Raw genomic sequence first — 57,671 nt, 5'->3', positions numbered from 1 at the left:
GCATCCTCATCAACAACTCCACCTCGGGAAATATTAATGAAAATCGCGCTTGTTTTCATCTTTGCAAAAGCTTCTTGATTGAAAGTATTCGCCGTTTCCTCTGTTAGTGGGACAACGGAAACGATAAAGTCTGATTCACTCAATAGCTCATCAAACCCTGAATAAATAACACCGAGTTCCTCTTCAACTGCTGGTTTTCGATTTCGATTATGATAGCGAACGTTCATATTAAATCCAGTAGCACGTTTCGCAATCGCTTCACCAATTCTCCCCATTCCAAGAATTCCGATTGTTTTGTGATGAATATCAGCTCCTGCAAGGAGAAATGGAGCCCATTCATTCCATTTATCTTGTTCAATAAATGCACTTGCCTCAACAATTCTTCTTGCTGTGGCCATTAAGAGTCCAAATCCCAAATCTGCCGTTGTTTCGGATAACACATCCGGTGTGTTTGTAACAATGACTTGATGTTTACTCGCTGCATCTACATCAATATTGTCAAAACCGACTGCTAAATTTGCAACGACTTTTAGATTTGGCGCTTGTGCTAAAAGCTCTTCGTCCACGTTATCACTAAGTACAGTCAACAAGCCGTCTGCATGCCTCGCCTCTTCAAGCAGCACATCACGAGGTACACGTTCATCCTCCTTCTCCCACATGCGGAATGAAAAGCTTTCCTGGTACGGTTTTAATAATGTTTCTGGAATTTTTCTAGTAATATAAATTGTAGCTTTTCCCATACTGTCCCTCTCTTTACCAACTATTGTACTTGCGCAACGACTTGCAATCCAACATTTAAGCGTTCCGTATATGAATCGCTCTAGTGACCGATTAAGTCATTTTCTAATAAGCAATTACAACCAGTGTACCATAGGTATCCCCCACGTTTCAGCATCCACGCCTGTTATTTCAAAAAATTCACTCAAAAAACTTTCAAACACAGATTGCTGTTCAATTATTTTTTCTAAGCCTTTTATATCTGGTGTGGTAAAGCCTCGCTCAATAAAATCAAACAAGTGAATTGGAAAAAGCAAACGCGCATATACTAGACGCCAACCAAAAACTGAAATTGGTGCTACTTGTTGATAGTCATTTAAAAATGCAATTGTCTTTTCGACTTTATCATTATTTAGAATGACACTACGTATATATTCAGCAATATCTCTTGCTGGATGATCATATACAAGCTGATCTGTCCAAATAACTGGAAAATCCAATGATTCATAGCGATTAAACGTAATGGTTCCTTGATCCGTTTCAAGTATTCGCCGTTCCCGCTCACTTTCTTGCAGAAACTGAATTGCATTTTCACTTATTCCAATTATATATGGCAAAAAATTCATCAGCGCTCGATTATATTCAGACTGCTTTTCCTTTGCTTCGCGCTCAATTCCAGTCTCAAAAGCTGTTAATTTATCTATCCATAATGCTTTCCACTTCCCATAGCTCGATATTGATTTCGGTTCATAACCAAATGCTGTTCCAATCTGATGAAACTCAGCAAGTCGAATTCCCGCAGGCTTTGCGGAATATTCTCGATTATCTACTTGCTGCATTTGGATAACCATCCATATGTTTTCACCATAGGATGTAAACCATTCTCCTTGTAAATTCGGGATTGGAAGTGTCATTATTTCCACTGGTTGTTCCTTTAAAAAATAAGTTACTGCCGCTTGCTCAGTAAGAATTGTTTCCTTGTTTCTTCCTGAAATGGTAAAATAAATACTATCACCTTGCTTGTATCCTTCTTTATTTCCAAATAATATTTTCCGCTCTGGATGGATACGGTAATAAATAGCAAGCATTCCTGTTAGTGGCAACATGATCTCCCCTTTTTCTTCTTTTATTAAAGTGTATGAATGTACCAAAGATATTTTAACTATAATAATGAAAAGGTGATTTTAAATGGCGAAGTATACGAAAAAAAGCGAACTTGAAGTGAATGCAAGAAAAGCGTTAAAAGACCGCGGGGTTAAAGTAGAGGATATCGCTGAGCTTGTTTATTATTTACAATCAAAATATCATAACGATTTGTCTATGGATGATTGCCTGCACAATGTTGAGCGTGTATTAACAAAACGAGAGGTACAAAATGCAATTTTAACAGGTATTGAGCTTGATATGCTTGCAGAACAAAAGAAACTAAGTCAGCCATTGCAAAAAACCATTGAGACGGATGAAGGGCTTTATGGAATTGATGAGGTAATCGCACTTTCCATTGTTAATGTATATGGATCAATTGGTATGACCAACTTCGGTTATATCGATAAACAGAAGCCCGGAATTCTGAAAAAGTTAAACGATAAATCCAGCGGTGAAATTCATACTTTCCTCGATGATATTGTTGGAGCAATCGCTGCAGCTGCCTCAAGCAGATTAGCACATAGTGACGCAGATGCGCTAGATGATGTTGATGCATAATGCATAAAGAAAAGGAAGCTGGGACATTACAAAAGTGTTTAATGTTAAAGACGAACGATGCATAAGCTTAGCTTAGGAAATATACGTAGACTCCAGTGGGAGGTAAGGCATAGGTGAGACACCGTAGTGCGATAGCACAAAGGGGTTCACCAGCCGCCTCTGGATGCGCGAAGTATATTTCCGGAGTGAGTTATTTGCATCAATCATGTTCGGTTTTTATTTCAGAAAAAACCTTTTGTCTCAGCCTCTTTCCTAAATTTTATCAAGCCATTCTGTTAATTGGTGGACATAATATGTTGGCGGAATCTCCAAGCTATCTAAGTCTTCAAATGGAGTCACGCCAGTAAAAACCATTAATGTGTCAATTCCTGCACGGATACCAGCTGAAATATCAGTCTGATAATTATCACCAACCATCAATGTTTCTTCTCTCGTTAATCCCAATAGCTTAAGCGCCTCTTCCATAATTATTGATTCAGGCTTTCCAATAAATAGCGGATTTTCTCCAGTGCTAACCGAAACAACTGAAACGAGAGCACCGTTACCTGGAAGAAGACCACGTTCTGTAGGGATAGCGACATCACCGTTCGTAGCTATCAGCTTTGCTCCATTTCGGATAGCAAGACAAGCTTTTGTATATTTTTCGTACGTTATTTGGCGATCAATTCCCATTACAACAAAATCGCACTCCGTATCCGTAATAATCATTCCACTTGCTTCCAATGCTTCTAGCAATCCTTTTTCACCAATAACAAAACAGCTGGCTTTTTCCTTGATGGATTTTATGTAATTGGCTGTTGCAGTAGCAGATGTTACAATTTGATTGGCTGCAGCTTTAATCTCCATCGCATTTAATTTGTTCGCTACATCCTCTGGAGTTTTAGAAGAATTATTCGTGACAAATAAATAAGGGATCTCCTTTAAGTGGAGCTCATTAATAAATTCTGCTGCTCCTGCAATCGCTTCTGTTCCACGATACATTGTCCCGTCTAAGTCAATTAGATAACCTTTATAATCTCTCATATATTAAACCTCTTCTCGAAATAAAAAGAAGATGATCTAGTCACCTTCCATTCGGATTTTTTATTTTCCATTTACAAACATGATCACCCTGTGTAATAAAGGAATACGCACTGACTTCACTTCCAGGAAAGATTTCCTCATAGAGTTTTTGCTCGTTTGTACACATTTGGTGGTAGCACCTGGCAATAGCAGCTACCGGGCAATTGTAATTTCTAACCTCAAAATCTCCTTCAGCCACCTTCTCAACCTCCACCATATATCCCCTTTCATTTTGAACCCGAACCATTTCCGCCACTTTTTTATCCAGGTCGTCCTCCTGTATTACGTTATTCATATAGGCTTTTTCCCGTTCGCCATGCTTATCTAATAACGCACGTACAGCTTGAGGTCCGTGCAATTCTTCTAAATCTTCAAGGAGCTCCACTGGAATTGATTTATACTGATTCGGAAATGTTTCATGACCCTTTTGTGTAAGATCATACGTAAGATATGGTCTACCGAGCTTTTGCTTATGGGACTGCTGCTTAACAAAACCTTGCTGGACAAGCTCATGAAGTTGTTTTCTGACAGCGATTTCAGAAATAGTAAAATGCTCCATGATTTCAGTAATTGTAAGGTCATTGGCCTTTTTTAAAATAGTTAATAGTCGCTGTTTTGTTGGCGTGCGCTTACTCATAATCCCACCTTCATTCGTTAGAAAATGCGTTTGCTACTCCTAGCTCATTATTCAAATACGTCCTAATTCTGCTGCTAAACTGGCTCCAAACCGGATGATATCCGTGTATTGCCTCTAACAAAGCATTATGGTTTACTTTTGTATATTCCGAAACAAGCATTTTACGAAGCGATACGAACATTTTATATGCTCCTTCCTCATCCTGTGGCAGAACCTTTTCATCGACTAAAATATCAATGATATCATCATAGCTTCCCGGATCCCTCATAATAAATCCATCAATCATCATGTTCCCGACATCCAGCATTGATTCAATACTTACATGAACCATACGTTCCAAACTTAATTTATCTGTGAAGCTAGTAGCTTGATGATTTTTTAACTGTTCTAAGATTTGGTCTAAATATAAAAGCGTATTTTCAATTTTGCTACGATCCACGAAATACATACATATTCCCCCCGATATCTGTCTATAATTTTATCATATCATATTCCATATGTTTATGAATCAAAACATGGTATATTTAAGCTATGAAGGTTTGTATAAATGAATAATTACAATTTTATAATGAGGGACGCACAATGAAAGAAAGTCAACTTGTTGCGATGGATGCAACATCAATAGCCGGTGCAATTCAAAATAAGCAAATTACGAGTAAAGAAGTTGTTTCAACGTATATTGCTCATATCTTAAAGACGAACCCAAACATCAATGCGATGGTTGAGGACCGATTTGAAGCTGCTTTATATGAAGCAAATGAATTAGATCAAATGCTAGCTAGAGGGGAAGTAATAGGGCCGCTTCATGGGGTCCCAATTTCAGTAAAAGAGTCACTACATGTCGCAGAAATGAAAACGACCGGTGGCTTAGAGCACCGGCAGGATTTAATTTCCAGGGAAGATGCCGAGGTTGTTGGACGTTTAAAAAAAGCTGGTGCCATAATTTTAGGAAAAACTAACACCCCTGCACTTTGCTTCTGTCAGGAAACAGATAATAAATTATATGGCAGAACAAATAACCCGTGGGATTTAAATAGAACTGCCGGGGGATCTTCAGGAGGCGAAGGTGCCCTTCTTGCTGTAGGTGGAGCTGCTGCAGGCATTGGATCGGACATTGGTGGGTCAATTCGTTTTCCCGCACATTTTAATGGCATCATCGGTTTCAAGCCGGGGATGTTCACTATCTCTAATGATGGCCATTTCCCAGCTGTTATGCATGATTTACAAGCCCGTATGCTAACTATTGGACCAATGGGAAAATCTGTTCAAGATATGCGACTGCTTTATAAGGTTCTTTCCGGTGTTTCGTTAGAACTAAAACCTTTAAATCGATTCCGAATGGAGATCTTACCTAGTACAATTGATTATCCGTTATCTGAGAAAACAAAACATATACTTAACCAAACGGAGCTTTTTCTTGAGAAGACGTTCTCCACGAAACAATCCAGCCCTCCTTACTTCAGAGACAGCGCTCTAATTTGGCAGGAAATTTTATCGATGGAAGGAAGTAAATTGATTGAACAAGAAGCATATAACAATGACAGATCGAATGTATATACCTCTTTCTTTAAAGAAAAATTAACACAACGAACGAAGGTGCATCCATATCTTTCCTGGGCGATTATGGGCGCAAAAATGTTTCGCCCATCTAGAAAGCGCATTCGTGAAGTAGAAACAATTATCGAACAAGGTGACGAATTATTAAAAGCGTATTTAAAGAATCGCCTTCTTATTTTTCCTGTTTATCATTCTGGGGCTCTTCCCCACGGTCAAGTGTTTAAGGAAATATTCTCGATTCGAAAAACATTCTTACAGCATATGCCCTATGTAGCCTATGCAAATGTATGGGGACTGCCTGCATTAACAATTCCTGTTGGAACAGATGAAAACAATATGCCAATTAGTATTCAAATCATGAGTGCCATTGGTAATGAGGATGCTATATTCCGCCTAGGCAGATTAATTGAAAAGAAATTTAGAGGTTATATGCTTTGCAATAATGAAGTGGCACAGTCATTCTTATAAAATGGAATGACTGTTTTTTATACTTTTTTACTGTTTATAAGCTGTTTTTTATCGAATATGATTTAACGTTTAGCAAATACTATTCCTATCCACAAAATCACATCTATTTTGGAAAGAGGTGTACGATTATGTCAGAGAAAAAGAATAAGCATTTTTCGGATTTCTCAAATGTAGACAAACAACGTAATCAGTTAATACCTGAAGAATTTCCAGAAGGACCATTTGGTTCTGCAATCAACGATAATGAAAAAGTATCAAGTAAATCTGAACCTTGGGGCGAGGGACAATATCGCACAAGCGCCTTTACATTTCCAGATAAAAACCAGCATGCAGGCATCCCACGACAAGCAGATGGATCACATCCGACACATGACGAGTCAGAAAGCGACGAAAGGTAGCAGCTCAAATGTTTGAACTGCTACCTTTTACTTATGTACTTTCTTCAACACAAAATAGGCGCATCCAAAATTACAGTATTCAAATAAATAATCATCTAATGCATTTATTTTCGAATCGATTGATGCTTTTGCATTTCTCTCCTTATAAAATCCTTTTAATCGAAGCTGCTCATAGCCCCAGTCTCCTACAATATAATCATACTTAGCCAATATTTCGGAATATCGATTTTTAATTGCTTCCTCTTGAAATCCATCTTTTATATTTTCCACAATTTCATAGCTTTTACCATTCAGTTCAATCAAACGATTCACCCCACTTTTCATGCACACATAAGTTGCTTCTAGTTTACCATACGTTCGGATATAGAAACCAGAAATATTTACATGCATTATTTTCGCCTTTTTAAAGAAACTAGGACTAATCAAATTATAATTGCGTGTTCAAGAGGGGGATGACACCGGACTGTTGAACAACCTTTTATATGTAGGAGGAAGAACATGAAAGCAATCCTTATTATAATGCTTACGATAACTACGATGCTTGTAGGTTGTACAACATTTGACAACTCAGAAGGTGATCGTGAACAAATACTTGATGAATTGGATCCTACAAGAAATGCGCCAGAACCCACGGATGATGAGCTTAGCTCAAAGCTGGGATACGTACGTTACACAAAGGATCAACTGGATAATGAACTGGAAAACGGTGAACAGCAGCTCACAATCGATCGTAATGAAATGGCTGATATGATTACGAAAATCATTCTTAGAAATAATGGTTTTGAGGAAGTTGCAACACTTGTTACGGACAAGGAAGTTTTAATTGCTTACCAAAGAAATGAAGAACTTTCTGCCGAGGAAGCATCCGATTTATGCAAGAAAACCGCTGCATCTATTTTACCAGGCTTTTTTAATATCCATGTTTCTGATAATGAAACACTCATGCAGGATATCCAAAGTCTGCATCAATCCACATCGGAAAACCGGAATTATGATAACACAATAAAAGCCATTATAAAAGAAATGGAAAAAACACCTAATAGGGAAACAGTGGAATAATCATTATCAATAAACTAATTATAGGAGGTGAATACATTGACGAACAGGCTTATCTTCTCCATTATTATTACCTTCTTTTTCTTGAACGCTAATGCAGTCAATGCCGAGAATGAGGAATCCGTTTATGATAAGCGAATGGCACTTTTTAAAAAGACTGAAGCACTAACACAAATTCCTTGGTACTATTTTGCTGCTATTGATAATTATGAACGTAACATAAAAAGCAGTGATGAACCTGAGCAAGTAATCTCAATAGAATTCGCTTCTGAATTATGGTTTGGCCCAGGGAATAGCTCACAAATAACGGAAGAAACTATTATCGACACTTTCGATGGAGAAGGAAAAGATGGAAATGGTGATGGAAAGGCAGATCCAGCCAATGAAGAAGATGTTCTTTATACGATGGCAATGCTTATTCTAGAATATGGTCCTACAGAGGATGATATTAAAATTGCACTGTGGAATCATTATCAGCGTGATTTAACCGTTCAAACTATCATGAATACGGCAAAGGTATTTGCAACGTTCCAAGATATCAATTTAACAGATAGAGACTTCCCTGTATCGATTCAGCATAATTACAGTTATCGCAATACTTGGGGAGACCGAAGAGGCTTTGGTGGGCTGCGTATTCACGAGGGTACAGATATTTTCGCAAACTATGGTGTCCCTGTTCAGTCAACCACATATGGCGTAATTGAAATGATGGGCTGGAACCTATACGGTGGCTGGCGCATTGGAATACGTGACATTTTTAATATTTATCATTATTACGCGCATATGAGTGGTTATGATGATAATATAAAACTTGGACAAGTTGTACAGCCTGGAGATGTGCTCGGCAGTGTTGGATCAACCGGCTATGGTCCACCAGGAACATCTGGAAAATTCCCGCCCCATTTACACTACGGGATGTATAAGGATAATGGGTATAGTGAATGGTCCTTTGACCCCTACCCTTACTTGCGAAAATGGGAACGCATGGCTAGAGATAAACAATAGTTGGACCATAAATCCGACGTATAAGCAAAGGAGTCGTTACCATTCCGGTAACGACTCCTTTGTAACACTTTAATCTGTTTGCTTTGATTTTCTCATTGCGTTCCATACACTCGCAATCAGACCGCCCCAAATTATTATCATCCCAATTACCATTACAAAAATAGATGCACCACTCATTCGTTAGCCTCCTTTTTCTCGTCTATATCCTTTTTCCATTTGATTAACGACATCAAAATACCAATTACAAGTGCTGCTATCGCGATCGACCAACCACCATATAAGATAAATGTATTGGAGTACCCTTCATAGTTACCTGTGTCCGTTGCAAATTCCTTTAGGAGGTTCTGCTTAAATAAACCATACATCATGTATCCCATGACGATAGGCGTTATTACCCCTAAACTAATTGTCCACCATGAACCAAGTCGGATATCCGAAATCCCGTCTGCATGATCTTTATACATTTTAACCTTACGGAGAATCCAAGCAATTAAGACAACCTCAACAAACCCAAGCATCGCTACACCGAATTGATTAATAAAATAATCAACTACATCCAGGAAGAACAGTCCGCCTTGTGTCGCAAACAGCAACGAGATAACAGCGGCTAAACCACCGCCTATTAGGACTGCTTTTTTCCTTGAGATTTGGAATTTATCCGACAAACCAGATACATACGTTTCTGTAATTGAGATTAATGAGGTTAATCCAGCTAACATTAACGAAACAAAGAATAATACCCCAAAAAGTTCGTTAAAGGCTGTGAATTCATTAATGATTGCTGGAAATGCTACGAATGCTAAGCCAACTCCACCACTTACAACTTCATTAATCGGCAAACCTGACTGTAAAGCCATAAATCCTAAAATACCAAACACACCAATACCCGCTAACAATTCAAAACCAGAATTCGCAAATCCTACGATAAAAGCGTTATTTGTAATGTCTGATTTCTTTGGCAAATAACTGGCGTACGTAATCATAATTGCAAAAGCAATGGATAAACTAAAGAAAATTTGTCCATATGCCGCAATCCATACATCCGGTGAAAAAATTTGGCTGAAATCAGGTGCAAAAAACGCATCCAATCCTTGCATAGCTCCTGGAAGGGTTAGTGCTCGAATAACAATGATGAGGAATATAATGACTAATGCTGGAATAAAAATACGATTTGCAATTTCAATCCCTTTCTTCACACCTTTAAATAGAATTCCTAATACCAGTGCCCAAACAATGATTAAAGGAATTAATACACCAGGAACCAGATTCCCTATCTGTCCTGGGACTTCTGCTAAATTTAGATAATCGCCATATAAAAATCCTTGTGTATCCTCTCCCCACCCTAAATTAAAAGAAAAAACAGAATACGATATGGCCCAGGCAACGATTACCGAATAATAGGTTGAAATAATAAATGCTACTGCAACTCCCCACCAGCCAACCCATTCTGTTTTTTTATGCATTCGTTTAAACGTTAATGGTGCAGAACCTCGATACTTATGTCCCATTGTAAATTCCAATATCAAAATCGGAATTCCGGCGGTAAGCAGTGCAAACAGATAAGGAATCAGAAATGCTCCGCCGCCATTTTCATAGGCAACTGCAGGAAAACGCCAAATGTTCCCAAGGCCGATAGCCGATCCGGCTGCCGCCAAAATAAAACCTGCCCTTGTCCCCCACTGAGAACGATTTTCCATGACCAAACCTCCCCTTTTTTTATACAAGCTCTGTATTATTTATATTATGAAGGTTTACAATAATTACTCTTTTCTGATATATTTATTACATAGTTTCCTTACGAAGAACAAAAGCGCAAGCGCCCGGTTAGCGACGTACGGACTGGACTGAGCCGCAGGAGATAAAGGAAACACGACGACCGCAGGGAGTCGATGTTGACTTATCGTACGGAGGTGAGGGAAGTCTCGCTAGTCGCTGGGCGCTGGAGCTGGACGTAGCCGTTTAGGTAACTAAGTTATCCACAGCATTCAAATTTTATAGTTTCCTGGTGCAACAAAAAAAGATGTGTGATGACATTACGTCATCACACATCTTAGAAATTTTTCAGCCTATATTTATTCCGCTGTTTTACTTTTTAAAACAGTACGATATACAAATACAATCCCAAAAAGGAATACAAGTGTAACTGCCAAGGAAAGCATAATTTGCCCTGTCAATCCAAGCAGTAAAAACCCTAGTATTGCTACAACTGCTGCAAGTATTGCATATGGCAGCTGCGTTAATACGTGATCAATATGGTTAGCCCCTGCTCCTGTTGAGGAGAGAATCGTCGTATCAGAAATAGGTGAGCAATGATCACCAAATACAGCTCCTGCAAGTACAGCTGCTAATGCCGGCAGTAATAACTCAATATTTGTATTGCTCATTACTTCTGCTGCAATTGGAAGCATGATACCAAATGTACCCCATGAAGACCCAGTAGACAATGCCATAATCGCTGCAATAACAAAGAATATTAACGGTAGATAGCTAACACCTATAGAGGAATCATTAACTAAATTCGCTAAATAGGTCCCTGTTTCCAATGTACCGATTACCGAACCGATCATCCAAGCTAAAATGAGAATATAAATAGCCGGAAGCATCGTTTTTGTCCCTTCTACAAAGATTTTCATAGAATTTGCTTTTGGCTTTCCTTGGACTAAATGAAAAATAAAAGCAGTCAATACGGCTAAAATACCACCAATTGCTAATGATTTGTTAACATCTGTATTCGCAAAAGCATCCAATATCGTAGCATTTCCATCTGTTGCTTGAATACCCGTAGTTATCATTGCTACAACGGTAGCTACAAAAAGAACTAAGATTGGTATAAATAAATGGTATACCTTTCCGTTTTGATTTGGCTTAAACACATCGCCTAAATCCCCTGCAACCGTATTCTGCTCTGGATTCAAAAGCTCTCCTGTTTCCATCGCACGTTTTTCATGTGTACGCATTGGACCAATATTAAATTGAAAATACGCTACAATAAATACAAGCAGGACTGCTGCTATTGCATAAAAATTCATCGGAATCATCCAGATAAATGCCTCAATCGGCTGATATTCTGTAATTTCATTGGCAGCAAACAATCCACCAAGAATTCCAATAATATAAGCTCCCCAGCTTGAGATAGGCGAAATAACTGTTATCGGGGCTGATGTTGAATCAATATAATAGGCAAGCTTCGCTCTGGACACTTTGTGACGATCTGTTAATGGTCTTGCAATTTGACCAACTGCAAGGCTGTTAAAATAGTCATCAATAAAAATAATTAATCCTAAAACGCCTGTCATTAACTGTGCACCTCTACGTGTTTTCACTCGTTTCATCATCCAGTCACCAAAAGCTCTGCTTCCTCCGGATGCTTGTAAAAAGGCAGTCATGATACCTAATAATAATAAAAATCCAATTAACTGAATATTTCCTGTATTAGGTGCTCCCTCTGAAACAAAAATTTCATAAAATACATACCAAATTTCCTTAACTGCTTGCAACACATTAAAATCATGAATAAATAATGCTCCAATTATTATCCCTGATCCTAATGATAATAAAATTTTCCTCGTTGTAATAACGAGCACCAGCATGATTAATGCTGGAATAATCGAATAAATTGTACCTTCCATTGTGATCCCCCCATAATTATTTCTCAGATGTGGTTTTCGAGATAAACGAGTTGATGATGAAATGTTGGTTTACGACATATGTACGTGCTAGCTTCTTAAAAAAGCACACAAAAAAACAATGACAGAAAATAACCATCATTGTTTTTTACAATTACAATATACGTTATCCTCCATCTCGATCAGTAGTTCTCCATGCACATCCATTTCAGCGGTTGTTCAAAAAGTCCGGTAAAAATGACACATCGAGATCAGTAGACCTTCGACTAAGTACCGACACGTCCTGTGTCGAACGTCGAAGTCACCACATCCTGTGGAAGCTCGTTGGCTTGCTTTTCCGTTCTCACGTATTAATTGCATACGTTACGGTACGGGGAGCTTCGCCGCCTCGAACTTCTCGGTCCTTTTTATCCTCTTTTTTGAACTCTCACTTTAAGCATGACAGTACATCTCTTGTTCAAAGATGTACCAGCAAATAATAAGTTTGACTCTTATTACGCTTCGGCAAATACCCCTTTCACCAACCATCACTGTTGTCATTCTCCGGTGGATTACTTATAATATTTGCGCCTCTACCTCACCGATCTGATAAGGTTTATTATTGAGTTAAAGGATATTCATAAAGTCCGGTAAAAGTGACACTTCGAATTTCTTCGTTAGCTTGCTTTTCCGTTCCTCACGTATTAATTGCATACGTTCCGGTACGGGAAGCTACGCTGCCTCGAACTTCTCGGTCCTTTTTATCCTCCTTTTGAATACACATAGTTACTCCCATACTATACTAGATTTTTAGTTATTCTGCAAGTCGTCTTTTGGTATAGCAATTGACGGACCATCACTGCCACCACCATAGAAATCTGGAACCTTGCCCATAATGGCACTACCATCCAAGTATATCTCCGTATTAACTGTTGTTACATCGGATGTAAATGGGATGACAATCTGCACATCCGCCTCTACATTAATATAAAGCGATACCCAAGCACCATTAATACCAAATTCCTCAATTTCACGTACAACATTTGTCCGAACATTCCCTACAACCTCGAAATTAATCGGTATTTTCGGACCTAGGTTTGCAAGTACCGTATTTCCGGTAACCTGCCCTAAAGGGATCTCAACCAATGTCGGATCCTGTTTCGCCATATCTTCAGCACCATCACTATATTCATATGGTTCGGTAAGCGGATCTTCAAATTCCAATGGGTCACCGCGGTTAACGTTGATGAAAAATTCTTCCACCCTGTCTGTTGCGACTCGATTAATTTCACTGATGATAGAATTGTTCCAGTTATACGTTGAAAAATTCCCTTCATTGTCATATGTAATATTTACCATGTCATCAAAACTATAATCTTCAACATACCGAACGGCTGAATTGATCGCCCGCGTTGCAAACTCATCGACTCTTCTTTCCGCTATATGCATTAGAACTGGTTCAATTCGTTTATCAATTAATTGCATACTTAAAAATACACAGACTACAAAAATAATCATCGTTATGATTAAAATATGTTTCCCTGGAGGCAATGCTGTTCGTTTGCGAAAACGTTTTTTATGTCTCAACTCAGGAACCCCCTCTGGAATAATCCTATGCTTGTTCCACAGGGGGTAGACTAAGTAATTTATAAACATAATAAAAATGCCTCCCTAATGGAAGACATTTGCATTAATTATGATATTCTTAACAAAGCTTCTTTACCCGTCATACCAACTTCCCAGCCATAAGCTTTTGAAGCATCTGTTATCTTCTGTAATGGAGCGTGTAATAATTCATCGATCGTTCGCACACCCATCGCACGCCCCGCGATAACATTACGCTCCATTAATTTTGGAACTTCATTAAAAATATCTACATCCAATGCCGCACACATAATATAGCCAATGTCATTGGATATCGTCAGCAAATTCGTTTTTGGAAGCTCAACACGTACTGCCATAAAAATCATGCCGTCTACTTCAAGTGGATTTACCGTAATCATAATGAATTGCCCCCTTCGCAATGTACCATATATGTGTATGCATGAAGGGGCCAACATGTCACAAGCAGCGGCCTCTTAGGAATAATATGGAAATTTAGCACGAAGCGTTTTTGCGAGCAAATCCCTTAAAAATTCCGGGACAAAATATTGCTTCGAATCCGATTTCGCTACCTCCGGTAATAGACGGCCGAATGTGAAGGTATCGGCAGTCGCGATATAGTATGTTCGATCTGGATCGATCTCTTCTCCATTTTCTAACAGAACCTGTTTCACATACTCCTCACCATTTTTATGAAATCCTGTTTCTACCTGGATTCCTGCAAACATCATTCTTCCCAGTACTTTCCCACGAAATCCAAAGCCTTTCAATGCCAGCTGCATAAATTCCTTTGTTAATGATACACGGACAACTTCGATCAATTCATTTCCTTTCAGATCCACAACAACAGGATTAATTGGATGTGGGCAAATCCGATGAATATCTCCATACGTGATAGCCCCTACTGGTAAGCTTTCCAGTAACAGACCGTTATTCAACATCGCAGCATCGGCTTTTGTCCATTCCTTAACTGTATTCGTCAGCTCCTGCATGATTGGTGTATCCTTATACCAATTAACAGTCAATGGACTGTCAATCTGTACAACGGTTTCACCAAGCAAGCTATTAGCCTCATTTAGCATCACGTGTAATGTCTGCTCCGTTTCAGCATCTTTTTCCAAATGCGTAATGTCAGCTGTATATGCCTCTTTTTTCACCAATTTTTTCTGCTTATGGTCCCAAGTAAGAATAACTTCACCTATATAAGCGCAATGCTTTCCTGCTGCAGTAATCACAGCATTATTGATATATTCGCCACTACGAAGCAAATGATGTGTATGGCCACCAATAATCGCATCTACAGCATCATACCTTCTTGCAATTTCTTGATCGATGGTAATACCAAGATGCGACATGACAATGATTATATCAACGGATTGCTCTAGATCTTCCATATACTTATCCAAAACTTCAAATTCAGGTGAAACATACCAATTTAATAGCTCATAAAAGGCATTAAATGGCGCAGTTAAACCAATCATACCAATTTTCACACCATGCTTTGTCTCAATATTTACTGTCGGACGTAACCATGGTGGCTGCATGTTATCAGTACTATGCAGGTTCGCACATGTGACTTCGAATGCAGCTTCATCATATAAATGGTATAAATCCTGATGAGACATTGTAATCCCTTCGTTATTGCCGATGGTAACATAATCATAACCTGCATCATTTAATAGCTTGACATTCGCTTTTCCCATTGTTGCCTCTGTTATAGAATGAGATCGGTCTACATGATCTCCAATATCAATTGTCCAGTTTGATTCACCACGTTGATTCCGTAGCGCTCGTGCTTCTTTTAAATAAGTCACAACACGTGGCCATTGTTTAAAATCACTATGTAAATCATTCGTATAATAAAAGTAGAATTTCTCTTCCATTTACATAACCCCTTAGGAGAATCCTTGATAAATCATACGCAATCCAATAAAAATTAAAATGACGCGCAATCCCCATTCCAATACTTTTCCAGGAAGAAGCTGATTCACCTTTGCACCTAACTTCCCACCAATCCAAGCACCTGGGATAAAGAATAATACATATTCCCATGCAATATGTCCAAGCACAATATGTGTACTAGCACCAACAATGCTAACAAAGAAAATCATAAACATTGATGTTGCGGTTGCAATATGTGCAGGAAACCCGAACAACAGAATCATTGCCGGCACCATAATGGAACCACCACCAATTCCAAAAAGCCCGGATAACGTCCCAACAATTAAGGATAGCACAAACGCTCCTAAGATCGGTACACGATATCGATATGTTTCTCCGAATAATTCAAATGTACGGACACCTTTTTCATCCCCAGTGAATTCCTTTTTATGATTCCGATCCCTTTTAATAAAGAAAAGAAGGGATATAACGATCATTAATATGCCAAAATATAATAAAAATGACTTCGAATCAACAAACTGATTTAACCATGAACCAATTGCTCCGCCTGGAATACTTCCCGTCAGAAATAAAAGTCCAGTTTTATAATCAACTCGTTTCACTTTTGCATATGACAGTGTTGAGGATAGTGCTGTAACAATCATAGCAATTAAAGAAATCCCAACAATGGATTGTGGAGTCACCCAGGAAAAGCTATCTAAAAACGAGCTAACCAACAGTAACGTTGGTATAAGAATAATTCCCCCGCCAAGCCCCATAATTGATCCAACAAATGCGGTAATCAGACCAATCGTTAAACATATTAAAAAAACCAAAACAACCCCTACCATCTGTAATATTGTATCTATATCTTATCATATTGATGAATGAAACTCGCATTGTATCTTGTTGAAAATATTTCTCATTATACGAGTACGAATGAGTAAACCTTGTGTATCAAATGAATTACTAACTTAGCAACAAACAACACGATACTTTTTCTTAGTCATCGTAACGTTTCCTTAAATTAATGCCTGTCAAAGTCTTCTTATAAATATACCGATCCATTATACCAGATCCTAAAATAACACCCGTTACAATTAGAATAAAGCCAAAGAAATGCGCAACTGAAATTTGTTCACCAAGAAATAAAAAAGAGCCCAGCAATGCAAAGAAAGGTTGTAAATTCATAAATATCGATGCTTTCCCTGGCCCTACATTTTGAATCGCATGATTGTACAGAAATTGACCAAGTGCAGTTGCAAAAATAGCGGAAGCAAGGAAAACAGACCACCCAACCAACGTCCCATCCTGCAAACTCGATATTCCTTCTGGCTCCAAAACGAAACCGATACAAAATAATAAAAATGATCCTATCAATAAAGTTGTTGCAGTAACTAATCTCGCTCCCATCGTTTCTGTTGCTTTTTTTATGTAGATAAAACTTAACGCTTGAGATAGTACTGCAAGAAAAATATAAATATCACCGATATTCATTGTCAAACCATTTATATTCCCAACAAGAATAACGAAAGAAACACCGGACAAACCAAAAATAATGCCAATTATCCTCATTAAGGAAAGCTTATCTTTTAACATTTTACTTGCAAGTATGGAAGTAAATAACGGAACTGTCCCTAAAAGCAAACCTGAATTAGAGGCACTTGTTTGCGTCAACCCAACCGATAGAAAGAAATGATGGCCAACTACCCCTGTAACGGAAACAAGAATAATGTAAGATAATTCTTGTTTTTTAGGTAAACGTATTTGTTTTCTTGCCCATAAGATTAAATACACAACAACAGCTGCTAAGAAAATGCGAAAAGAAGTGATCGTCACTGCTGAAAATTGCCCTACAATCACTTTAATTGCAATTACATTAAATCCCCACATGACCATTACTAAAATAAGTTGCCCATACATTAGGGAATTCCCCATTTAATCCCTTCTTTCGTTACGTTTGCAACCATAGCTATCTAAATTCACTGCTAATTATAGATGATTTTTTACCGTATTACGTTTTTCAGAACCATAGTTAAAGGCTGATTTTTATAAAATATGGTCGAGCATCCTAAGTTAGCCCGACCTGGTAACTATTTCTTATCTTCTACGATACCATATAATACTGCTCTATCCTTATATATCTGTAATACAAATCAATCAAATATTAACAACTATTTGTTCACACCTCTTCCCCCTCAATATATACATGTTCCGCTTTAGACAATAAATCAAAAGGACTCCCACTCCAAATAACGAAATCAGCATCCTTCCCTGGCTCAATGGATCCTACACGATCTTCAATACCTAGATGTTTTGCAGCATTTAATGTGATTGTTTGAAGTGCCTCCTGTTCACTTAGCCCATTCCGAATTGCATGAACAGCACTTGTAACAAGATAGTCAATCCCAACAACTGGATGATCTGTAGTTAACGAGCATGCTATTCCAGCATCCATTAACGTTTTAATTGTAGTCCAGCCTTTATCCTTTAATTCCACTTTCGAACGTGTAGACATCGTTGGCCCAACGGATACTTTCACGTCATGTTTAGCTATGAACGCTGCAATTTTATGTCCTTCTGTACAGTGTTCAATAGTCATATCGATATCAAATTCACGTTTGATACGCAATGCTGTCAGAATATCATCCGCGCGATGGGCATGAACACGTAATGGAATCTCCTTCTTCAATACTTTCGCTAAATTCTCTAAGTCTAGCTTTCGTTCCTTCTCCTCGTTATGTAAATAATTTTGTGCTTCGATTAATTTCTCCCTTAGCTGTGCAGCAACACCCATTCTCGTAACAGGCATTCTTCCTTTTCCACCGTGAAATCGTTTCGGATTTTCTCCTAAGGCAGCCTTCATACCTGATGGAGATTTTACGACCATCTCATCTACAATATTTCCAGCGGTTTTTAATATTACCATTTCTCCCCCAATAACATTGGCACTACCCGGCATGATTTGGGCCGTGGTAACACCAGATTTTCTAGCATCCTCAAAACCTATTTCCATTGGATTAATTCCATCAATAGCACGCAAGCTAGGGGTAACGGAACTACTCGTTTCATTATAATCAGCTCCTTCTAACCCAACACCTTCTTCAGAAATCCCTAAATGGGTGTGAACGTCAATAAGACCAGGGGTTAGTACTTTCCCTTGTGCATCGATTACATGATAAAAATCTGGGATCTTACTTGCAGGTACAAGCTTTGCGAACTTGCCATTTTCAATGATAAGATCTTGATCCTCGAATCTATTTCCTTTCCCGTCATAAATAATTGCATTGGTTATTGCCAACATGAATACCACTCCTACTATATTATTAGGTACAATTCTAAATTCCCCATAAAAAATAGCTTATAAGGCTTTTATCCTAACTATTTAAATAATTTCCGTTAGAAAGCTATTGTTTTATTCTAAAAGTTATTATATATTAATTATTATATCTTTTGTACAAATTTAGACATATTCCGACACGAAAGGAGCAAACAAAATTGTTTGAATCATTAAAAAAATACTCATTATCCTTGATTAGTATCCTTTTCTTAGCTATTTTACTTACAGCTTGTGCTAGTGAACCAGAGGAATCTTCTTCTAGTTCAAACGGAGGGGATGAAACGGCAGGTGGCAAAGAATTAGTCATCTCTACCGCTTCGGATGCAATATCACTAGATCCTGCTGGTGCGAATGATGTTCCTTCATTCGATGTTCAAAACAATATTTTTGAAAGATTGGTATCTTACGATCAAAATATGGAGCTTCAACCAGGACTTGCAGAAAGCTGGGAACAAATTGACGAAACAACCTGGGAGTTTAAACTACGTGAAGACGTTACCTTCCATGACGGCTCTGAATTTAATGCCGAAGCTGTAAAAGCGAACATAGAACGTATCAATGATCCAGAAGTTGCTGCCCCTGCAGCATACTTACTTGATATGATTAACGAAGTTGTCGTTGTGGATGATTATACCGTTCAGTTCAAAACAGAATTCCCGTACTCTGGTTTACCATCCAACCTAAGCCATTCGGTTTCAGGTATGATTTCACCAGAACAAATCAGGGAAGATTATGCTGCTATGGGAGAAGGAGAATCTGTTGGTAGTGTTATCAATGCAAATCCAATTGGAACTGGCTTCTTAAAATTTGAAGAATGGCAGCCTGGACAGCTTATCCGTCTAGTGAAAAACGAAGACTATTGGGGAGAACCAGCTAAGATCGAATCGGTTACCTTTAAAGTCGTACCAGAAGATTTAACACGTATCGCTGAATTAGAAACAGGAGACACCCACATTTCTAATCCATTAAGTTCTTCAGATGTATCACAGATCGAATCTAAAGAAAATTTATCCGTTCTACAACAAGGAAGCCTTGCATTAGATTATGTTGGATTTAATACATCGAAAGAACCGTTTAATGACCAGCTTGTCCGTCAAGCAATTACAATGGCCATTGATAAAGATCAAATAATCAATGGAATCTACGAGGGATATGCACAAGTTGCGGAAGGTCCTCTACCACCAAATGTTTATGGTTATGATGAAAATGTAGAAGGACTATCCCGTGACCAAGGTAAAGCAAAAGAATTACTTGCTGAAGCAGGATACCAGGATGGATTTACAACAACTCTTATGACAAACGATACGCGTGAACGTATGGACATTGCAACGAATATTCAATCACAGCTTGCAGAAATTGGAATTACGGTTGAAATCGAGGTGTTGGAATGGGGAGCATATATCGAAAAACTGGATGCAGGCGAACAGGAAATGTTTATTTTAGGTTGGTCTAACAGTACTGCCCATGCGGATAATACGTTCTATCCATTATTCCACAGTGATAATCTTGGAGCATCTGGAAATACGGTATTCTTTGAAAACAGTGAACTAGATACCTTAATTGAAGAAGCTCGTCAAGCACAAGACGAAGCTGAGCAATTAGAGCTTTATAAACAAGCAGAAGAAATGCTTGTAGATCTTGCTCCAATGGCTTACTTAACGCACAAAGATTATTTATTAGGTGTACGTGATGAAGTGAAGGGATTAACAATGTATCCTTCAAAATTGCTAAACTTGAAAGAAGTATCTATTGAGGAATAAGTTTATTTGCTTTGGAGGCTGTCCGAGGGTTCGGGCAACCTCCTTTCATATAATAAATAACCCCGACACGTTTAATACATGTACTTACACTATCTTAATTTTGATTCGTTCCACTCACTTACGCAAGAGCTGATACTGAGGTAAGCTTGCAAAAATTTCTAACGCCAACGCTTCAATATACGTATGGACAGTTAGGTTACGATGATCTGCCATATTTAATCCAAGTATGGTTTCTCTTTCACTAAATATACCAAATTCTCGAGAAGGACGAATTATTCCTTTTGCTGCCATCGTTTGCAGCTGAACTCTCCTTAATCTTGAAGCAACCGAATTATAAATTCCTTTATATCTACAACACGTGGATATATTGGTTCCTCCTCGGTTCCTGTTATTATCAGTGGTACAAGAGATTCTTGTTTGTGCAAGGAACCGTGTGCTGCACCAGAAAGATGGACAGGTGATGATTGCGCCTTAAACTCACAGCCCGGTTTCGCATTGACGACAATGAAACGCCCCGAATGGGAGTTGAAAACACTATACAACCGAGCTAACGCATCTGGATAGTTACCATAGGTGACTCTTTTTTCAGTGGTCAGATTTAAATCTAGAATCTTAGCATCCCCTTCTATACTCCATGATTGATTATAAATATCAGTAAATTTCCCGGAAGGGCGATATTTCAGTGACCCTTCTTTCATACCAGATTCTACATGAATGGAGCTTTCATTTTTCCAGGCTATAATATCGATCCTCTCATCGTTTTTGAGCTGTTCGATAATAGCAGACAACGGCAGACTGTCATCCAGTACATAAATATAAGACATCCGCTGATTTACACATAGAACGATCTGATCTTTCTTATGTACTGGGCGTCTTATTCGGGAGATACGGTATTTTTTTAACCATTTTCTTAAATCAATGACAAATTCTCGATGATTTGTTCCTGTTGCAGAGTGACCATTATCCCCCATCACTAGCCATGCATTTTGATTAATTGCTTCCTTCCAGCTTGGATACAAATCCAATATTTTTTGAATTTCCTTATCAATCTTTGTGATACCTTTAATATCCATCGGCCCCTTTAAATGAATTCGGGCATCCATGTCCTGAAATATACAGAAGGTAAATGAAGGAAGTTTGTTCTTTCTAATAAGATACTTAAGTTCCCGAGCAGTATATTTATAGTTTCCAGCAGCTATTTGCGTTGCGAATCCCCATGGACGTACTTTTGAAAAGGTTCCCAAAGAAAAGATATTTGCTGCTTCCGTTGTCCACTTTCCATTTTTAAATCGCGTCAAGGCACTGAATAACTTTGGTGTTTGCAACTTTTGCGGGGTGTTTCCACGATATACAAAGGAATTAATGGAAGCTGAATTCATCCCCCTTTTAGCTAATTCCTCATAAATTGTAGTGACTTCACTGCTCAGATGCTCATTATTCAGTCGGAAAAGCATATTATGGACCGTTCTGCGAATCCCTAACCTAAACGTTTCCCTAAAACCAGTACCGTAGTTAATAATCTCTTTTTTGGAATTATCGAACCAAGTTAAACCAGGTATATGATGTTGGTCAGCATAAGTACCTGTCAAAAGGCTGCTGTCGATTGTTACCGACATGGTTGGAAATGAAGTCACCATATTCGTAAAATAACTACCATTTTCCATCAAAAATTGTAAAGCAGGTGCTCGTCCTGTTTGAATAGCTAATTCCAGCGGTTCAGACATCAATGAATCGATGTTCAGCAAGATTACAGGTTTTTTCGATTGTGTGTTTTTTTTCATAATTACCATCCTCGCACGAGATTCAATATGTGAATTTCCCCCTCTTTGCTCTGAATCGGTTCTATTTTCTTTTAAGCAACTATTCAAAGACCAGCAAGAAGCTTCAAAAATCTACTATAAAATAATGATTACTATGTGTTTAGCTTATAGAAATAATTCGAGAGGTTGTCCAAAACGTGAGCAGTTTTCAATCCAAAATAATTGGGTCCTATTTTATTATTTTGCACAATATCTATAATTTCATGAATGTAAGTTACTCAGCCATGCGCTCAACAAGCTCATTCGAATTGATTTGATATTGCATCAATATTAACTGCTACATATCACTTTCAACAATTAGGAACAAATAAAAATAACCCTGCCACAGATATTATCGTGACAAGGGTGACAAGGGTTTGCATTTTCCCTCTATAGTAGAATTTTATCTCATAAGGTATAACAACCTTGAACTACGAACAAACTTGCTTTCTTTATAATCTATAATATCTATGCTTTATTGACATTTACATGGCATCGGCTTTTTCGCCAATCCGCTCTTTCCTTTTTCCATGCATGAAGAAATAAAGTACTATCGTAACGAAAACCATGAGCCCCATCATGAAATATAAGCTGCTATATCCAGTTAGCGGAATCAGATAGCCAAGTAAATAAGGACCGAATCCAAGACCAGCATCAAGCGCGATATAGTAAGTTGATGTTGCTAATCCAATCCGATCTGGCGGTGTCACTTTAACCGCTATTGCTTGGGTAATGGATTGCATGTTTCCGAATCCAAGGCCAATAAGAACACCAGCTGCTAATAAAGCAAAACTATTCGTTGTAAAGCTTAGAAGCAGTAATCCTGCACCAAACAGAATAAAAGCTGGATACATAACAGTATTTTCACCTTTTAAGTCCATTAAGCGACCTGTAAATGGACGTGATACTAGGATAGCTACTGCATAAACAACGAAAAAGAAGCTTGCCACCTCGACAAGACCAATCTCGATTGCATAGAAATTAATAAAAGAAAGAACACTTGAATACCCAAGTGATACGATAATTACAATGAATGCAATCGGCAGTGCTCTTGGTTCCACAAAATCGGAAAACTTAATTTTCCTTCTTTCAGCCACATTTGCAGGTTTTCCTGCAAATGGTATCTTAACAAACAGAGATATGATAAAACTAATAATCGCTAATGCAAGACAAAAGCCAAAAATCACTTGATAGCTCGTATGTGAGCTCATGTATAGTCCAAAGAAGGGTCCAATGGCTGTTGCCAGCGTAATACTCATACTGAAGTAGCCAATCCCTTCACCTTTTCGATCATTAGGAATCAACTCAGCAATAATAGTTCCTGTAGCTGTACTTGCCACCCCTAATGCGATTCCGTGTAATAAACGAGTTACAAGCAGTATCTCTATCCCTGCATGAATAAAGTATAAAAGGGATGTCAAAATAAAAAAGGTAAGCCCAAAATATAATACTTTCTTGTACCCAATAGATGAGATCATTCGTCCAATAAACAAACGCCCTACTAATGTTCCTATGATAAATATACCTGTTATAAGACCAGCTACACTCTCTGAAACATGATATTTATCGACTGCATAAACAGCCATGGTCACTAATAATAAGTAAAAAACGAAATATAAGAAAAAATTTGCTGCTGCTATAATAATAAAATTCTTCGTCCATAATTGAGATTTTGTTTGTTTCACTGTTTCTATCACTTCACTTCTTAATATTATTTTTAATTTCTTCCATCACCCGAATAAAATCAATCAATTCTGATTCCGAGATGTCTTTTAGAATTTCCTTTTCAAACTGATCAATGGTCACACGTACTTCCTCATAAACAGCTGTTCCTTGCCCAGTCAGCTGCATGCGTTTTTCGCGCTTATCTCTTCCAGCCACCTGTTCGACATAGCTCATTTCCTCTAAACTGGCAAAGGTTCTAGTGATGGTAGGCTTCTCCACACCTTGATAATGAGAAATTTCCACAAGTGTTGAAGCTCCATAATTGTACAGGTAATACAAAATGGTCCACTGTGCTCGATGCAGGTTATGTTTATTCAACAAGACATTAAGTCTATTTTCAAAAGGGCGATACAACATAATTAATTGATGGAAAAATTTCTGTGCAGATTTTATGGAAAACGCCTCCTATATGGTTATCATAGCTAACAGTTACCTAAGGTAACCATTATCCATGATAACAAAATTTCAGGAATTTGTCTATACGATGCTAAAGTTACTATTGCTAGAACAAAAGAAGCTGGGACAAAAGTATTTTTATGAAGTGAAAACCGAACATGATTGATGCAAATAACTCGCTCCGGAAATATAATTCGCTAAGTTTGTACATCGTTCGTCTTTAACATTAAGTATTTTAGTTATGTTTCAGCCTCTTCTACCTAATAAATAAAAACGAAACACAACTCTTACTAGAAAACAGTTTCTCTAATTTCCCTTTCCTCATAGTAATTCACTCTATAACCATATAGTTATCTACCTTTTTTACTATTTTCTATACTATTTAATCACGCTCCTTTCTGACATTTTACGTAGAATATCGTAAATCAAAGAAAGGAGAAAGTGTATGTTAAATTTTTCAATGATTGACTTGGTCCGACGCAATGGAAAAAAAGTTGACAAAAATATAAGGGGAGAAATGGTTAACTTTTATCGACCTTTTCGTTATATCCCTTGTTTCCTGCAAAGCTCCATAGAGCGTGTTAGAAAAAAAACAAAGAAATTACCCGTCGTAATAAAATTTGCCCCTGATTCCTTTTCTTCTGGGTTAAACGATGTAAAGGAAACAAAGTGTCGTTCTCTTCGCGAATACCCTTCTATTTCCTGTTGTTCAGCTAAATTATCCGTAAAAAATATTGAACATTTAATCACGAACTGCAACCATATCCAAAAAGTCTATTTAGACAGAAAGGTGACAACTTTACTAGATACCGCTTCCCCGGCAATAAACGCAAATGTTTTAAAAGATAATGGGTTAACAGGAGAAGGCGTAACCATTGCAGTAATCGATACTGGTATACATCCACATGAAGATTTACAAGATCGCATTATTGGCTTTAAGGATTTTGTTAATAGGAAATCTGATCCCTATGATGACAACGGTCATGGAACTCATTGTGCTGGAGATGCGGCTGGAAATGGCTTGTTATCGAATGGACAATATCAAGCTCCAGCATCCCAAGCTAATTTAGTAGGTGTCAAAGTACTAGATAAGATGGGAGCTGGTTCATTATCAACTGTTATTGAAGGAATCGAATGGTGCATCCAACATCAATCCGAATATAATATTGATATTCTTTCCCTTTCACTCGGTTCCGATGCTGTAGCACCTGCTGAAGATGATCCTGTGGTAAATGCGGTTGAAATAGCCTGGGATAACGGAATGGTTGTCTGTGTAGCCGCTGGAAACTCTGGTCCCGGAGAACAAACCATTGCAAGTCCAGGAATAAGCCCAAAGGTCATTACAGTCGGAGCAGCTGATGATAATAATACCGTTGACCGAGCCGATGATTCAGTAGCTGATTTTTCAAGTAGAGGTCCGACGATTGATGGGCTTATTAAGCCAGATTTATTAACACCAGGAGTCGATATTATCTCTTTACGAGCTCCCAGATCTTTCCTTGATAAAACCAATAAAGCAGCACGTGTGGACACTCACTATATGTCCTTATCCGGAACGTCAATGGCTACGCCGATATGTGCAGGAGTAATTGCACAATTGCTTCAACGTGATCCAAATCTTACGCCTGATCAAGTCAAAGAAAGGCTTTTGGATGCATGCGACGATTTGGGACAATCCCCACATATTCAAGGTGCTGGTTATTTAAATGCTAGTGATCTGATTGAGGACTTTGCAAATGTCGAGTAGAGGCTTACGTGTTTCTTCACTCGTATAAGTTTTACTGTTTTGCTTTTTCAAACCCTCTGTCTCCTCTAGATACTATTAGGCAGAGTTATATGTATGGTGTAAGAGCAAAAAAAGTAAGCCAAATCATCCTAGGCTTTTTCAGATAGGAATGATTTGACTTACTTTTTACTATCACCTGATTCTTAAAATAGCTCATCAACTGTCCTTGAGCTTCTTACAGCCCAAATCAGCCGGGCGATAAAGGGAATTTAGGTATTTCTTCAAAAATGTTAACCCATTTGAAACGAGCCAAATAATTTTAATAATGAGACTAAAACATGAGCCCGGCTGCCACATATAGATTATTATCCCCGTTCAACCTTATCCACCACTAATCCTTCTTCATTTTTCTTATCTTTATGGGGCACGATTCTTTTGCGTGCCTTATAAATCACAATTAGCGCGATAAACCAAACGGGCGTTATCATCAACGAAACACGTGTATCTTCTGCAATTGCAAGCACAACAAGAACAAATGTCAGGAAGGCAAGGATTAAATAATTTGCAAATGGATAAAATGGCATCTTAAATTTATTCACTTTTGCCAGATCAGGTCTTGTTTTACGGTATTTCAAATGACTGATGACCGTAATCCCCCAAATAAATATAAAGCATACTGTAGAAATACTTGTAACGAGTGTGAATACTCCTTCTGGCATTACATAATTTAATGCGACTGAAATTAAAACAACTGCAGTCGAAAAGAACAATGCATTGGAAGGAACCTTTCTTTTATCAAGCTTGGCAAATTTTTCCGGTGCATTTTTCTCTTTAGCGAGTGAATATACCATCCGGCTTGTACTGAAGATGGCACTATTACATGCTGAAGCAGCAGAAGTTAGAACGACAAAATTGATGATACCAGCAGCACCAACGATACCAACTACCGTAAAGACTTGGACGAATGGACTTTCAGTTGGGCTGATAGCGGTCCATGGATACACACTCATAATAACAAGAAGTGCACCTATATAAAAAATGATAATTCGAATAGGAATATTATTTATCGCTTTAGGTATAACTTTCTCTGGATTTTCTGTTTCTCCCGCTGTAAGTCCTACAAGTTCGATACCAACAAACGCAAATACGACCATTTGAAAAGAGAGGATGAAACCATTTACACCATTTGGAAACATACCTCCGTGGTTCCATAGATTCGTGAAACTCGCTCCACCTGCATCCGTGGAAAAACCACTTATAATCATAACAATACCTGTAACTATTAAGGCTAGAATTGCGATGACTTTAATTAATGCGAACCAGAATTCCATTTCTCCAAACAGTTTTACGGTGGCCAAGTTCATACATAATAAAATAACAAGCGCGATTAATCCTGGCATCCATTGTGGTATCGTTGGAAACCAATACTGGGTATAGAGGCCAACTGCTGTTAAGTCAGCCATTGCAATGGAAATCCAACAGAACCAATATGTCCAGCCAGTTAAAAATGCTGTCATTTCACCTAAATAATCTCTTACAAAGTCAACAAACGAATGATAGCTTAAATTACTTAACAGCAATTCTCCAAGGGCACGCATGATTAAAAAGAGAACAGCACCTGTAATCAAGTATGCGAATAATATGGATGGCCCTGCTAAATGTATTGATTTTCCTGCACCAAGAAATAATCCCGTACCAATTGCTCCACCAATAGCTATCAGTTGTACGTGTCTGTTTTTTAAACCCCTATCTAATTTTTGTTCTTGCATACAATTCCCTTCTCTCAACCTTTTTGATAATTATTAATTGATTTAGTTGCTAGTTCTTCAGTCTTTTATAAAATCATCATTTCAATTATATAACTGAAAAATCCCACATTTAAAAAAAGGATAGAGAAGGGCTATATTATTTCCATTCTCTGTCCTTTTACCTGAAAGTTTATCCTTCTATAATAGAAGGTCCCCTTTGGTGGCATAAATTGCACTCTCCAGAGTAGCGTCCTGTATTGGTGCTTTTACCTGAGAGATTAATTCCAATGGTTTTTTTGGAACTTGCTCCTTCGGTGGCGATATACTTCGCTCTCTCCCAATACAATCATCCGCAAGTTATGTAACTGTATAATATACTTAATTGTAATAACAATAGAATTTTTATTATAGCATATTATTTGATATCTCATCAATGTCATTACATTAAATTTAAAGCAGTTCCGAGATATAAATTCTTGTCCTGATCAAAACGAGTATCGTGCTGCAGCACTGGAAAAAGCAAAAAATTGTTCAGTAAACCTTCAAGAATATTAAAAAGGTCAACGGCGTCTGAATCTGTCAAATATGTAAAGAGTTTAACATTTGATTCGTGCGGAAAAGTTGAGAAAAGAAGAAGAATGGATGTTATTAAATAGATAACTAAGTAAACAGTCAAAAAATAACAGAACAGAGATTAGTAGGGCGTAAATTGGGCAATTACGTAACATTTAATAAAAAAAACCCTCGCCACAATTATAATTGTAACGAGGGTTTCCTATTATATTACCCAATAGAGCCTTCCATCTCGAATTTAATCAATCTGTTCATCTCTACTGCATATTCCATTGGAAGTTCTTTTGTAAATGGCTCGATGAAGCCCATTACGATCATTTCTGTTGCTTCTTCCTCTGTTAATCCTCTACTCATCAAGTAGAACAATTGCTCTTCAGATACTTTAGAAACTTTCGCTTCGTGCTCCAATGAAATGTTATCATTTAAAATTTCATTGTATGGAATAGTATCAGAGAACGATTCGTTATCCATGATTAGCGTGTCACATTCGATGTTTGCACGTGCACCGTCTGCTTTACGTCCAAAGTGTACAAGACCGAGGTACGAAACCTTTCCGCCTTGTTTAGAGATTGATTTTGAAACAATTGTTGAAGACGTGTTTGGTGCTAAGTGATGCATTTTTGCACCTGCGTGCTGTAATTGTCCTTTACCAGCAATAGCGATAGATAGCGTGTTACCACGTGCACCTTCGCCTTTTAATAAAATCGCAGGGTATTTCATCGTTAATTTCGAACCGATGTTACCATCAATCCATTCCATCGTTCCATTTGCATCAACTACTGCACGTTTTGTAACTAGGTTGTATACGTTGTTTGCCCAGTTTTGAATCGTTGTATAACGGCAATATGCATCTTTTTTAACAACGATTTCAACAACCGCACTATGAAGTGAGTTTGTTGTAAAGACTGGAGCTGTACAGCCCTCAACATAGTGTACAGATGCACCTTCATCAACAATGATTAATGTTCTTTCAAACTGCCCCATATTTTCCGAGTTAATACGGAAATATGCTTGTAATGGTGTTGATGTTTGAACACCTTTCGGAACATAGATAAATGATCCGCCAGACCATACGGCTGAGTTCAGTGCAGCAAATTTATTATCAGAATATGGAATAACTTTTCCAAAGTATTCTTTAAATAACTCTTCGTCTTCTTTTAGCGCTGTATCAGTATCCTTAAATACGATACCCATTTCTTGAAGATCTTCTTTCAAGCTATGATAAACAACCTCTGATTCGTACTGTGCAGATACACCAGCTAAATATTTTTGTTCTGCTTCTGGAATACCAAGCTTATCAAATGTTTCTTTGATTTCAGCAGGTACCTCATCCCATGTTCTACCTTGCTTTTCAGATGGTTTAACGTAATAAACGATCTCATCAAAATCAAGTTCTGAAAGATCTCCGCCCCATTGCGGCATTGGGCGCTCGTAAAAATGCTCTAATGCCTTCAAGCGGTAGTCAAGCATCCACTGTGGCTCTTCTTTCATTTTAGAGATTTCTTCAACGACTTTACGTGTTAATCCTCTTTCCGTTCGGAAAACAGAGACGTCTTTATCATGAAATCCATATTTATATTCTTCCATTTCAGGCATTTTTTTAGCCATTATATAACCTCCTCATTGTATTATCTAAAGCGGAATCGCCCGGTTAGCGACGTACGGACTGCGCCCCGTACTTTGGGGTGGTTCGACTTCGAACATTCCTACGTAGGAGATAAAGGAAACACGACGACCAAAGGAAGTCGATGTTGACTTTCACCGCAAGGGTATAAGTGCGACTAAGCCTCATGTTTTAGCCAGTCGGCAAGTCTTCTTTATCGTACGGAGGTGAGGGAAGTCTCGCTAGTCGCTGGGCGATGGAGCTGGACGTGGCTACTCATGCACAAGAAAAACATCCAGCAAAACTTTATATTTTTAAATTCATTTAATCTTGTTGTGCTCCCTTTTCCATTGCCTTCCATGCCAAGGTTGCACACTTGATTCTTGCTGGAAACTTGGAGACACCCTGCAATGCTTCAATGTCTTCCATATCCAATCCTTCTGTATCAATCTCTTTTCCAAGCATCATCTCAGAAAATGCTCTCGACATTTTAACTGCTTGTTCAAGACTTTTTCCTTTAATTGCTTGAGTCATCATTGAAGCAGACGACATACTGATTGAACAGCCTTCCCCTTCAAACTTGGCATCTTGTACAACACCATCTTCAACTTGCATTTGCAATTGAATACGGTCTCCGCATGTTGGGTTATTCATGTCGATTGTTACTGAATCACCCTCAATTTGTCCACGATTTCTAGGGTTTTTATAATGATCCATAATTACTTGTCTGTAAAGTGTATCGAGGTTATTAAAAGACATTCCCAAAATACTCCTTTGTTTTCAACAGTCCATTTACCAGCAGATCAATATCCTCTTCCGTGTTGTAAAGATAGAAGCTGGCACGTGCTGTTGCTGTTACATCGAGCCATTTCATCAGTGGCTGTGCGCAATGATGTCCAGCACGAACAGCAATTCCTTCTGCATCAAGTGCTGTTGCTGTATCATGTGGATGCACATCATCGAGATTAAATGTAACAAGTCCAGCACGTTTTTCTGGACCATAGATTGAGATACCATCGATCGTGCGTAGTTGTTTCATTGCATAGTCTGCTAATTTTTGTTCATGATCTAAAATAGTTTCATTACCAATTTCATTTAGAAAGTCTATTGCTGCAGCCAGTCCAATTGCACCTGCAATAATTGGCGTACCACCTTCAAATTTCCACGGCAATTCCTTCCACGTAGAATCATAAAGGTTAACGAAATCAATCATTTCGCCGCCAAATTCAATTGGTTCCATATTTTCTAGAAGCTCTTTTTTTCCGTATAAAACACCAATACCAGTTGGACCACACATTTTATGAGCCGAAAATGCATAGAAATCACAGTCAAGATCAGCTACATCTACTTTTAAATGCGGAGCACCTTGAGCACCATCAACAAGCATAACCGCACCATGAGCATGGGCAATTTGAGCGACTTCCTTAATTGGGTTAATTGTACCCAACACATTGGAAACCTGTGTCATTGCTACAATCTTCGTATTTGCTGTTACCGTTTCGCGAACAGCTTCTAATGTTATAGTACCATCGCTTTGCAATGGGATATATTTGAGTGTTGCACCAGTTGCTTTTGCAGCTTGTTGCCAAGGGATAATGTTACTGTGATGCTCCATTGGCGTAATCACAATTTCATCCCCTGGTTTCAAATTCGCTCTCCCATAACTGGTAGCAACAAGATTAATTGCTGTCGTTGTTCCTCTAGTAAAAATAATTTCAGCTGTACTGCGTGCATTAATAAATTCACGAACCTTCTCGCGAGCGCCTTCGTATTTATCTGTTGCTCTTGTTCCTAACGTATGAACACCACGATGTACGTTTGAATTATCTTCACGGTAATACGTGTTAACCGCCTCAATAACTGACAGTGGTTTTTGCGAAGTCGCAGATGAATCAAGATAGACTAAAGGATGTCCATTAACTTCCTGATTTAAAATGGGAAACTGTTCTTTAATGGCTTTAACATCCATTAATTAACTTTCCTTTCAATTACTTGAGTCAATTGCTTACGAACAGACTCAATTGGAATTTGAGATACAACAGGCTCAAGGAACCCATGAATAACCAAGCGTTCAGCTTCTTCCTTAGTAAGTCCACGACTCATCAAGTAGTACATTTGTAAAGGATCAACACGACCAACAGAAGCTGCATGACCAGCAGTTACATCATCTTCATCAATTAATAGAATTGGGTTGGCATCCCCTCGTGCTTTTTCACTTAGCATTAATACACGTGATTCCTGCTCCGAATTCGACTTCGAACCACCATGCTCAATTTTACCAATCGCGTTAAAGATAGTAGTCGCACTACCTTTCATAACTCCACGTTGTAAAATAAATGCATCGGTTTGTTTACCGAATTGGCGAATGCTTGACGTAAAGTTCTGTGTTTGTTTCCCGCGTCCAACAGTAACAGCTTTAGCCTCTGACGTTGCATTATCACCTAGTAAATAGGTAATGTTTTCGGAAACCGTATTTCCGTCATTCATTTGACCTAATGCCCAGTTAATCTTCGCATCACGTTGAGCTACACCACGACGATTTACATAGGTTGTTGTTCCTGCTGCAAAATGATCTACTGCACCATATGCAACTTGTGCATTATCATGAGCAAATACTTCTGTTACGATATTCGCTACCGTTTTTTGCTCTTCATTGTGAGAAACGTAGTTCTCCAAATAGGTGAGCGAGCTTCCTTCCTCCGCAACGATCAACACGTGGTTGAACAATGCTGTTTCAGGATCCTCTTGCCAGAAGATTGCCTGGATTGGTGCTTCGATTTGAACATTCTTAGGAACATAGATAAAGATTCCACCATTCATTAGTGCTGCATGAAGTGCTGTTAAACGATCCTGGTCAACAGAAACTGCTTCTTTCATGTAGTATTTTTCTACTAAATCACTATGCTCATTCAAGGCAGTAAAAATGTCTGTAAAAATAACACCTTTATCCTTTAAATCTTCATTTAATGTAGAAAATGCAACGGAATGATTTCGTTGAATCAACAAGTTTTCTGCTTTATTTTCTTCATCAAAGTATGCTTGTATTTCTTCAGGCAATTCAGTTGTAGTAGTAACAGCCTGACCTGATGTAAATTCATGTTTGAACGTATTGAAATTCCAATTACGGATATTGGTTTTATCCGGCTTTGGCATTTCAAGCGTGTTTACTTGAGAAAGCGCGCTCACGCGTAATTCAGACATCCACGCAGGTTCGTTTCGTTCTTTTGAAAACTGTTCTAAATAGTCTTTATCAAATGGCAGCTTTGTTTCGACAGTCATTTTACTCCTCCTAACGTTACGCGTTTTGTTCTACTGTTTCGTCTGTAATTCCTAACTCTTCTTTAATCCACTCATAACCTTCTTCTTCTAAACGTTTTGCAAGCTCAGGTCCACCTGATTTCACAACACGGCCCTGCATCATAACATGAACAAAGTCAGGAGTAATGTAGTTAAGTAAACGTTGGTAATGCGTAATCATTAGGCAACCAAAGTCTTCTCCGCGCATTTTATTGATTCCTTTAGATACAATTTTCAATGCATCAATATCTAATCCAGAATCAATTTCATCTAAAATCGCAATAGCAGGATTTATTTGCAATAATTGAAGGATTTCATTACGTTTCTTCTCCCCACCAGAGAAACCTTCGTTTAAGTATCGTGTAGCCATGTTTTGATCAATTTCAAGTAAATCTAAGTCTTTATCTAATTGCTTAATAAACTTCATTAGAGATACCTCATCGCCTTCTTCACGACGAGCATTGATTGCAGAACGAAGGAAGTCAGAAGTTGTTACACCACTGATTTCACTTGGATATTGCATAGCTAAAAACAGACCAGCACGAGCACGCTCATCTACTTCCATTTCTAGTACATCTTCACCGTCAAGGATAATACTTCCTTCTGTAACTTCATATTTGGGATGTCCCATAATTGCTGAAGCAAGGGTAGATTTACCTGTTCCGTTCGGCCCCATTATTGCGTGGAATTCTCCACCCTTTATCGTAAGGTTTACACCTTTTAATATTTCTTTGTCTTCAATCGATACATGAAGATTCTTAATTTCTAAAACTGATCCTGACATAAAACATACCTCCAAGTAAGCTATTTTCTAGTATGAAATGAATTGACATCATTCTCAACTTATTCTCATTACAATCTTAAAGCATTTCAAATTAATTATCAACTCTTTTAAGCGCACAGCTTATTACTGTTTCACCATATCAAATTAGATATAATTGTACAAATAAATAGTGCTGATGTCCGCATATTAAGACACCAGCACAAAGGTAATTATAAGTTTGTTATTTAGCTATTTGACCATCTATTCCTGCCACTAGCATTTTCGCTTCTTTGTATTCCCGTTCTCGTTGTTTTTCTACTTCCAGCCGTTTTTCAAGTTTCCTGCTGTACTCCTCGTAGCAAACATGACGGGACTTCGTCATTCCTTTTTCCATTTCCGAAGTGTAATTCAACCTCAGACCACTGTCAATAGTGAATCATCCTTTCGTTTTGGTTACATAAAATATAGTAACACTAGAAAGGTTCCCTTTACAATTCGGATTTAAACCTCTATGACTGGATTATTCTATATATGAATGATTCATAACGTGAAAACATAGAAACGACATTAAATAATGGCAAATAACGCACGTATCCTTTAAAATGCTATTAATAAATTATAATTACTTTTCGCCTTCCACTGGCAGAACTGCACCATCGTAGTTCTCCATCATAAAGTTTTGGATTTCTTCAGATTTTAGTACTTCAACCAGTTTCTTTAATGCTTCTTTATCAGCATCTTCAGACCTTACAGCAATAACGTTTAAATAGTCAGTTTCTTCGTCTTCAACAAACAATGCATCCTCTAATGGGTTAAGACCTATACCAATTGCGTAGTTTGTGTTGATAACAGCAAGCACATCTTCTTCTGAATTATAAAGCTCTGGTAGCAGTGCCGGATCATAATCTGGTGAGAAAACTAAGTTTTTAGGATTTTCAACAATATCGTCAATTGTTGCAGCGGATTTTTCTACACTTTCATCTAAAGTAATCAAACCTTCCCGCTCAAACAAAGTCAAAATCCGTCCATGATCGGAAACAGAATTGCTTAAAATAACTTCAGTTCCATCAGCAATGTCATCGACTGATGCAATTCCTTTTGAATAAACACCCATTGGTTCTACGTGAATAGCTCCAATCGATTCAATTTCATATCCTGTATCTTCCACTGTTTGATTCAAATACGGAATGTGCTGGAAGTAATTCGCATCTAACGTGCCATTGTCTAAATCATCATTTGGCAATATATAATCCTGATATTCTTCAATATGAAGTGTTACACCTTGTTCTTCAAGTAATGGCTGAGCTTCTTCTAGAATTTCCGCATGTGGTACACTTGAAGCACCTACAGTGATTTCATTTGTTTCTTCGGTTCCTTCTGACGAACCATTATCGGCTCCATCTTCTGATTCATTTCCACCGCCACAAGCAGCTAATATAAGTACAAGTGCGAATGTTACCAGGGCTAAAAGCTTTTTCATTCTGTTTCTTCCTCTCCATCTTGTTTTTATAATTGAAATAGGTTTTCCTATTTTCATCTATTGATAATGTTATCGTTTATCAAGCTTGTTTGTAATAAAGTCCCCAATAAATTGGAAAATAAACACGATAATTACAATAATGACCGTACAAAGAAATACAACATCAAAATCACGTCGTTGGAATCCAAAATAATACGCATAGTTTCCAAGACCACCTGCACCAATCGCACCTGCCATTGCGGTATACCCAATTAATGCAATCGAGGTAACCGTAAGGCCTGATACGAGTGCCGGCATTGATTCAGGGAGTAGAACACGGAAAATGATCGTACGTGTTTTCGCCCCCATCGCTTTGGCTGCTTCAATTACACCTTTTTCCACTTCGTTAAGCGCGATTTCAACGAGTCTCCCGTAAAACGGAGCTGATCCAATAATTAATGCGGGCAGTGCTGCATTTGGTCCGCGAATCGTTCCGATAAGGAAATCGGTAAATGGAAATAGCAATAAGATCAATATAATAAATGGGATGGCTCTAAATATATTCACAAGAGCCGCTACAACAAAATAAATATACTTATTTTTCCAGATGCCGTCTTTTTTCGTTAAATATAGAAGCAATCCTAATAATAGACCGAAAATACATGTACCAATAATAGCAATAATTGTCATGTAAAATGTTTCGTAAGTTGCTTCAACTAAATCCTCGTATTTAATATTTGGGAATAACTCAGCTAACATCCCGGATAACCTCCACTTCGACCGAGGTCTGTTCCTGTATAAAGCTTAATGCTCTATCGAATTCCTCTTGTTCGCCAATAACCTGTACGAATAATGTGCCATATCCGCCAGCTTGTGTTTGGGTGATTTTTCCTTGTAAAATATTTAAATCAATATCAAAACGCTTTGCCAGCTGGCTTATAAGGGTTTGATTTGTAGCCTCACCTAAAAATTGAAGCTTAAGAATAATACCATCTGCATTATTCTCAATAATATTGGTTATATCATCCTCTTCGTCACTTGGTCCCATAATTTGCTGAACAAATTTTTTCGTAACGTCTTGTACGGGATGGGTAAACACATCAAGCACATTTCCCTGTTCAACAATCCGTCCTTGTTCCATGACCGCTACTTGGTTACAGATTTTTCGAATAACATGCATTTCATGTGTAATCAAAATAATCGTTAATCCAAGCTTTTTATTAATGTCGACCAGCAAATTCAAAATCGCATTCGTTGTTTCTGGATCCAATGCAGAGGTTGCCTCATCACATAACAGCACTTTTGGATTATTCGCAAGTGCGCGAGCAATTCCAACACGCTGCTTCTGTCCACCACTTAATTGGGATGGATAAGCTTTTTCCCGTCCACCAAGGCCAACCAAATCAATGAGTTCCTGTACTCGCTTTTGCCTCTCCTGCTTTGGGACTCCTGCAATTTCAAGTGGGAATGCAATATTTGCCTCTACCGTTCTTGACCAAAGTAAATTGAAGTGCTGAAAAATCATGCCGATTCCTTGTCTTGCAAGGCGAAGCTGTTTTGAATTAAGTGTCGTTATTTCTTCATCATCAATAACAATTCGTCCTGATGATGGTTCTTCCAATCGGTTAAGCAGTCTGACGAATGTACTCTTCCCTGCACCGCTGTACCCAATCACGCCGAATATCTCACCGTCAGGGATAGTAAGGGTCAAATCATCAACAGCTGCTATGTCATCATTATTTAGTCTAAAGACCTTACGTAAACCCTCAATCGAAATCACGTTATGTCCTCCTCTTCGTTCTAACTTTTGTGCCTATAAACAAATTCTTTACTGTATGAATGCTGCAATACATTTTTTAACCAAAAAACAAAAAACGTCTTCTGTAAGAGAACAGAAAGACGTCATATCATTAAAAAGTCTCACGTTCTCTCATCTGTCAAAGTTTACTTTGCAGGAATTGGCACCTTTCAAAAGATTGAAGGTTGCCGCGGTTTCAAAGGGCCAGTCCCTCCACCGCTCAAGATAAGAGATAGATCGTATTTGATTTAGCAATTCAGTGACACTATAGTAGCATGCTAAAATACGCGTGTCAATCCTAAATGGGATTAACTTTTGTTAAAGTGAAACTTCAATCAAGAGCTTTTTCTCTCCACTGCATGATAGTACCACAGGAGTATGACTCCAAGCCCTTCCCCACCTTCTAATTTTAACTCTCTCACGCATAGAAAGGGGGGATATTAGAGCCTTAATGGGTGGCAAATAATTCTGGCTTATATATCATCAAATAGTTATATATATTGCCTGTCGATTGAAAGGCATAAACTTTTTCTTTCACTTCATTACCTTCTTTAATTAAAAGGCATGGAACACTTTCAATTTTATTTTCTTGCATAAATTCAGGATATAAGGACGCATTCATCTCATAAAAGATATCTATTCCATGAACAGACTCGATTTTAGCAAGCATTGATCTTGCCACCGTACATGTTCCACAAAAAGGTGTATAAATATAAATTAACATGAGTTCCTGTTCCAAACTTTTTTCTGTTATTTGCTGCATTTTTAACCACCTTAAGTTCAATCTATAAGAGGATATTCAAAAAACCCGGTAAATATCCTCTTTTTGAACACACACTATAATAAAAATATAGGATGAACAGAGAAATGTTTACTCAGTAGTGTGCTTGCAAGTATTTTCTCTGGTGTCGCTGCAACCTCCCGATATTCACTGCTAATGTAAATATGCTCCGCATGCGGTAGCTCACGAGCCAGCTGCTTACGCAATTTCATTCCAGATTTATCCTCGTCAACTAGAATAAACACATCCTTTTCATCCAATTCGTATGTTTCCAGTAATTCATCAAATCGTTCTACACCGAATGTACCATTTGTACATACGATAGTAACCTCATCATTGATGACTTTTTCAATTTGCTTCTTATCTGTAAGCCCTTCGACAATAATCACTTTTTCAAACTCAGTAGTTATCATACATGAGCACTCCTTATGCAAGCAAAAAAGTTGCCTACGTAATTCGCGTTCAAAAGGAGGATGAAAAGACCGAGATCGGGTAAAGTTGCAATGTCCTATCGCAACACGAACACGTCCTGTGTGTGTCGAGGTTCGGTGACGTTGTTACTCTCGTCACGGAACGAATGCAATTAATACGTAAGTATAGAGCTTGAACAGAATGCGAACTTCTACAGGGACGTGAACAATTTTCATAGGAAGTTTTCTTTCGCCAACGTGTTCCACAGGAAGCGGTGACTTCAACGGTCTACACAGCACGTGTCAGGAGTTAATCGAAGAACACCTATCTCATTGTTTCATTTTCACCGGACTTTTTGAACAGCATCTATTTACATACATTATATGATTGAAAGAAGGCTAACTATACACTTTCACACGCGTAAGTTAGCCTTTGGGCATTATTCTTCAGTTAATTCTTGATATGCATCTGCAGATAATAATTGCTCAAGCTCAGCTACATCAGAGGGCTCAACAACAACCATCCATGCTTTTTCATATGGAGATTCATTTACAAATTCTGGGCTATCTTCCAATTCTTCATTTACTGCGACAACTTTCCCGCTGATTGGAGCATATAATTCAGAAACTGTTTTTACAGATTCTACACTACCAAACGGCTCGTCAGCTGTTATTTCGTCTCCTACTTCAGGCAACTCAACAAAAACGATATCACCTAGCTCATCTTGGGCAAAGTCAGTAATTCCGATACGTACATTTCCGTCTTCCTTTTTTACCCACTCATGTTCTTTTGAATACAGCAAATCTTGTGGCAAACTCATTGTAATCCCTCCATTAATTCATTCCAATTTAACTATACAATTTAACCTTGTATTTTTCTAGTCTTTGTTTGAATTTGAACCCAAGGTTATTCATTAATAATAACTAGAGCCAATTTTCTTGAAATGTTTCTTCTTTAAATCCAACTGTCACCTTTGACCCGTCTGTGACAATCGGACGCTTGATTAACATTCCATCTGAAGCAAGGATTCCTGCCATTTCTTCTACACTTGCATCCATTATTTTCTCTTTAATATTTAACTCACGATATTTCTTTCCACTCGTGTTAAAGAACTTTTTAGCAGGTAAATCACTTTTGGAAATCAATTCAAGCAACTCTTCCTTTGTAGGTGTTTCTTCTACAATATGTATACTTGTATAATCGATGTTATGATCATCAAACCATTTCTTCGCTTTTTTGCATGTTCCGCAATTTGGGTACCAGTAAAATGTTAATGCCATGTACAAATCCTCCATTCCAAACTGTTTAGGAATTATTTTATCATGATTTGTATAAAAATATTAGTATAACTGCTCAGCAATCCAATTCATACTATCCAATAAGTAAAAATTAATATGCCATGAAGAAAACGGATAAAAAACTTTCCGATTTCCTTCATGGCTTTGACATTTATTGTTCTTCCTTTGTTGGACCCATTACACCAGGAACTCGCAATCCTGCTTGACGCAATAGCACGGTCATCTGCCCACGGTGATGGGTTTGATGGTCAATGAGTGTACGTAACAGAGCGCCTCTTGCGACAGATCCTCCCATCGCATTTACATGTTCTTCCAACTTTTCATTTGTTAATGTTTTTTCAACTTGAACTTTAACTGCTGTTGCTACTTTTTTATATGTTTGTACAATTTCATTTGCTTTTTCAGGGGTAGCATTTTTAGTTTCACCAGCGTCTATCTCCACACCTACAAGACCGGCAAAGAATACTGGGCTTGTTGCTAAATGCCACCCAAGCCATCCTAAGGTACTGTGGCCTTCTACAATTGCCTGATTCAGTTTATCATCTGTTAACGATTCAAGGACTGCAATCGTTCCATTTGCAGCATGATCCCAATCGTTCACAAAATCTTCTACAGTACGATACATGATTATCTCTCCTTTGTATTATTTCTGTTAAGTTGAGACTGCACGGGTTTCTTGTTATACACAGCGTAGTGTGTTTACAAGCGGGTATACGCACAATCTATTACTGCACATTAGTGCGCAGTTTCTTACAAAAAAGAAAAACTCAAATAGCTATTTCTCTATCAAGATTAACAGTGCAACTATCTTTCATCAAATAATAAACGCTAACAATAATTCGTTCCGTCAATAAACAGAAAATGCCACTCCTGTTTGGTAAGAAGTGGCATAGAATATCAGACGATATATTTCTCTTCTTTTATAATACCTTTAGCAATCTCACGCTTTTTAGCAATGACATTAATTGGTGTATGACGCGTCAGTTTACGTAAGGACGAAAGCATCATTCTTAATGTATCACCTTCCTCGACTGCAATTAATGTTTCTTTTGCATCTGCTTCTATCCGATTAAATGCTTCCTGTACATAAACCTGCGTATACAGCAGTTTTTGCTTGCTCTTTTCTGCTCCGCCTTTGTTAATTGCTTTCTCTGTACGAAGAATTGCCGACTCGATATTGTAAACCTCAGCGACCATATCAGCTAGATTGACGAGGATTTCTTGTTCTTTCTCTAATTTCTGCATATACTTTTGTGCAGCTAATCCTGCACCAAGAAGGACGATTTTCTTCGCGTTACGCAGTAAGTATTTCTCCTGCTCCAAAGGTTCTGTACCAACTTCCTCTGGCATCATCATCATTAACTCTTCTTGTAGCCCTTGAGCTTTTTGCAGCAGTGGCAGTTCGCCCTTCATTGCTTTTTTCAGCAATGTTCCAGGAACTAACAAGCGATTAATTTCGTTTGTCCCTTCAAAAATACGGTTGATTCGTGAGTCACGATAAATACGCTCTACTTCATACTCTTGCATAAAGCCGTAACCACCATGCATCTGCACTGCTTCGTCTGCAGTATAATCAAGCAATTCGGTTGCCATGTATTTCGTTATGGAGCACTCAATTTGGTATTCTGCAATTGCACGCGCTACTTCGCGTCCGTCCTTTAATTGTTCCTCCGTTAATGCTCCCATTCGCTGTTCAAATAATCCTACTGTACGATAAACCGCACTTTCGTTTGCATAGATTTCAGAAGCCATTGTTGCCAGCTTTTCCTGTGTTAAAGAAAAGCTGGAAATAGGTGTATTAAACTGCTTGCGCTCATTCACATAAGCTGCAGCAAGTTCAAGTGCACGCTTAGCACCACCAACTCCACCGACTGCAAGCTTATAGCGGCCAACATTTAAAATATTGAAAGCAATAATATGGCCGCGTCCTTTTTCGCCTAACAAATTTTCTATCGGGACCTCTGCATCTTCAAGGATCAGTGTCCGTGTTGATGAGCTTTTAATTCCCATCTTCTTTTCTTCCACACCAGTTGAAACACCTGGGTACTCTCTTTCAACAATAAAGGCCGAGAAATGCTCTCCATCAATTTTTGCATAGACAACAAACACATCTGCAAATGCCGAGTTCGTAATCCACTGTTTCTCTCCGTTTAAAATATAATGCGTACCAGCTTCATTTAGCCTGGCGGTTGTTTTTGCACCTAGTGCATCTGATCCGGAACTTGGTTCAGTTAATGCGTAAGCAGCGATTAATTCACCAGTCGCAAGCTTCGGCAAATATTTTTGTTTTTGCTCATCATTTCCAAAGAATACGATCGGCAGTGATCCTATCCCTACATGAGCACCATGTGTGATCGAGAATCCGCCTGCACGTGAAAATCTTTCTGTAATTAAGGAAGAGCTAATTTTATCAAGTGCCAGACCTCCGTATTCTTCCGGTACATCAACTCCTAACAAACCAAGTTCTCCAGCTTTTTTTAACAGCTTAACTGAGTGCTCAAATTCGTGATTTTCCAATTGATCAAGTTTCGGCAAAACTTCACTCGTAATGAAATCATCTGTTGTTTTGGCAATCATTTGATGCTCTTCCGTAAAATCCTCTGGTGTAATAATATCTTCACCAGTTAAATCCTCAACTAAAAATGCCCCACCCTTGAAAATTTTGTCCTTTGTTTCACTCATCCGAATCTTCCTTCCTATTATGGAGTGTTAAACAATCTCGAACACTTCAACATCATGTTTATTTGTTAACTTCAGCAATTTTACTGCATTCTTCATTATTTTCACTGCTAACTCCAGTAATTCCGCTAAGAACTTCAGCTTTTTCGCCTTGATCCTCAGTAGTGCTCATTTCAATTACAAGAGTTCAAAAACCCCAGCTGCTCCCATGCCGCCACCGATACACATAGTGACAATCCCAAATTGCTCGTTTCTCCGTTTCATTTCATGCATTAAGGATACCGTCAGCTTTGTACCCGTACATCCAAGCGGGTGTCCTAACGCAATCGCTCCACCATTTACATTTACTTTTTCCAGATCAAGATCAAGCGCTTGAATAACGCGTAAGGATTGAGAGGCAAATGCTTCATTAAGCTCAAATAATCCAATGTCTGATAGCTCTAACCCAGCAATCTTTAACGCTTTCGGTATCGCCTTAACTGGTCCGACACCCATAATTTCTGGTTCCACACCAGCAACTGCAAACGAGCGGAACTTCAGAATTGGAGTTAGCCCCTCTGCTTCAGCCTTTTCCCGATCCATCACTAGCACAGATGCTGCACCATCACTCATTTGTGATGCGTTTCCCGCGGTTACAGAACCTTTTGCATGGAAGGCTGGTCTCAATTTCGCTAAAATCTCTGTTGTTGTATCTGGGCGCACTCCTTCATCCACTGAAAACGTAAATTGTTTTTCCACTATTTTATTGTTCGAACCGACTCCGCGTTCAGTTACTTCCACTGGAACAATTTCATCGGAAAACTTACCTTCTTTCAACGCTTTTGCGGCACGCATGTGGCTTTGTACCGCAAATGCATCCTGATCAGCACGAGAGATAGTAAAGCGGTTAGCTACTTCTTCTGCTGTATGTCCCATCCCCATATAATAGCCAGGCAATTCCTGAACAAGCTTTGGGTTTGGTTTAATCACATGTCCTCCCATTGGGAGCATACTCATTGATTCTGCCCCACCTGCTATAATTGTATCGCTTGCTCCAACCATAATTCTCTCTGCCGCATAGGCAATGCTTTGTAATCCCGATGAACAATAGCGATTGATCGTAATGCCCGGCACATCATGCTTTAATCCAGCTAGCGCAGCCACATTTCGAGCCATATTCATACCTTGCTCCGCCTCCGGGGTTGCACAGCCTATAATGACATCATCTATATTTCCGGCATATCCTCCTGCGCGTTTTAATGTTTCTTTAATCGTTCGTGCAGCTAAATCATCTGGTCTAGTATTTGCAAGTGAACCTTTAAACGCCTTTCCAATCGGTGTTCTTGCACCTGCAACAATTACTGCTTCTTTCACGGTTTCTCCTCCTTTCAATTAGTTACGTAATGGCTTCCCTTTAACAAGCATGTGCTGCATGCGCTGTTGTGTTAATGGCTCTCCAATCAGACTTAAAAATGCCTCACGTTCAAGATCTAGCATTACTTGCTCGTCAATTTCAGTTCCCTCTTTAATTCGTCCACCTGATAAAACATAGGCCAATTTTTCAGCTATTTTCACATCATGTTCTGATGCATAGCCACTGTACTGCATCATTTTTGCTCCCATCAGCATGGCAGCATAACCTGCGTCACCAACTACCGGAACCTTTTCTCGCTGCGGTTTCCGGTAGCCTGCACTCGCTAGTCCCAGAACTCTTTGCTTCGCATCATATAAAAGATGACCAGGGTTAGTACTAATACGATCATTTGTATCGAGGTAGCCATTTTCAAATGCTTCTGCAGCTGATGTAGAAACCTTTGCTGTAGCTATCTTTTCAAATACATCGTTCGCAACCTTCATTAAATCAAATGACACACCTTTTGGTAGATTGCGAAGCGCTTTTAAATACAATTCTTTTGTGCCTCCACCACCAGGGATAAGCCCAACACCAACTTCTACTAACCCAATATAGGTTTCAGGAGATGCTTGTATTGCAGCTGCTGGCAGCGATACCTCTGCACCACCGCCAAGCGCCATATTAAACGGTGCTGTGACTACAGGTTTTTCTGCGTACTTAATCGCCATAGTCATATTTTGAAACTGGCGGATAACCATATCTAGTTCAAAGAAATTATCATCCTGCGCTTCCATTAACATCATTGCTAGATTAGCTCCAACACAGAAATTCTTTCCTTGATTACCGATAACAAGTCCTTCGTAATTTTTTTCAACTTCTTCAATGGAATAGTTCACCATTTGAATGATATCCAGCCCGATTGCATTACTTCTAGAATGGAACTCTAATAGTAAGGCTCCATCCCCCATATCAATTAAACTTGCACCTGTATTCTTTTTGATAACCTCATTCGTTTGTTTAAGGCGTTTGATATGAATCTCTTTATGATTCCATTGTTGTTCCTTATATTCACCATTATCAAAGTAGTGGACAGTTCCTTCCTTCTCTTGATAAAAGGATTCCTTTCCATTCTCAAGCATTGAATGCACCCATTTGGGTATATCTGCCCCTTCTTTTTGCATGCGTTCTACAGATTCACGAACTCCAATTGCGTCCCAAGTTTCAAATGGACCAAGCTCCCAGCCGAAGCCCCATTTCATTGCTTGATCAATAGAAATAATGTCATCCGCAATTTCTCCTAAAAGCTCTGCTGAATAAAGTAGCACTGGCTTGATAACTGACCAGACAAGGTCACTTGCCTTGTCACCAGGATTTGAGAGAAGCGCTTTCATTTTATTTCGAGATCCCTTTGCTTGCTTAGCCATCTCTGTAGCAGCAGTTTTCAGCTTCTTACGCTCTTCATACTTCATCGTTTTTGAGTTCAATTCATAAATATCACGACCTTTTTTGATAAAAAAGCCTTGACCACTTTTGGCGCCGTACCAGCCTTTTTCCAGCATGTCATTCATAAAATCTGGTATAGTAAATAATGCTTTTTCGGGCCCTTCGACTTGGTCATATACATTTTTTGCGACGTGACTAAATGTGTCAAGCCCCACCACATCCAACGTTCGGAAAGTAGCGCTTTTGGGTCTACCAATTAACGTTCCTGTCACAGAATCAACTTCGCCAACCGAGAAATTCCCTTTCAACATCTCCCTTACCGTTACTAGCAAGCCATACGTCCCAATCCGGTTTGCAATGAAATTCGGTGTATCCTTTGCTTCGACTACACCTTTTCCAAGCACATCTTCCCCAAAACGTTTCATGAAAGCCAAAACCTCTGGGTCGGTATGAACAGTTGGGATAATCTCCAATAGCTTCAAATAGCGTGGCGGGTTGAAAAAGTGCGTTCCTAAAAAGTGCTGCTTCATATCTTCTGAACAATCTGCAATCATTGCTTCTACAGAAATCCCAGATGTATTGGAGCTTACAATCGCTCCCTCTTTGCGATACTCATCAATTCTAGCGAAAACCTTCTTTTTCACCTGCAAGTTCTCTACCACTACTTCAATAATCCAATCAACTTCAGCAACTTTTCCCATATCATCTTCCATGTTTCCGATTGTAATATTTTCCAGACTTTTATTTGTCGTGATAGGCGATGGTTTCTGCTTAAGCAATGCTTTTTTACTTAGAGCCGCGATTCGATTTCGAACTTCAGAGTCTTCTAAAGTAAGACCTTGTTGCTTTTCTTCTTCCGTTAAATCTGGTGGCACAATATCAAGCATCGTCACAGCTATTCCCAAATTTGCTAGATGCGCAGCAATCCCAGATCCCATCACACCCGAACCGAGAACTGCTGCTGTTTTTATTGAATGCTTCAACTTTTCATCCCCCAATCCTATATTGAATGAATACTCATTCATTTTAATCCAAAAAATAAAAGACAGTTTCCTATCCATCTAATTTATACTATAAACGAATATCTGACATTTCGCAATAAATTTAATTAATTTTTTATAGCATACCATAAGCGCTAAATAGGTTTAGAGTTTTCCCAAACCGTACCTATGAATTTATTCTCGTCGTAATCATTCCTATTTACAAAGCGTAATGATTACGTTATGATAGGAAAGAATTATTTATTTTATTGTTTATGAAGGGTTTGTATACATGAAAATTTTAAAAAATCTTATATTCCTCATTATATTAAGTATATTTATTGCTGGATGTAGTTCAGCTGACGAAAGCTCAAAAGCAAATAATGAACAGCTTGAAATATACACATCCATCTATCCAATCCAATACGCTATTGAAAGAATTGGCGGGGATACAGTAGAAGCTAAAACCGTATATCCACCAGGTGTAGATGCGCACTCCTATGAGCCTACGACAAAAGATATTACTGCCCTTGCAGACAGTGACGCATTCATTTATTTAGGCGCTGGAATGGAGAGTTTCGCTGAAAGTGCCGCAGATGCACTAACCTCTCAGGATGTACAATTAATTGAAATTGGAGAACATGAAGAGCTCTTCCATGTTGAAGAATCACATCATGATCACGATGCAGATTCAGAAGAGAGCCATGACCATGAGCACGATGGGCATAGTCACGGTGACCATGATCCACATATTTGGATTGATCCACTTCGAATGATTGAAATGGCAGCCATTATAAAAGACGAGCTAATTGAGCTTAACCCTGACAAGGAATCCTATTACAATGAGAACTTTACTTCATTGAAAACAGATTTGCTTGCATTAGATGAAACATTCCAAGAAACATTAGAAGCAAAGGAAAATAAACACATTCTCGTTTCGCATGCAGCTTTCGGCTATTGGGAAGAGCGCTATGGAATAGAGCAAATCTCAATTAATGGATTATCTTCTGCTAGTGAACCTTCGCAAAAAGAATTAACTGAGATTATTGATCAAGCGAATAGCTATGATCTAGACTATATTATTTTTGAACAAAACAGTTCCAACCGTGTCTCTGAAATTATTCAGAATGAAATTGGTGCTGACGTCTTAATAATTCACAATTTATCTGTTTTAACAGAGGATGATTTAGATAATGGTGAGGATTATTTATCCTTAATGCAATATAATCTCGATGTTCTTGACCGAGCAACAAAATAATCACTTTATTAGCATCTGTTTTCTATGCAGATGCTTCCTTCATTTAATAGAAAGAGGTGTCAACATGGAATATCCTGCCGTAACAATGAAAAATGTTAGTTACGCCTATGAAAATAAAACTGTACTTGATCACATTAACTTTGAGGTTCCTAAAGGGGCTTTCATGGGAGTTGTTGGGCCGAATGGTGGTGGGAAGACAACCCTGATTAAGCTCATTCTTGGATTACTGAAGCCTGACAAAGGATCCATTAACATCTTTAATGAAAACGGAGAAAAGCTTCAAGATCGTAATAAAATTGGATTTGTTTCTCAAAAGGCAAACGCCTTTAATAAAGGATTTCCCGCAACCGTATATGAAGTAGTTTCCTCCGGGCTTACAGCAACAATCGGTTACTTCAAATTTTTTAATAAAACACATAAAGATAAAATACTACATGCAATCGATCAAGTTGGAATGCTTGATTACGCATATGAAAATATCGGCAACCTTTCCGGAGGGCAGCAGCAACGGATCTTTATTGCCCGTGCACTGGTTAGTGATCCCGAATTAATTATTCTGGACGAGCCTACAGTTGGTATCGACTATGAAAATGTTAAACGATTTTATGAGCTATTGCACCAATTGCATCAAAAACAAAATAAAACATTGTTGCTGGTAACACACGATACTGGCACCATGACAGAATATGCTACAGATATCGTTTGTCTCAATAAAACATTACATTTTCATGGAAAACCAGAAGAATATACGTCCTTAACCGAAAAGGACTTGTCACAATTTTATGGTCATCCCGTAAATATTGTTAGCCACAATCATTGATTTTGGAGGAACTATTATGCTACCAGACTTTTTTCAATATGATTTTTTACGATACACATTTTTAACGGGATTGCTTATTGGGGTTATCGCTCCGCTCCTCGGTACCTTTATCGTAGTGAGGCGCTTATCTTTAATTGCAGATGCATTGTCCCATGTAACTTTAGCTGGAATCGCCTTTGGACTAATGGCAGAAAAGAAGTTTGGGCTAATGATTGGACCATTGTATAGTGGTATGGCCTTTTCCGTTCTTGGATCCATTCTCATCGAAAAGCTCCGTTCCGTGTATAAAGCTTTCCAGGAGCTTGCGATTCCAATTATTTTATCCAGCGGTGTTGGATTAAGCGTCATTTTCATTTCTGTTGCTGATGGCTTTAATACGGATTTATTTAATTATCTATTTGGGTCAGTCTCAGCTGTTAGTCAAAATGACTTTTTGATGATACTTACGATCGCGATTTTTGTTATACTAGTAGTAGTACTTTTTTATAAGGAGCTTTTCACATTATCTTTTGATGAAGAGCATGCAACGATATCAGGACTACATTCCAAACAGATTCATTTACTTTTTATCGTGCTTACTGCACTGGTTATTGCAGCATCGATACGAATAGTCGGTGTACTGCTTGTTTCCGCATTAATGACATTACCAGTTGCGGCAAGTATGCGACTTGCTAAAGGTTTTAAACAAATGATGCTCTTATCGATCTTGTTTGGAGAGCTATCCGTCATTATTGGACTCATATCGGGATACTATTTATCCATCCCACCAGGTGGTACGATTGTAATGGTATCCATTATAATTTTATTAATTGCTATTGGAATAAAACGACTTAAAATTCGTGTTTGAACTGCCTCTTAGCCCAAACGAATACAGGAGGGGATTTAGCGTGAACATCAATGAAGCGATTGATTTATTAAAAAATAAAGGCTATAAAACAACAGGGAGACGTAAAGATATCCTCGCATTTTTTGAAAAGGCTGATGGATACCGTACTGCCAAGGATTTAATCAATCATTTGGAAGAAACGTATGAGGGTATCAGCTTCGATACAGTCTACCGTAACCTTCATTTATATAATGAAGTAGGAATACTTGAAACAACAGAACTAAATGGTGAGAAACAATTCCGTATGAATTGCACACATCATCACCATCACCATTTTATCTGTAATGCCTGTGGAAAAACGAAGGAAATTGAAGTTTGTCCAATGGATGAAGTGCAGCAAACACTTGCCAACTATGCTATTGAAGGACATAAGTTTGAAATTTACGGTTTATGTCCACTATGCCAAAGCGCATGAGTGTAAAACTGTTCTTATTTGTAGGGGCAGGCGGTATGCTTGGTACAGGGGGGCGTTATTGTATTTCCTTGCTGTTTGGAGATACAGACGGATACCCCTTTGCTACATTAACTGTAAATTTAATTGGATGTTTTTTGCTTCCTTTCCTTTTAAACCATCCAAATGTCAAACAAAAGTTAGCACCAGAATTATTAACGGCACTTACTGTCGGTTTGATTGGGTCATTTACAACCTTCTCTACACTAGCTGTAGAAACAGCTAGATTATGGAATGAAAGTGTTACGATGGCTATTGGTTATATTATGATTTCTTTTTTAATCGGGCTTGCATTATGTTTTCTAGGTTATCGTATTTCTACTAGAAAGCAGGTAAACGAATGAATTTATTACTCGTCGCACTTGGTGGTTTTATCGGAAGTATTGCTAGGTACTCTATCTCGCTTAAATTGAATAAACGAATATTTTCTACATGGATTGTCAACATAAGTGGCTCCATGTTTTTGGCGTTTTTATTTAAATTCAACCAAGATGGAATGATTTCTAATAGCATTTGGCTATTTCTCGGTGTAGGTTTTTGTGGAGCATATACTACGTTTTCAACTTTTGGCAATGAAACATTAAACCTTCTAGTGAAAAAAAGATATTGGAAGGCTATCAGCTATGTCTTCAGTTCATTTTTTGTTTCCATCGCCGTAGTTCTGATTATTCTTCGATTGTTTTGATTCTTTGATTTCTTCTTTTCCTTTTTCTATTATTTCATGTATACTATCTTCTAGATAATAGTTTTTGTGTGTTCAAAGAAAGGATGAAAAGGACCATGGCTGCCTGCAGACATTTTGGTTATTAATCAAAGGTCCACTGTTTCCGAGTGCCATTTTCATCTAACTTTTTGAACTACCGCTTTAGGAGTAGTGAGAAATGGATAGAAAAAAGGGAATTATTTTTACAATATTACTTATTTTAACGGCACTATTTATTGGGTTTGTTGCCATCATGCAGCATAATTTTATGAACCCAGACTTTGCTGCTAATGAAGATCAGGATATGGCGAACGCTACGAACAATAGAACAACGTCTACAAATGAAGACGACGAAAATAATACTTCTGATCAGTCGAATGATAACAAAGATAATAAGCAATTAGAGGATGAGGAGGAGCCTGAAGAGACTACCTTTTCAACTCGTTATGTTACAGCTGATCAATTAAATGCGCGCAGCGGTCCTGGCGCAGATTATGATATTGTTGGTCTCGTAACACTTGATCAAGAAGTAGAAGTTGAAGATGATGGTAACGAATGGGTTAAAATAACAACCCCAGATTTTACAGGCTATGTGAATGAGAAATATCTGAGTGAAGAAGATTAGGTTTCATCGTAAGCGTCGTATTTCATTTATACAATGTATAAGAGCGCACAAAAAAATGTCTAAGCGAAATCCGCTTAGACATTTTTATATACTTAATTCAGTTCAACCCCTATCCTAGCACTTCATGCATCACTTTTGATTCCTCATGGTCAAGCATATTTTTCTGTATAATTTCATCGACCGGTTTGTTCATTTGGTCTGTAAGTACGTTGGATGCACCATTCTCACCTACAACATATATTTTCTTCCAATTTCTATCCTTTGCCTGCTTGTCTATTTTGGAAGCAACTTCTTTATACCAGCGATGTTGGTTCACTTCATAACGAGCCTCAAATTTATCCGTCTGCATATTAGTGGAACCTAGACCTGTCGTTCCAGAAGTACCTTTACGAGGACCTTGCATCACTCGCCATGTGTCTGTTTCCACATCAAGTTCATAAGAGAAAGTGTCTTCAATTTGATTAAGATAAGAATCGATAATTTTTATTTGATTTTGTTGTACGAGAATGATCCCTGTTTTTGGGTAACTCTCCTTTAGCTTTCGAAGCTGATCTAACTCTGGGGTTTCTTGCCAATAAAACTCATTCTCTAATCGGATTTGAACGATTTCTGCATACCACACTTCTTCATCAGCAGTTGCAAATACAATAATTCCTTTTTGTTGCTGTTGCTCGTTTTCCTTAATAAACCGATCTACCTTTTTCTTTACAGCTTGAAAATTGTTTAGCTCCTCTTTATTATCCCCTTCTTTTAAATAACTTTCAAAATTCCGCATGCCATTTTTGAAATGGATTTTCCACTCTCCACCTTGCTGATCTGGATCAGCTGGATCTGTATTTAAGTACATTGTAAAAACCTTATTACCATTTTCTCTATTTACACTTTCCAGTTCTTTTAATTTAGCATTTATATCCATAGGCAACCTCCTAAAAGAAAATGTACTATTCCTTTAACCTAAATTAACTTCATTTAAACCTAAATGCATATGCTATGGATAAAAATAGAACGGTTCAGGTAAATCTATCGTCAAGCAAAAAAGACAAACCCTTAAAGAGCTTGCCTTCTTTTCATGCATTATAATTTTGCAATTTTAATTCGCTTAATCTGATAGCCATCTTTTTCTTCAAGAATAAACTCATAGCCATCATATTCCATTACTGTTCCAACTTCGGCATCCAGGTTATTTGTAAAGAACCAGCCACCGATTGTATCGACTTCATCATCTGCAAGGTAAATATTTAAAAGCTGATTTACCTCTTCCAGGCTAATTTTTCCCGAAACAAGATGTATGTTTTCGTCGACTTGTTCTACATCTGGCATCTCATCTTCGTCAAACTCATCTCGGATATCTCCCACAATTTCTTCAAGTATATCCTCAACGGTTACAAGACCTGCCGTTCCACCATATTCATCATTTACAATAGCCATATGGATTCTTTCCTTCTGCATTTTGAGCAAAAGCTGCTTAATCGGTGTGGCTTCTGATACATGGATAATTGGACGAATAAATTTCTCAATTGTATTTGGTCGATGCTCATCAAACTTACCAGTAAGAATCTCTTTTAAATTTACTAATCCGATAATGTTATCTTTATCCTCATCGGCTACAGGGTATCTCGTAAATTGCCCCTCGCGCATAATATCAAGATTTGCTTCGAAAGTGTCCTCTTTTGAAAAATAAATCATTTCCGTTCGAGGAACCATTATTTCCCTTGCTACACGTTCATCAAAATCAAAAATGTTGTTCACGTACATCATTTCTGATTGATTGATTTCACCACTCTTATAGCTATCTGCAAGAATTAAGCGAAGTTCTTCTTCACTATGAGATTCTTCATGACCGCTCATAGGCTTTAATCCTACAGCCCGTGTTAAGAGTCGTGCCGAACCGTTTAAGAACCAAATGAATGGGTAGAGTAAACGATAAAACCACATTAGCGGCCTGGCAACAAAGAGGGTCACCTGCTCTGCTTTTTGAATTGCCAATGTCTTTGGTGCAAGCTCTCCAATAACAACGTGGAGAAATGTGGCAAATGCAAAGGAAACTATAATTGAAAGAGTCGTAACTAGTGCATCGCCAATTTCAAAAACACCAAACAACGGATGAAGCAATCGCTCAAATGTTGGTTCTGCCAAACGCCCGATACCTAACGCTGTAATTGTGATACCAAGCTGACAGGCTGATAAGTATTCATCTAAATGTGAAACAACCTGTTTGGCATAAATCGCCTTTTTCTTACCGTTTTCAATATGTGGTTCAAGTTGTGTACTACGCACCTTTACAATGGCAAATTCTGCCATTACAAAAAAAGCGGTCATTGCAATTAGTACAGCAACTGCAAGTAAATTCACTATCGTGGATATGTCCAATTAAGGTCCTTGTGTGTGACACACAAGGACTTCACCTCCTGATTTCTAAAAATTAAGTATAATTATATTGAAACTCCGTACATTGATGATTCAACACATAGGTAAAAAATACATTCACCAAATCATTGCTGAATCTGTTATATTGTTTTACCTTCCCACATGAATCACCCACTTCCCTAAAATGATTATAATATATTTGAAAATATGAGTCTATATTTAACGAACAATTAACAAAGTAAATTTTATAAAGCATTTTGCTGCCTCTCAGTATAACGATTCTTATGAAATCATTCTTCGCTATAGATATGCCGTTTATACACTAAGTTCTCTAGAAAACGCCAATTCTCCTACTAAAAAAACAGCTGGACATTCCAGCTGTTTTCATAATCATCGCTTCTTCTTATCTCTAAAATCTTTCGATAAAGTCCTTAGAAATGCGATCATCATTATAAGAATTATAACCGTTAATGGTAATGCTGAAGTTAATGATGCAGTTTGCAATGCCTCCAGGCCACCTGCCATCAGTAGTACAACAGCTATTGCGGTAATTAAAACACCCCAGATCACTTTCGTAATAATAGAAGGGTTTATACTTCCTTTTGAGGTCATACTCCCTATTATATAGGTTGCAGAATCTGCAGAGGTTACTAAAAATGTAAAGATAAGCAGAACAGCTAATGCTGAAGAAATTGTCGATAATGGCAACGTCCCAAAGGTTTCAAATAGTGCTACTGCTAAATCTACATCTACAGCCTCCGCTATTTGTGTTCCGAGATTTAAATCACTGTAGAGCGTTGTTCCTCCAAATACAGCTATCCATAAACAGGCAATTGCAGGGGGAACTACAAGTACACCGAAAATAAACTCTCTTATCGTTCTACCTTTCGAAACTCGTGCAACAAAAGCACCTACAAATGGAGACCAAGATATTGCCCATGCCCAATAGAAAATCGTCCACTCGTGTACCCATGTACCACCTTCATATGGTGTCATTCGCAAGCTATACTGAACAAAGTTGGTCAAGTAATCTCCTAACCCCAAAACAAAGGTTTCTAATATAAATACTGTTGGTCCCGCAAAGAAAACAAATAATAGCAATAATAGACATGCTGCAAGATTAATATTACTTAACCATTTCATCCCTTTATTTAAACCTGTTATTGAAGAAGATAAGTAAGTAATGAGCATTACTAAAGCAATAACAATTTGAATTCCGATTGAATTCGGCATTCCGAATATCGAAGTCATCCCACCATTCATCTGTAAAATCCCAAGTCCCAATGAGGTTGCAACTCCCATGACTGTCGCTATAACTGCAAAAGAGTCGACTGTGTTTGCAACTATTTTTTTCGATCCGACTATAGGACGAATCGAAGTGGAAATAAGACCATTTTTATCTTTTCTAAATTGAACATAACCAATGACAAGTCCAACAATAGCGAATACAGACCACTGGCTAATCCCCCAGTTAAAGAAAGCATACCCCATTGCTACTCTCGCTGCTTCTGGAGTTTGGGGATCAAGTCCAGGAAATGGTGTGTTTAAAAAGTGGCTCATCGGTTCTGCAACTCCCCAGAACACAAGACCAGAACCAAATCCTGTGGAGAATAGCATACCAATCCAGGTAAAGAAAGGATACTCCGGCCGAGAACTTGCGTTTCCGAGCCTTAGCCTTCCGTATTTGCTTATTGCAAGAACAATTAAAAATGCAATAAAACTAAATACAGCAAGTAAATAAAACCATCCAAAATTCGTAGTCGTAAAATTAAATAGCGTCTCAGCGACTTTGCCAAATCGTGAAGGCGCAACGGCTCCGATAATGACTAATAAAAAAATAACAATAGCTGAAACAAAAAATACCGGATTTAAAAATGCTCTATTTTTCATATGTATGTTCCTTTCGTCAGCTGTAAGTTTTACTGTAAAATCTCTTGCTATTACAGCATATATAATATATCCTACTTGATCATAGTCTAAACCACTTTTTGTTTTCCGAAGCGGAATCAGATATTAGCATGGAGAATAGAATAAACAAGCTTAAATATATACGAAAAAAACATTAGAAAACTTGAAATCCAAAATAAGTCTACTAAAAGATAATAATTAAATACTTCCGTACATAGAAAAAACCATTCTGAATTCCTTCAGAATGGTTTTTTCTATTACTTTATTATTTTACACTGCGAACATGACCTGCGAACTTGCTTTCCCAGTAACCACTTGTCATATCAGCAACAGCTAATCCCGTAGAATTTTGTGCGCCAATAAATTTACCGCCACCAAGGTAGATTCCAACATGCCCGTTCTTTTTATAGGTGTCAAAGAATACGATATCTCCAGGCTGCATATTGCTAGAAGAAACTTTTGTACCTGTTGTCGCTAAGCCTGTAGTGCTTGATGGAATAGAAATTCCTGCTTGAGCAAATGCCCAGGATACGAATCCAGAACAATCAAATCCTCCTGGACCTTTGCCTCCCCATACATATGGGGTTCCAATATGAGAGAATCCAGCATTAATTGCCGTACTAAGATTGCCAGATGCTGCAGGTCTTGATGTTGATTCTTTGCTTAAAGTTTGTAACTCTCCGCCAGATGCAGCTTTTTCAGATGAACCTGTATCTGTATTTCCAGTTGCATTAGCACTTGCAACTTCTGTTTCTGGTGCAGGCTCTACTGCTGCTTGTAAACTAGTTTTCACTTCTTTTTCTAGTGTTGCAAGCTTAGAGTCTTCTACCTGAAGCTCATCTTTTAATACGCGTAAGTCATTTTCTTTTGCTTTAAGTGTATCTTTTTTATCTTCATTTGATGCTTTTTGTTCTTCAACTAAGGCAAGCATTCCTTCAATTTCAATCTTCATTTCATTTAATTCGTCTAATTTCGCAAGTACAGCATCCTGTTTTTCTTCTACAGCAGCTTTATCTTCTTCCTGCTTTTTGATTAATGAACTATCAGACTCTGAAATTTTATTTACTGCTGAAACACGGCTAATAAAGTCACCAAAGCTTTGGGATCCGAAAATTACTTCAAGGTAACTGATATCCCCACCACTTTGCTGATAGGATACAGCGCGTTCCTTCAATATTTCAAAACGCTTTTCGATTGCTTTTTCTAGTTCCTTAATTTCCTTTTCTAATTGAGCTACCTCATCTTCTTTCTCAGAAATAGCTTCATTTGTATTATCCATTTGCTTTTGGTTTTCTTTTAAGGCTTTATTTACCTTTTCAATTTCTTCATTTAATTTCTCTAAATCTATTAAAACCTCTGCTATTTTACTATCAGCATCAGATAGGTTTGCTTTAATTGCATCTCGCTCTTCTTGAATTTGTGCTTGCTTGTTTTCAATATCTTGAATGGATTCTGCCTGGGCTGATACAGTGAATAAAGTACTACCTAAACCAACCACTGCAACAGTGGATAACGCCATAAATGTCTTTCTCAACTTTCATTTCCCCGCTTCCCATTTCACACCGCAAAGCTCTTTTTATGTAGTCTTCTATGAATTAAATATTGCTAAACTATGTGATTGTTTTTTAATTATGTATTAATTTTTCTAGGCAATATGAATTATAGCATTGTAAAATGACATTCATATTATAGTAATGTTACAATTATATTTCAAAAACGACATAAATCGCCTAATTTTGCTTCATATCTTAACAAAACCTTCATATAATTATCGAAATAATCCAATAAAAATAGCGAGTACCAAAAAAATGCCTACCCTATTTCTTTAGGATAAGCATTTTTTTTATTATTTTAATTCGTTTTGTCAGGAATTTTGAACTATATTTACTTCAAGATAATTAGCTTGTAAATTGTTCAGCTTCTGTCGACCCTTTCAGTGCAGTTGTTGACGAAGTGCCACCAGAAATTACTTGTGCTACTTCATCAAAGTAGCCAGTGCCTACTTCACGCTGATGACGTGTTGCACTATAACCATATTTCTCACTTGCA

At 38.1% G+C, this 57,671-nt stretch carries 56 protein-coding genes and 4 riboswitches (2 of these 60 only partly in view); of the genes, 14 read left to right on the top strand and 42 right to left on the bottom strand.

From position 1 onward, the window contains the following. Window positions 1-740: the 5' portion of a 2-hydroxyacid dehydrogenase gene (locus D1B32_RS05175; protein WP_118888792.1), read on the bottom strand. It extends 226 nt beyond the left edge of the window; the window shows 740 of its 966 coding nt (coding positions 1-740); its start codon is at window positions 738-740; the stop codon falls past the left edge of the window. A gap of 114 nt (window positions 741-854) precedes the next feature. After that, complete coding sequence (locus D1B32_RS05170; protein WP_240033737.1) at window positions 855-1,823, bottom strand: YutH/CotS family kinase-like spore coat protein; 969 nt, start codon at window positions 1,821-1,823, stop codon at window positions 855-857. Window positions 1,824-1,905: 82 nt separating this feature from the next. Between D1B32_RS05170 and D1B32_RS05165 the strand changes: the two genes are divergently transcribed. Next, the gene (locus D1B32_RS05165) at window positions 1,906-2,421 is read left to right on the top strand and encodes a phosphatidylglycerophosphatase A family protein (protein ID WP_095309267.1); all 516 of its coding nucleotides are present in this window, start codon (window positions 1,906-1,908) and stop codon (window positions 2,419-2,421) included. A gap of 252 nt (window positions 2,422-2,673) precedes the next feature. Here D1B32_RS05165 and D1B32_RS05160 read toward each other — a convergent pair whose 3' ends face one another. The 3 genes from D1B32_RS05160 to D1B32_RS05150 are packed head-to-tail and all read right to left on the bottom strand — an operon-like array spanning window position 2,674 to window position 4,568. Then, on the bottom strand, window positions 2,674-3,444 hold the full coding sequence (locus tag D1B32_RS05160) for a 5' nucleotidase NucF (RefSeq protein WP_118888791.1): 771 nt from the start codon (window positions 3,442-3,444) through the stop codon (window positions 2,674-2,676). A gap of 40 nt (window positions 3,445-3,484) precedes the next feature. Beyond that, window positions 3,485-4,120 (bottom strand): helix-turn-helix transcriptional regulator, encoded by a 636-nt coding sequence (locus D1B32_RS05155; protein WP_095309271.1) that lies wholly within the window; start codon window positions 4,118-4,120, stop codon window positions 3,485-3,487. Between the two features lie 10 nt (window positions 4,121-4,130). Next, window positions 4,131-4,568 (bottom strand): DUF86 domain-containing protein, encoded by a 438-nt coding sequence (locus D1B32_RS05150; RefSeq protein WP_095309273.1) that lies wholly within the window; start codon window positions 4,566-4,568, stop codon window positions 4,131-4,133. A gap of 134 nt (window positions 4,569-4,702) precedes the next feature. Between D1B32_RS05150 and D1B32_RS05145 the strand changes: the two genes are divergently transcribed. Together D1B32_RS05145 and D1B32_RS05140 are read left to right on the top strand one after the other, a co-directional pair. Beyond that, the gene (locus tag D1B32_RS05145; protein WP_095309275.1) at window positions 4,703-6,145 is read left to right on the top strand and encodes an amidase; all 1,443 of its coding nucleotides are present in this window, start codon (window positions 4,703-4,705) and stop codon (window positions 6,143-6,145) included. Window positions 6,146-6,273: 128 nt separating this feature from the next. Then, on the top strand, window positions 6,274-6,543 hold the full coding sequence (locus D1B32_RS05140; RefSeq protein WP_095309277.1) for a hypothetical protein: 270 nt from the start codon (window positions 6,274-6,276) through the stop codon (window positions 6,541-6,543). Window positions 6,544-6,570: 27 nt separating this feature from the next. Here D1B32_RS05140 and D1B32_RS05135 read toward each other — a convergent pair whose 3' ends face one another. Then, window positions 6,571-6,846, bottom strand: coding sequence for a YutD family protein (locus D1B32_RS05135; RefSeq protein ID WP_095309286.1), 276 nt, complete (start codon window positions 6,844-6,846; stop codon window positions 6,571-6,573). A gap of 195 nt (window positions 6,847-7,041) precedes the next feature. On the opposite strand from D1B32_RS05135, the gene D1B32_RS05130 reads away from it, so the two are divergent. Beyond that, window positions 7,042-7,602 carry a YhcN/YlaJ family sporulation lipoprotein gene (locus tag D1B32_RS05130; RefSeq protein WP_095309279.1) on the top strand — a complete coding sequence of 187 codons (561 nt, stop codon included), beginning with the start codon at window positions 7,042-7,044 and terminating at the stop codon, window positions 7,600-7,602. Window positions 7,603-7,683: 81 nt separating this feature from the next. Continuing rightward, on the top strand, window positions 7,684-8,604 hold the full coding sequence (locus D1B32_RS05125) for a M23 family metallopeptidase (protein ID WP_240033742.1): 921 nt from the start codon (window positions 7,684-7,686) through the stop codon (window positions 8,602-8,604). A 69-nt stretch (window positions 8,605-8,673) separates the two neighbouring features. Here D1B32_RS05125 and D1B32_RS05120 read toward each other — a convergent pair whose 3' ends face one another. From D1B32_RS05120 to D1B32_RS05080, 9 genes are all read right to left on the bottom strand, one after another. Further along, the gene (locus tag D1B32_RS05120) at window positions 8,674-8,781 is read right to left on the bottom strand and encodes a methionine/alanine import family NSS transporter small subunit (protein ID WP_118888790.1); all 108 of its coding nucleotides are present in this window, start codon (window positions 8,779-8,781) and stop codon (window positions 8,674-8,676) included. Beyond that, complete coding sequence (locus D1B32_RS05115) at window positions 8,778-10,301, bottom strand: sodium-dependent transporter (RefSeq protein ID WP_118888789.1); 1,524 nt, start codon at window positions 10,299-10,301, stop codon at window positions 8,778-8,780. Before D1B32_RS05115 ends, D1B32_RS05120 begins: the two co-directional genes overlap by 4 nt. A 375-nt stretch (window positions 10,302-10,676) precedes the next feature. Next, complete coding sequence (locus D1B32_RS05110; protein ID WP_118888788.1) at window positions 10,677-12,233, bottom strand: Na+/H+ antiporter NhaC family protein; 1,557 nt, start codon at window positions 12,231-12,233, stop codon at window positions 10,677-10,679. A gap of 410 nt (window positions 12,234-12,643) precedes the next feature. Then, window positions 12,644-12,810: riboswitch (Lysine riboswitch) on the bottom strand. Between the two features lie 209 nt (window positions 12,811-13,019). Then, window positions 13,020-13,796 (bottom strand): sporulation protein YunB, encoded by a 777-nt coding sequence (yunB, locus tag D1B32_RS05105; protein ID WP_240033736.1) that lies wholly within the window; start codon window positions 13,794-13,796, stop codon window positions 13,020-13,022. 107 nt (window positions 13,797-13,903) lie between these two features. Further along, complete coding sequence (locus tag D1B32_RS05100) at window positions 13,904-14,212, bottom strand: YunC family protein (protein WP_095309296.1); 309 nt, start codon at window positions 14,210-14,212, stop codon at window positions 13,904-13,906. Between the two features lie 75 nt (window positions 14,213-14,287). Then, on the bottom strand, window positions 14,288-15,694 hold the full coding sequence (locus tag D1B32_RS05095; RefSeq protein ID WP_118888787.1) for a bifunctional metallophosphatase/5'-nucleotidase: 1,407 nt from the start codon (window positions 15,692-15,694) through the stop codon (window positions 14,288-14,290). Window positions 15,695-15,706: 12 nt separating this feature from the next. Next, the gene (locus D1B32_RS05090) at window positions 15,707-16,528 is read right to left on the bottom strand and encodes a sulfite exporter TauE/SafE family protein (protein WP_118888786.1); all 822 of its coding nucleotides are present in this window, start codon (window positions 16,526-16,528) and stop codon (window positions 15,707-15,709) included. A gap of 166 nt (window positions 16,529-16,694) precedes the next feature. Continuing rightward, the gene (locus D1B32_RS05085) at window positions 16,695-17,615 is read right to left on the bottom strand and encodes a DMT family transporter (RefSeq protein WP_240033735.1); all 921 of its coding nucleotides are present in this window, start codon (window positions 17,613-17,615) and stop codon (window positions 16,695-16,697) included. Between the two features lie 259 nt (window positions 17,616-17,874). Then, a complete protein-coding gene (locus D1B32_RS05080) occupies window positions 17,875-18,996 on the bottom strand; it encodes an amidohydrolase (RefSeq protein ID WP_095309308.1) in 1,122 nt (373 codons plus the stop codon). Between the two features lie 194 nt (window positions 18,997-19,190). Between D1B32_RS05080 and D1B32_RS05075 the strand changes: the two genes are divergently transcribed. Next, window positions 19,191-20,792 (top strand): glutathione ABC transporter substrate-binding protein, encoded by a 1,602-nt coding sequence (locus D1B32_RS05075; protein WP_095309310.1) that lies wholly within the window; start codon window positions 19,191-19,193, stop codon window positions 20,790-20,792. 114 nt (window positions 20,793-20,906) lie between these two features. On the opposite strand, the gene D1B32_RS24075 is transcribed toward D1B32_RS05075, so the two are convergent. From D1B32_RS24075 to D1B32_RS05055, 4 genes are all read right to left on the bottom strand, one after another. Beyond that, window positions 20,907-21,083: a hypothetical protein gene (locus tag D1B32_RS24075; RefSeq protein WP_187393130.1), complete on the bottom strand. Its 177-nt coding sequence runs from the start codon at window positions 21,081-21,083 to the stop codon at window positions 20,907-20,909. 20 nt (window positions 21,084-21,103) lie between these two features. Continuing rightward, on the bottom strand, window positions 21,104-22,573 hold the full coding sequence (locus D1B32_RS05065; RefSeq protein WP_118888842.1) for an alkaline phosphatase family protein: 1,470 nt from the start codon (window positions 22,571-22,573) through the stop codon (window positions 21,104-21,106). A gap of 503 nt (window positions 22,574-23,076) precedes the next feature. Next, the gene (locus D1B32_RS05060) at window positions 23,077-24,276 is read right to left on the bottom strand and encodes an MFS transporter (protein WP_095309510.1); all 1,200 of its coding nucleotides are present in this window, start codon (window positions 24,274-24,276) and stop codon (window positions 23,077-23,079) included. Window positions 24,277-24,289: 13 nt separating this feature from the next. After that, on the bottom strand, window positions 24,290-24,673 hold the full coding sequence (locus D1B32_RS05055) for a MarR family winged helix-turn-helix transcriptional regulator (protein ID WP_095309312.1): 384 nt from the start codon (window positions 24,671-24,673) through the stop codon (window positions 24,290-24,292). A gap of 484 nt (window positions 24,674-25,157) precedes the next feature. On the opposite strand from D1B32_RS05055, the gene D1B32_RS05050 reads away from it, so the two are divergent. Continuing rightward, on the top strand, window positions 25,158-26,459 hold the full coding sequence (locus tag D1B32_RS05050; protein WP_095309314.1) for a S8 family peptidase: 1,302 nt from the start codon (window positions 25,158-25,160) through the stop codon (window positions 26,457-26,459). A 344-nt stretch (window positions 26,460-26,803) separates the two neighbouring features. Here D1B32_RS05050 and D1B32_RS05045 read toward each other — a convergent pair whose 3' ends face one another. From D1B32_RS05045 to D1B32_RS04965, 18 genes are all read right to left on the bottom strand, one after another. Next, the gene (locus D1B32_RS05045) at window positions 26,804-28,207 is read right to left on the bottom strand and encodes an amino acid permease (RefSeq protein WP_095309316.1); all 1,404 of its coding nucleotides are present in this window, start codon (window positions 28,205-28,207) and stop codon (window positions 26,804-26,806) included. A 147-nt stretch (window positions 28,208-28,354) separates the two neighbouring features. Then, window positions 28,355-28,431: riboswitch (glycine riboswitch) on the bottom strand. Window positions 28,432-28,434: 3 nt separating this feature from the next. After that, window positions 28,435-28,536, bottom strand: a riboswitch (glycine riboswitch). Between the two features lie 433 nt (window positions 28,537-28,969). Continuing rightward, a complete protein-coding gene (sufB, locus tag D1B32_RS05040; RefSeq protein ID WP_095309318.1) occupies window positions 28,970-30,367 on the bottom strand; it encodes a Fe-S cluster assembly protein SufB in 1,398 nt (465 codons plus the stop codon). 319 nt (window positions 30,368-30,686) lie between these two features. Continuing rightward, the gene (gene sufU, locus D1B32_RS05035) at window positions 30,687-31,121 is read right to left on the bottom strand and encodes a Fe-S cluster assembly sulfur transfer protein SufU (RefSeq protein WP_095309320.1); all 435 of its coding nucleotides are present in this window, start codon (window positions 31,119-31,121) and stop codon (window positions 30,687-30,689) included. Continuing rightward, the gene (locus D1B32_RS05030; RefSeq protein ID WP_095309322.1) at window positions 31,111-32,331 is read right to left on the bottom strand and encodes a cysteine desulfurase; all 1,221 of its coding nucleotides are present in this window, start codon (window positions 32,329-32,331) and stop codon (window positions 31,111-31,113) included. Before D1B32_RS05030 ends, sufU begins: the two co-directional genes overlap by 11 nt. Beyond that, window positions 32,331-33,641 carry a Fe-S cluster assembly protein SufD gene (sufD, locus tag D1B32_RS05025; protein WP_118888785.1) on the bottom strand — a complete coding sequence of 437 codons (1,311 nt, stop codon included), beginning with the start codon at window positions 33,639-33,641 and terminating at the stop codon, window positions 32,331-32,333. Before sufD ends, D1B32_RS05030 begins: the two co-directional genes overlap by 1 nt. Window positions 33,642-33,657: 16 nt before the next feature. Continuing rightward, window positions 33,658-34,443 carry a Fe-S cluster assembly ATPase SufC gene (gene sufC / locus D1B32_RS05020; RefSeq protein WP_095309326.1) on the bottom strand — a complete coding sequence of 262 codons (786 nt, stop codon included), beginning with the start codon at window positions 34,441-34,443 and terminating at the stop codon, window positions 33,658-33,660. A gap of 220 nt (window positions 34,444-34,663) precedes the next feature. Further along, on the bottom strand, window positions 34,664-34,816 hold the full coding sequence (locus D1B32_RS23660) for a YuzK family famiily protein (protein WP_476703863.1): 153 nt from the start codon (window positions 34,814-34,816) through the stop codon (window positions 34,664-34,666). A 228-nt stretch (window positions 34,817-35,044) separates the two neighbouring features. Further along, entirely contained in the window at window positions 35,045-35,902 is an 858-nt protein-coding gene (locus D1B32_RS05015) for a MetQ/NlpA family ABC transporter substrate-binding protein (protein WP_095309328.1), read from the bottom strand. A 69-nt stretch (window positions 35,903-35,971) separates the two neighbouring features. Then, the gene (locus D1B32_RS05010; RefSeq protein WP_095309330.1) at window positions 35,972-36,640 is read right to left on the bottom strand and encodes a methionine ABC transporter permease; all 669 of its coding nucleotides are present in this window, start codon (window positions 36,638-36,640) and stop codon (window positions 35,972-35,974) included. Next, window positions 36,630-37,661, bottom strand: coding sequence for a methionine ABC transporter ATP-binding protein (locus tag D1B32_RS05005; protein ID WP_095309332.1), 1,032 nt, complete (start codon window positions 37,659-37,661; stop codon window positions 36,630-36,632). Before D1B32_RS05005 ends, D1B32_RS05010 begins: the two co-directional genes overlap by 11 nt. A gap of 147 nt (window positions 37,662-37,808) precedes the next feature. After that, window positions 37,809-37,911: riboswitch (SAM riboswitch) on the bottom strand. 216 nt (window positions 37,912-38,127) lie between these two features. After that, window positions 38,128-38,442 carry a thioredoxin family protein gene (locus tag D1B32_RS05000; RefSeq protein WP_168927277.1) on the bottom strand — a complete coding sequence of 105 codons (315 nt, stop codon included), beginning with the start codon at window positions 38,440-38,442 and terminating at the stop codon, window positions 38,128-38,130. Window positions 38,443-38,516: 74 nt separating this feature from the next. After that, window positions 38,517-38,873 (bottom strand): toprim domain-containing protein, encoded by a 357-nt coding sequence (locus tag D1B32_RS04995; RefSeq protein ID WP_095309334.1) that lies wholly within the window; start codon window positions 38,871-38,873, stop codon window positions 38,517-38,519. A 437-nt stretch (window positions 38,874-39,310) separates the two neighbouring features. Then, window positions 39,311-39,691, bottom strand: coding sequence for a glycine cleavage system protein GcvH (gcvH, locus tag D1B32_RS04990; RefSeq protein WP_095309336.1), 381 nt, complete (start codon window positions 39,689-39,691; stop codon window positions 39,311-39,313). A gap of 103 nt (window positions 39,692-39,794) precedes the next feature. Beyond that, entirely contained in the window at window positions 39,795-40,151 is a 357-nt protein-coding gene (locus D1B32_RS04985) for an arsenate reductase family protein (RefSeq protein WP_095309338.1), read from the bottom strand. Window positions 40,152-40,320: 169 nt separating this feature from the next. After that, a complete protein-coding gene (locus D1B32_RS04980; RefSeq protein WP_095309340.1) occupies window positions 40,321-40,794 on the bottom strand; it encodes a DinB family protein in 474 nt (157 codons plus the stop codon). Between the two features lie 272 nt (window positions 40,795-41,066). Continuing rightward, entirely contained in the window at window positions 41,067-42,851 is a 1,785-nt protein-coding gene (locus D1B32_RS04975) for an acyl-CoA dehydrogenase FadE (protein WP_095309342.1), read from the bottom strand. Between the two features lie 174 nt (window positions 42,852-43,025). Then, entirely contained in the window at window positions 43,026-44,201 is a 1,176-nt protein-coding gene (locus D1B32_RS04970) for an acetyl-CoA C-acetyltransferase (protein ID WP_095309344.1), read from the bottom strand. A gap of 18 nt (window positions 44,202-44,219) precedes the next feature. Continuing rightward, on the bottom strand, window positions 44,220-46,607 hold the full coding sequence (locus D1B32_RS04965) for a 3-hydroxyacyl-CoA dehydrogenase/enoyl-CoA hydratase family protein (RefSeq protein ID WP_118888784.1): 2,388 nt from the start codon (window positions 46,605-46,607) through the stop codon (window positions 44,220-44,222). Window positions 46,608-46,896: 289 nt separating this feature from the next. Between D1B32_RS04965 and D1B32_RS04960 the strand changes: the two genes are divergently transcribed. From D1B32_RS04960 to D1B32_RS04930, 7 genes are all read left to right on the top strand, one after another. Continuing rightward, the gene (locus D1B32_RS04960) at window positions 46,897-47,862 is read left to right on the top strand and encodes a metal ABC transporter solute-binding protein, Zn/Mn family (RefSeq protein WP_118888783.1); all 966 of its coding nucleotides are present in this window, start codon (window positions 46,897-46,899) and stop codon (window positions 47,860-47,862) included. 64 nt (window positions 47,863-47,926) lie between these two features. Continuing rightward, window positions 47,927-48,682 carry a metal ABC transporter ATP-binding protein gene (locus D1B32_RS04955; protein WP_095309350.1) on the top strand — a complete coding sequence of 252 codons (756 nt, stop codon included), beginning with the start codon at window positions 47,927-47,929 and terminating at the stop codon, window positions 48,680-48,682. 16 nt (window positions 48,683-48,698) lie between these two features. Continuing rightward, entirely contained in the window at window positions 48,699-49,529 is an 831-nt protein-coding gene (locus D1B32_RS04950) for a metal ABC transporter permease (RefSeq protein ID WP_118888782.1), read from the top strand. Window positions 49,530-49,569: 40 nt separating this feature from the next. Then, the gene (locus tag D1B32_RS04945) at window positions 49,570-49,983 is read left to right on the top strand and encodes a Fur family transcriptional regulator (RefSeq protein ID WP_095309354.1); all 414 of its coding nucleotides are present in this window, start codon (window positions 49,570-49,572) and stop codon (window positions 49,981-49,983) included. Then, complete coding sequence (locus D1B32_RS04940) at window positions 49,968-50,363, top strand: fluoride efflux transporter FluC (protein WP_240033734.1); 396 nt, start codon at window positions 49,968-49,970, stop codon at window positions 50,361-50,363. The genes D1B32_RS04945 and D1B32_RS04940 overlap by 16 nt, the downstream gene beginning before the upstream one ends. Continuing rightward, complete coding sequence (crcB, locus tag D1B32_RS04935) at window positions 50,360-50,704, top strand: fluoride efflux transporter CrcB (protein ID WP_118888781.1); 345 nt, start codon at window positions 50,360-50,362, stop codon at window positions 50,702-50,704. Before D1B32_RS04940 ends, crcB begins: the two co-directional genes overlap by 4 nt. 196 nt (window positions 50,705-50,900) lie before the next feature. Beyond that, the gene (locus D1B32_RS04930) at window positions 50,901-51,347 is read left to right on the top strand and encodes an SH3 domain-containing protein (protein WP_118888780.1); all 447 of its coding nucleotides are present in this window, start codon (window positions 50,901-50,903) and stop codon (window positions 51,345-51,347) included. A 109-nt stretch (window positions 51,348-51,456) separates the two neighbouring features. On the opposite strand, the gene D1B32_RS04925 is transcribed toward D1B32_RS04930, so the two are convergent. From D1B32_RS04925 to aceA, 5 genes are all read right to left on the bottom strand, one after another. After that, window positions 51,457-52,263, bottom strand: coding sequence for a VLRF1 family aeRF1-type release factor (locus D1B32_RS04925; protein ID WP_118888779.1), 807 nt, complete (start codon window positions 52,261-52,263; stop codon window positions 51,457-51,459). A 158-nt stretch (window positions 52,264-52,421) separates the two neighbouring features. After that, window positions 52,422-53,717 (bottom strand): hemolysin family protein, encoded by a 1,296-nt coding sequence (locus tag D1B32_RS04920; RefSeq protein ID WP_095309362.1) that lies wholly within the window; start codon window positions 53,715-53,717, stop codon window positions 52,422-52,424. Window positions 53,718-54,104: 387 nt separating this feature from the next. Beyond that, complete coding sequence (locus D1B32_RS04915; RefSeq protein ID WP_095309364.1) at window positions 54,105-55,604, bottom strand: BCCT family transporter; 1,500 nt, start codon at window positions 55,602-55,604, stop codon at window positions 54,105-54,107. A 283-nt stretch (window positions 55,605-55,887) separates the two neighbouring features. Beyond that, window positions 55,888-57,156 (bottom strand): C40 family peptidase, encoded by a 1,269-nt coding sequence (locus tag D1B32_RS04910; protein ID WP_240033733.1) that lies wholly within the window; start codon window positions 57,154-57,156, stop codon window positions 55,888-55,890. A gap of 364 nt (window positions 57,157-57,520) precedes the next feature. After that, on the bottom strand, window positions 57,521-57,671 hold the final stretch of the coding sequence (aceA, locus tag D1B32_RS04905) for an isocitrate lyase (protein WP_095309517.1). Its footprint extends 1,127 nt past the window's final position; only the last 151 of its 1,278 coding nucleotides appear in the window; its start codon lies beyond the right edge, outside the window — the gene reads right to left on this strand; its stop codon occupies window positions 57,521-57,523.

This window comes from Oceanobacillus profundus, assembly GCF_003515705.1.
GTDB classification, from domain to species: Bacteria; Bacillota; Bacilli; order Bacillales; family Amphibacillaceae; genus Oceanobacillus; species Oceanobacillus profundus.
Note: the sequence above shows the minus strand (reverse complement) of the source record. Positions and strands in the feature narration are given on the sequence as shown.

Coding starts and splice junctions, on each gene's coding strand:
- D1B32_RS05170 (WP_240033737.1), bottom strand. CDS start 1,823: ATGTTGCCACTAACAGGAATGCTTGCTATTTATTACCGTATCCATCCA.
- D1B32_RS05165 (WP_095309267.1), top strand. CDS start 1,906: ATGGCGAAGTATACGAAAAAAAGCGAACTTGAAGTGAATGCAAGAAAA.
- D1B32_RS05160 (WP_118888791.1), bottom strand. CDS start 3,444: ATGAGAGATTATAAAGGTTATCTAATTGACTTAGACGGGACAATGTAT.
- D1B32_RS05155 (WP_095309271.1), bottom strand. CDS start 4,120: ATGAGTAAGCGCACGCCAACAAAACAGCGACTATTAACTATTTTAAAA.
- D1B32_RS05150 (WP_095309273.1), bottom strand. CDS start 4,568: ATGTATTTCGTGGATCGTAGCAAAATTGAAAATACGCTTTTATATTTA.
- D1B32_RS05145 (WP_095309275.1), top strand. CDS start 4,703: ATGAAAGAAAGTCAACTTGTTGCGATGGATGCAACATCAATAGCCGGT.
- D1B32_RS05140 (WP_095309277.1), top strand. CDS start 6,274: ATGTCAGAGAAAAAGAATAAGCATTTTTCGGATTTCTCAAATGTAGAC.
- D1B32_RS05130 (WP_095309279.1), top strand. CDS start 7,042: ATGAAAGCAATCCTTATTATAATGCTTACGATAACTACGATGCTTGTA.
- D1B32_RS05120 (WP_118888790.1), bottom strand. CDS start 8,781: ATGAGTGGTGCATCTATTTTTGTAATGGTAATTGGGATGATAATAATT.
- D1B32_RS05115 (WP_118888789.1), bottom strand. CDS start 10,301: ATGGAAAATCGTTCTCAGTGGGGGACAAGGGCAGGTTTTATTTTGGCG.
- D1B32_RS05110 (WP_118888788.1), bottom strand. CDS start 12,233: ATGGAAGGTACAATTTATTCGATTATTCCAGCATTAATCATGCTGGTG.
- D1B32_RS05100 (WP_095309296.1), bottom strand. CDS start 14,212: ATGATTACGGTAAATCCACTTGAAGTAGACGGCATGATTTTTATGGCA.
- D1B32_RS05095 (WP_118888787.1), bottom strand. CDS start 15,694: ATGGAAGAGAAATTCTACTTTTATTATACGAATGATTTACATAGTGAT.
- D1B32_RS05085 (WP_240033735.1), bottom strand. CDS start 17,615: ATGTATGGGCAACTTATTTTAGTAATGGTCATGTGGGGATTTAATGTA.
- D1B32_RS05080 (WP_095309308.1), bottom strand. CDS start 18,996: ATGTTGGCAATAACCAATGCAATTATTTATGACGGGAAAGGAAATAGA.
- D1B32_RS24075 (WP_187393130.1), bottom strand. CDS start 21,083: ATGGCAGCAAAAGGAATAATTCGTCCTTCTCGAGAATTTGGTATATTT.
- D1B32_RS05065 (WP_118888842.1), bottom strand. CDS start 22,573: ATGAAAAAAAACACACAATCGAAAAAACCTGTAATCTTGCTGAACATC.
- D1B32_RS05055 (WP_095309312.1), bottom strand. CDS start 24,673: ATGTTGTATCGCCCTTTTGAAAATAGACTTAATGTCTTGTTGAATAAA.
- D1B32_RS05050 (WP_095309314.1), top strand. CDS start 25,158: ATGTTAAATTTTTCAATGATTGACTTGGTCCGACGCAATGGAAAAAAA.
- D1B32_RS05045 (WP_095309316.1), bottom strand. CDS start 28,207: ATGCAAGAACAAAAATTAGATAGGGGTTTAAAAAACAGACACGTACAA.
- sufB (WP_095309318.1), bottom strand. CDS start 30,367: ATGGCTAAAAAAATGCCTGAAATGGAAGAATATAAATATGGATTTCAT.
- sufU (WP_095309320.1), bottom strand. CDS start 31,121: ATGTCTTTTAATAACCTCGATACACTTTACAGACAAGTAATTATGGAT.
- D1B32_RS05030 (WP_095309322.1), bottom strand. CDS start 32,331: ATGGATGTTAAAGCCATTAAAGAACAGTTTCCCATTTTAAATCAGGAA.
- sufD (WP_118888785.1), bottom strand. CDS start 33,641: ATGACTGTCGAAACAAAGCTGCCATTTGATAAAGACTATTTAGAACAG.
- sufC (WP_095309326.1), bottom strand. CDS start 34,443: ATGTCAGGATCAGTTTTAGAAATTAAGAATCTTCATGTATCGATTGAA.
- D1B32_RS23660 (WP_476703863.1), bottom strand. CDS start 34,816: ATGGAAAAAGGAATGACGAAGTCCCGTCATGTTTGCTACGAGGAGTAC.
- D1B32_RS05015 (WP_095309328.1), bottom strand. CDS start 35,902: ATGAAAAAGCTTTTAGCCCTGGTAACATTCGCACTTGTACTTATATTA.
- D1B32_RS05010 (WP_095309330.1), bottom strand. CDS start 36,640: ATGTTAGCTGAGTTATTCCCAAATATTAAATACGAGGATTTAGTTGAA.
- D1B32_RS05000 (WP_168927277.1), bottom strand. CDS start 38,442: ATGCAGCAAATAACAGAAAAAAGTTTGGAACAGGAACTCATGTTAATT.
- D1B32_RS04995 (WP_095309334.1), bottom strand. CDS start 38,873: ATGATAACTACTGAGTTTGAAAAAGTGATTATTGTCGAAGGGCTTACA.
- gcvH (WP_095309336.1), bottom strand. CDS start 39,691: ATGAGTTTGCCACAAGATTTGCTGTATTCAAAAGAACATGAGTGGGTA.
- D1B32_RS04985 (WP_095309338.1), bottom strand. CDS start 40,151: ATGGCATTAACATTTTACTGGTACCCAAATTGCGGAACATGCAAAAAA.
- D1B32_RS04980 (WP_095309340.1), bottom strand. CDS start 40,794: ATGTATCGTACTGTAGAAGATTTTGTGAACGATTGGGATCATGCTGCA.
- D1B32_RS04975 (WP_095309342.1), bottom strand. CDS start 42,851: ATGAGTGAAACAAAGGACAAAATTTTCAAGGGTGGGGCATTTTTAGTT.
- D1B32_RS04960 (WP_118888783.1), top strand. CDS start 46,897: ATGAAAATTTTAAAAAATCTTATATTCCTCATTATATTAAGTATATTT.
- D1B32_RS04955 (WP_095309350.1), top strand. CDS start 47,927: ATGGAATATCCTGCCGTAACAATGAAAAATGTTAGTTACGCCTATGAA.
- D1B32_RS04950 (WP_118888782.1), top strand. CDS start 48,699: ATGCTACCAGACTTTTTTCAATATGATTTTTTACGATACACATTTTTA.
- D1B32_RS04940 (WP_240033734.1), top strand. CDS start 49,968: ATGCCAAAGCGCATGAGTGTAAAACTGTTCTTATTTGTAGGGGCAGGC.
- crcB (WP_118888781.1), top strand. CDS start 50,360: ATGAATTTATTACTCGTCGCACTTGGTGGTTTTATCGGAAGTATTGCT.
- D1B32_RS04930 (WP_118888780.1), top strand. CDS start 50,901: ATGGATAGAAAAAAGGGAATTATTTTTACAATATTACTTATTTTAACG.
- D1B32_RS04925 (WP_118888779.1), bottom strand. CDS start 52,263: ATGGATATAAATGCTAAATTAAAAGAACTGGAAAGTGTAAATAGAGAA.
- D1B32_RS04915 (WP_095309364.1), bottom strand. CDS start 55,604: ATGAAAAATAGAGCATTTTTAAATCCGGTATTTTTTGTTTCAGCTATT.